This is a genomic window from Pseudomonas sp. R1-43-08 (genome assembly GCF_003852255.1).
Classification (GTDB): domain Bacteria; phylum Pseudomonadota; class Gammaproteobacteria; order Pseudomonadales; family Pseudomonadaceae; genus Aquipseudomonas.
The window spans coordinates 1-56,762 of record NZ_CP027734.1 but is presented as its reverse complement, the minus strand read 5'-3'; the positions used below and the strand labels follow the sequence as shown (position 1 = coordinate 56,762).

The following is a 56,762-nucleotide window of genomic DNA, read 5'->3' as shown; positions in this document are numbered from 1 at the left end:
TGCCGATGCCCGACAGCAGCATCAGGCGCACGTTATGGAACTGGAACGCACCGAGGATCACCAAGTCTGCTGGTTGCTCGCACTCGCGGCCCTGACCATCGACATAGGTCACGCCGGTGGCTTTCTTCCCGGTGCTGTCGAGGTTGACCTTGAGCACGTGGGAATTGGGCCGCAGCTCGAAATTCGACACTTGGCGCAACGCCGGCAGGATGTTCACGTTCGGCGACGCCTTGGAGTACATGTAGCACACGTAGCCACTGCAAAAGCCGCAGAAGTTGCACGGCCCCATCTGCGCGCCGTAAGGGTTGGTGTAGGGCCCGGAGGTGTTGGCCGACGGCAGGTTGTAGGGTTTGTAACCCACATCGGCAGCCGCTTTCTGAAACAGCTGCGCGGAGACCGTGTTTTTCTGCGACTCCAGCGGGAACGGGTTCGAGCGGTCCGGTGCATAGGGGTTGCCGCCGCGGCCTTCACCCACCAACTGCCCCTTGACGGTCCAGGCCTGGCCCGAGGTGCCAAAGACTTTTTCCGCATAGTCGAAAAACGGTTCCAGCTCTTCGTAGCTGACGCCGAAGTCCTGGATGGTCATGTCCTTGGGAATGAAGTTTTTCCCATAGCGTTCTTCGTAGTGGCTGCGCATGCGCAGCTCGATGGGATCGACGCGAAAATGCACGCCCGACCAGTGCAGGCCTGCACCGCCGACGCCATTACCCGGCAAAAAAGCGCCAAGCTGACGGTTGGGCAGGGCGACGTCATTCACGCTATGGCGAATGGTCACCGTCTCCTTGGAAATGTCCTGGAAGAGTTTTTTACGCACGCTGTAGGTCAATTCGTCGATGACCTGGGGATAGTTGCCGTCCGGGTAGGTGTCCTGCATCGGGCCGCGCTCCAGCGCTACCACGTTGAGGCCCGCTTCGGTCAGCTCCTTGGCCATGATCGCGCCGGTCCAGCCGAAGCCTACGATCACCGCGTCCACTTTCTTCATGATGGTCGCCACGGGTTAAGCCCTCTCGCCGCGAATGGAAACAGCCGGGAAGGGGTACTGCTCGTTGCGCTCGACCCAGTCCATGAAATCGGCGCGGGCGCCGGGGAAACCGATCATGGTCCAGCCGACCATGCCTTTATTGCCGCCGTGGATGGGGTCGCAGAAAAAGCCTTCCTTGGTGTTCTGCAGCAGCAGGTTGAAAAACATCTTTGGCGGCACCGCCTCGAAATGAGCGCTCAGCTCAGTGGCACCCGCCTCCAGGCGGTGCAGCATGTCATCTCGGGTAGCGCTGTCTTGCGCAGCAAAAGCCTTACCGTTGAACGCCTTCGACCAGGCATCCGTCGCCGCGATACCCAGGCGATAGATTTCCTTGGGCACCAGCTTGCTCTGCCAGCCCATCTCCGGCGCGGCATCGGCGTTGAAGGGGCCTTGCATGAACCACAGCGCGCCACTGGCGTACGGCGTATTCATCTGACGGTCGATATATTCCGCAGCGCCGGCTTCCAGGGCACCCGGGCCTTGGGCATCGGCAGGGATCAAGCGCTCGACGGCGGCGTTGATGAACGCCCATTCTTCGGCGGTAAAGTAGGTCGGTTCATACGCCTTGTCACTGGCCGCAGGCTTGGCTGGCGCTGCCTCGGCAGGTGCGGGCGTGGCCATCAGCATCGAACCGCCAAGGCCAGTGCTGGCAACCGTGACCACCGGGATCAAGGTCAAGGATTTGCGCAAAAACTCACGCCGGGGGTTGTCTTGATCTTGATCAGACATGGGTGCACCTCATCATGTGGTCACGGATTGATCAGCCGCTTCTGGGAGCAGCGTGAAGATTTGCCGAGGAATGGATCCAAAGATAGATCACTCTCGCAAACAATGATTACAAATGATAGCAGGCTAAGCATCGAGGAAAGGGCTTCGGTGACAAAAACACTGGGGCAGGCCGGATGATTCACGATTCTTTGACGAGCCCCTCACACCTCATTCACCCCGTACAAACGACTCTGTGCGCCATCAACATTGCCCTGGTCGGTTACGTCCCCCATGTTCAAGATTCGATTGCTGCCGGTTCTCGGCCTGGCACTGATAGCCCTGTTCACCACCGTTGATGCCCACGCACAGGGCGAATCCTCCATTCGTTCGCCTGAGTGGGCCCAGCCGGTGGGCGACCACTACAACCTGCACCAAATGACGCCCACGCTCTACCGCAGCGCTTTGCTTGACGGTGACGCCGTGCCGGTGCTGGAGAAACTGAAGATTGGAACGGTGATCAATTTTTTGCCGGAGCCTGATTCGGCGTGGCTGAAGTCATCGGGTATCAAAGAGGTGCAGATCACCTATCGCACCAACCATGTCGACGATTCCGACGTGCTGGCGGCACTGCGTGCCATTCAGGAAGCTCAAGCCAACGGCCCGGTATTGATGCACTGCAAGCACGGCTCTGACCGCACCGGGCTGATGGCCGCGATGTATCGGGTCGTGATTCAAGGATGGAGCAAGGAAGACGCGCTGAACGAAATGACCCTGGGTGGCTTCGGCAGCAGTAATGGCTTTAAAGATGGCGTTCGCTACATGATGCGCGCCGATGTCGACAAGTTACGTACCGCTCTGGCGAACGGCGACTGCAGCACCAGTGCGTTTGCGCTGTGCTCGATGAAAAGCTGGATCGGCACAACGGTCAAGGACGACAAGTAATGTAACGGCGGGAGCGAGCCTGCTCGCTCCCGCTGCCACTCAGTCTTTCTTGAGTTTGGGATTGGGGAAGAACTGTACCGCCTGCACCTTCGGGTCCGCCGGCGCTTTCAATGCCGACGTGTTGACCCGCGTGCCCAACTCCTTGGGCACTGACAGCCCCTGGTCATTCAGCGTATCGGTGTATCCACAGGCCACACACTCGCGGTGTGGCACGCTGTCTTCGGTCCACATCTTGAGCTTGTCCGGCTCGCTGCACGCCGGGCAGACCGCCCCGGCGATAAATTGCTTTTTGGTGATCACAGGCCCTTCACTCATGCTGCCGCGTCCTCACTCAGGCCGCTGTGGCGCAAGAGTGCGTCAATCGACGGCGCACGTCCGCGGAAGTCGACGAACAACACCATCGGCTCCTGCGAACCGCCCCGTGCAAGGATCGCTTCACGGAAAGCGCGACCGGTCTGGGCATTGAGCACGCCGTCTTCTTCGAACTTGGAGAAGGCGTCCGCCGACAGCACTTCGGCCCACTTGTAGCTGTAATAACCTGCGGCATAACCGCCGGCAAAAATGTGCGCGAAGCTGTTGGGGAAGCGGTTGTAGGCCGGTGGGCGCATCACCGAGACTTCATCGCGCACGCCTTCGAGCACCTGCGCCACACTGCGACCATCGCCGTGGGTGGCGTGCAATTCGAAGTCGAACAGCGAAAATTCCAGCTGGCGCACCATCATCAGGCCGGACTGGAAATTTTTCGCCGCGAGCATTTTTTCCAGCAGATCCTGAGGCAACGGCTCACCGGTTTCGTAGTGGCCCGAAATCAGCGCCAGGCCTTCAGGCTCCCAGCACCAGTTCTCCATGAACTGGCTCGGCAACTCCACGGCATCCCAGGCCACGCCGTTGATACCCGACACGCCGGCATGTTCGACGCGGGTCAGCAGGTGGTGCAGGCCATGGCCGAACTCGTGGAACAGGGTGGTCACTTCATCGTGGGTCAGCAGGGCGGGCTTGCCACTGTCGGCCGGGGTGAAGTTGCACACCAGGTTGGCCACCGGGCTTTGCAGCACACCCTCCAGGGTGCGGCGGCGGTCGCGGGCACCGTCCATCCAGGCACCGCCACGCTTGTTGGCGCGGGCATACAGGTCGAAGAAGAAGCGGCCGACATGCTGACCGTTTTCCTTGATCTCGAACAGGCGCACGTCCGGGTGCCAGGCGTCGAAACCTTTCTGCTCGGCGATCTCGATGCCATACAGGCGCTGCACAATGGCAAACAGGCCGCCCAGCACTTTGTCGATAGGGAAGTAAGCGCGCAGGGCTTCCTGGGCCACGCTGTAGCGTTGCTCGCGCAATTTTTCGCCGTAGAAGCCGCTGTCCCAGCTTTGCAGGTCGGCGCAACCTTGTTCGGCGGCGTAGGCCTTGAGCTGCTGCAGGTCCTGGGTCGCGAACGGTTTGCTGCGCTGGGCCAGGTCGCGCAGGAAGCTCAGCACCTGGTCGCTGGACTCGGCCATTTTGGTGGCAAGGCTCAGTTCCGCGAACGAGGCGTAGCCCAGCAGCTGGGCCAGTTCCTGGCGCAGGTCGAGGATCTGCTCCATCACCGGGCCGTTATCGTTCTGACCGGCATTCGGGCCTTGGTCCGACGCGCGGGTGCAGTAGGCCGCGTAGACTTCTTCACGCAGGGCGCGGTCCTGGGCGTAGGTCATCACCGCGTAATAGCTCGGAAATTCCAGGGTGATCAGCCAGCCATCGAGACCTTTGGCCTGGGCGGCGGCGGCCATTTGTGCCTTGGCCGAATCGGTCAGGCCGGCGAGGGTGGCTTCGTCGGTGACGTGCCTGGTCCAGGCCTGGGTGGCATCCAGCAACTGGTTGGAGAATTTGCTGCCCAGCTCCGACAGCTTGCTTTGCACTTCGGCGTAACGCTTTTGCTGCTCCGGCGGCAAATCGATACCCGACAAGCGGAAGTCGCGCAGGGCGTGTTCCAGCACGGTTTTTTGCGCCACATCGAAACCGGCGGCCTCGGGGCTGCTGGCCAAGGCTTCGAAGGCCTGGAACAGTTCACGGTTCTGCCCCATCTCGGTGGAGTAGGCGCTCAATGCCGGCAGGCAGGCCTCATAGGCTTCGCGCAGTTCGGCGCTGTTACACACGGCGTTGAGGTGGCTGACAGGGCTCCACGCCGCGCCCAGGCGATCGTTAAGCTCGTCCATGGCCAGGACCAGGCCCGCCCATGTCGGATTTTTTCCCTGGCTTTGCAGGATTTCTGCGATAGCTGCCCGGTTATCGGCAAGGATCTGTTCGATGGCCGGCTGGACATGCTCGGCACGGATCGCCGAGAACGGCGGCAGGTCGTAGGGCTGCAGAAGAGGGTTGTTCGCGCTCACGGTTGGCACCTTGGCTGAAAAAACAGATAAGACAAAGATGGGGGCATCTTAATTACAATCAACACCCACCGCAGCTATCAGTACAACAGAGAGAGGCTATCGTGACCCTTCGCACCTATCAGAACCACACGCCAACCCTGGGCACCGGGGCTTTTGTCGATGTTTCGGCGGTGGTGATCGGCGATGTCGAAATCGGCGCCGACAGCTCAGTCTGGCCCTTGACGGTGATTCGCGGCGACATGCACCGCATCCGTATCGGCGCGCGCACCAGTGTGCAGGATGGCTGCGTGCTGCACATCACCCACGCCGGCCCGTTCAACCCGGACGGTTTCCCGCTGTTGATCGGTGACGACGTGACCATCGCCCACAAAGTCATGCTGCATGGCTGCACCGTGGGGAGCCGCATCCTGATCGGCATGGGCAGCATCGTGATGGACGGCGCCGTGGTGGAAGATGACGTGATCATCGGGGCCGGCAGCCTGGTGCCGCCGGGCAGGAAACTCGACAGCGGCTTTTTGTACGTCGGCAGCCCGGTTAAACAGGTGCGCCCTTTGACTGACAAGGAGCGCGCCTTTTTCACCTACAGCGCAGCGAACTACGTGAAGCTCAAAGACCTGCACCTGGCTGAAGGATTCGACCGATGACCCTGCACCACCCAACCGTGCTGTTCGACCTCGATGGCACCCTTACCGACCCACGCGAGGGCATCACCCGCTCGATCCAGTATGCCCTGGGCAAGCTGGGCATCGACGAGCCGGACCTGTCCCGCCTCGAACACTTCATCGGCCCGCCGTTGCTGCAAGCGTTCATGCAGTTCTACGGCTTCGACGAGGCCAAGGCGTGGCAAGCGGTGAATCTTTATCGTGAGCGTTTCAGGGTCACCGGGCTTTATGAAAACCATGTGTTCGATGGCGTGATGCCCTTGCTCGAAGAACTCAACAGCCAAGGCCGCCAGTTGTATGTGGCCACATCCAAACCGTGGGAATTTGCCCGTGAGATCGCGCGGCATTTTGACTTTGCCAAGCACTTCAAGGTGATTTACGGCAGCGAGCTGGATGGCACGCGCACCAACAAGGTCGAGCTGATCGCCCACCTGGTGCGTGAAGAAGGGCTAAACCCGACCACCACCTTGATGATCGGTGACCGCAAGCATGACCTGATCGGCGCGCGCAGCAATGGGCTCGACTCGGCGGCGGTGGGGTATGGGTTTGGCAGCTTTGCAGAGCTGAATGCCGAAGCGCCGACCTGGCATTTTGAAACATTGGCCGAGTTGCACCAGGCGTTTATGGGCCACCGTTAGCACCCACGCGGGTTTTCAAGGCTTCCGTCTGCGCACTGGAGCATGTGCGGCCGGTGAGCTTGCAGGGTGAGCGGATATTCCACTGGCTAACAGGTTTTTTCTGCGCGGATAGTCGGCTTTATTGAGGTGCAAGGCGGCCAACAAAGAAAAATAATGAGCGTTGGCTTCTGCACTAGTGGCAAGTGAAATCCTCTGACTGCGCAGTCGATTCAAATAGGATGATAACGTGTCCTCGGTGGCCGAACTGCCGCCTTCATCGTGGGTCGCGAGTGCGCTGTGAGTGACTTCATGAATGAAGGTGTGAGCAATTTCCTCTGCAGAAGACCGTTCTAGAAAGTCCCGCTGAAAATACATCAGACGTTTTACGCCTGGCATCGTCAGCCTGCCGGACGCCAATGTGCCTCTGGCTGAAATAGCCTCTACCGTCGTCCTGCCTTCATGGTGCTCCATGACGCTTATTCTGTGTAAGTTGTCATGGTAATAACTCACCGCAGACATCGTTTCCTGCAGATTGCTCGAGCCCTGCGCCGCCCCGAAGAACAATGCATCCAGCTGATTCAATTCAGTTGCGTTAGCAGGATCATTGATCGCCGCATACGCTGCATTCAACAGGACAGAAGCTGCCTGCGCACCCGCCACGAGCTTTTTATAACTAGGTGACCCTACCCACAATGAATGACGGATTTCATCCGAAACGTTGCGTACTGCGGCAAAACCTACGCCTCCCGCAACGAACGCGCCGAACGCCACTGAGGGCCCCACAATGCCCGTCAGCTTGGCCCCTAGCGCAGCAACCCCGCCCAGTACCACGCCCTGTGCAGCGCCCAGGGACACGTGATGCCCAAAGCTTGGCAGCCTGCCTTGACCTGCCGAACTCCAGTCGGTGGGCAAGGATGTAATCATCCCTTGACGATCAACCCTGTTCATCGGGTTGTTATGCACCATCCTGTATCGATTCAGTCCGTCAAGTGTCCCTGCCAGGTCCGGGCTGATCCAACGCTGCAACCAGGGCGCGTAGTAACGCAACCCGTAGTAATACAGCCCAGTAGCATCGCGCTCCTTGCCACTGTAGCGGCAAGTTTTATAGCGTGCCTCGATAGCGCCTCTCGCCGCCCACCACGCAGTGCTGCCAAATGGGTAATAACTTTCCTGACTGATCAGCAGGGCCTTTTCATCCAGCTCCAGGGTGCTGCTGCCCAAATGATCCGACAAGTTGCAACGAATGGAATTGTTCGCAAGCTCGGGAGGGCGACCTTTTTCCCATTGAAGTATCCGCACGCTGTAGCGACCGACTTCAATATTCAAGACATTCAGCCATTCGCCGTTGGCACCGTCGCGCCGCACTTCCAGCCCCGGCAGATAGCACACCTGCGCACGATGAGTGAGTGAGCCCGCCCGGACCAGACTATTTTTTATCACGCGCCGGCCGAACGCATCATAGCCGTACAGCTCTTCATCGTTGGCCGCGTCCTCACGGGTCACCAAGGCGACACTGATCAGTCGGTTGGACACATCCCAGCTCATGGTCTGCCCACGCTCGAGTTGCTGCTGGTTGCCATTGAGGTCGAAGCCCTTGCCCAATGCGGGCGACTCGATCAATGGGCCTGTAGTCGGCAGACTTTGGTTTCCGAGCGTCGCTACCCTCATTGTTCGCGTATAGCCACTGCCGTTGCTAGGCACATGCTGCAGCTTTTGCAGATTGCCATCGGCGTCATAGGTATAGGTTCGGGTGTAGTTGCGCCATTGGCTATCATTTGCGGCGCCGAAAGTCGCCCGCCTTGGCAGCCCCGATCCAGCGCTATTGTGCGCATTCTCTCGCCCACTGGCCTGGACCAGCTGATACAAAGTGTCATATTGATAATGGCTGACAGCCATGACCTGGGCGTTGCTTGACCATTGGATGGGTTGGGCTGCGTCGACGATTTTGATCACATTGCCGACGTGGTCATAGGTGTATGCCAAATCCTGCAACCGCTCTTTCTTTGCCCTGCTGCGATAGGTCAATAATCGCTCCACACGCTGGCTGCGTGGGTCGTAGGTCCACTCGCTCACTACGCCGTTTCCAGCACGTTGCGTTAGCATTTGACCATGGGCGTTGTAGTCGGCCCCATCCGCGATGACCTGACGAGTACCGCCCGCCAGGGTGATGCCAACTTCCAGTAGCTCACCGGTGCGTCCATAACGACTGTCTTTTACATTGTTTTTTGCATCTACCTGCTCAAGCGCTTCCCCCAATGCACTGAAGCGCCATGACGTCACGAAGGCTTCATCCTGCAATAAAGCTTCTCGCTGTCTGGGTTGTGAGGGCCAGTTGACCGTCGCAATCTCCCGAAGAAAACGCTGTGCCTGCCTTGATACATGCCCCTGCAGGCCATACTCCTCAAAGCGCGTTCTGACGCACTCGCCGTCATGCAACACCAGCCGGCCGCAGCGATTATTCACAGCCTCAGCCGTTGAATTACCTGCATATTCCAACCTTTCTACACATCGCTCAGATGAATCATCGGCCGCTTGTTCAAACACCGCCACGGGCCGCAGCGAAGCGTCATAGTTGCACTTACGGTGAGCGCCGCGACCATCCCACCTGTGCACCCATTGACCCGCGCCCCCCAGTAACGTCAAGCGCCAGCCTGCATCCGTGCTAGCGCTGTAGATCGGCTGACCGCCAAGGCTGTAGACCGTCACGTGACAGGGTTTTTTCACCCTTTTGGCGTCACTTGCCATCCACTGACGTGAGCCGTACTGCTGTACCACGAAACCCGAGGCATTGAACGCTTGACGGGTAATACGCGCCTCGAGTTCGACTTGGGCAGTCGGCCGGTAATAAGCGACCGTGCGCACAGCCAACCCGCGTGGATCGATCGCCGTTAACGTTGGTGTGTTTTGATGCAAGGGTAGAGACATGAGGAAAACCTGACGCTGTAAAAGTCAGGAAACTCTAATGAGCGCGTCTCAGAGCGGTGGGATATGTAGATATTACTTGTATCTGCTCGCGTCAAACGTGCTCTGCACATCCATCCCCTGGTATTCGTTCATCAATTGCCTCAAACGAATCTTGCGCTCTTGCGAAGCCAAACCGCCCAATGCGCGCACCGCCTGATAAAACCTGACCCAATCCCCGCCTTCCTGCCGAAACAATGCTGCAAACGCCGGCACCCATTGGTCATACAGGCCGAAAGGCAACAGCCGTGCGTTGTTCATCGGCTGGTTGATCCACGCGTCATAGCGCTTGTCACCGCCCCATTGGCTATCGCGCATCTGTTGGTACTCAAGGCGCAGGCGTTCGAACTCCGCCGCCTTGGCCTGGCGCATGGCTTCGCGCGCCAAGGGCTGTGCGTAGAGGGTTTCCAGGCGTTTGCGGGTATCGAGGATCAGGCGAATGAACTGGTCACGCTGCTGCAACGCTGCATCGCTGACGGGCGCCAGGCCACGGGAAGCACGCCATTGCCGAGTACCTTCCTGCTCGACGAAGCTGGCGAATGACTCATTGAACTCGGTGTCGTCCTTCACATAGAAGCGCTGATGCGCCAGCTCATGGAAGATCAACGTGGCCAGGCGCTCATCGCCCCAGTGCAGCATCGAACTGATGATCGGGTCGTTGAACCAACCCAAGGTGGAATACGCCTCGACGCCGCCAATCGACACGTCCATGCCCTGTTGGCGCAGCAATGCCGCTTCGCCGCGTGCCGCGCCCTGGCTGTAATAGCCGCGGTAGGCGACGCAACCGGCGATGGGGAAACAGTGGTTTTCAGGCGATAGAGAAAATTCCTGCGTGGCGAAGACATTCCAGACCACATAGGGTCGGCCAATATCGGCGTAGAGCCGGTAACTTTGATTGTCGGGCAAGTGCAGGTGTTCGCTGGCGAAAGTGCGAGCTTTCTGGGATTGAACCAGATGCTCGCGCAACCCTTGAGGACGGGCTGGATCGGCGATGACCTCGGCCACCGATTCCCGCGCCCGCAGCAGTTGCCACTGGCCACTTGCCAACTGGCTGTAGTAACTGACGCTGGAGCAGCCGCTGAGCAGCACCGCGATCAACCCCGGAAGAAAACGCCTGATCATGCCGCGACTGCTCCTGGTTGATGTGTTCGCCAGACCGATACGCTTGAAGTGAATTTGAATGTTCCACACGATGGCGTGTTTATACTCAAACTATCTCCTCGCATTGAGTACCTGCCATGCGCCAGCTTCTGTATCCCATCGCCGCCCTGTTCCTCAGCGCTTGCGCATCGACGCCCATCCCGCCAGTCGACCCGCAGCAGGCCTGGGTAGACTTCACTACGCCGACACCAGGCTCCAAAATGGTCATGGCTCAGCGGCTGGACGGGAAAAACCTCGACGACGGGCGCTTTTTCCAAATGCCGCCCGGCCCCCACGAACTGATGGTGCGCTTCGATTTCGAAGTGCCAGCCGGCGGTGGTTTGGGAGGCCTCAGCCAGATGATGTATCGAACCTGCTTCATGACCTTGCAGTACGACCATTTCCAGGCTGGCCAACGCTACGTACTGGAAGGTCGCTCACTGGCCTTCACCCCCAACATCCGCCTGTATGACTCGGCGCGTCAGTTGCTGGCCGAAGAGCGCAGTGTGAACTGCATCTGATCAGTCGTTGTTTTTCTGGTAGAGGATGCGCTTGGTGCCGTTTTCGCACGAACCAACAATCATGGCGCTGTCGTGGTTCTTGGCTTCTTCGGCAGTGATGATTTCCAGGGTGTAGGACGGGATCGCCTTAGCCTGGATATTCACTTCGATTTCCTTCCTGAGCTCTTCACAATCTTTTGGCGCGGCCACGGCCGAAGTGGCCAATACACCGCAGATGATTGCCAAGGCAAAACGTTTCATGTGTGAAGCTCCCTGAATGCATGCGCACGAGTGTGCGCCTAGGCTGCATAGGCTATAGGACCACATCTATGAAATACGAGTTCTGATTTAACGCAAAACTAAATGTGGCAGGGGGCAAGCTCTGATGCCAGCCAGTTAAGCGTACACCACCGTCTGTAGGAGCGAGCTTGCTCGCGAAAAACGTCAACGATAACGCGTGCTTCCTGAATAAACGCGGTGCCTGTGAGTTCTTCGCGAGCAAGCTCGCTCCTACAAAAAGCCTTAACTGATTGGTATTAGGGCAAGACCCCTCCCACAGGGTGTGTCAGTTAACCAGTGTGGCATCCAGGGTGATGGTTGCGTTCAGCACTTTGGACACCGGGCACCCTTCCTTGGCCTTTTTGCTCAGTTCGTCGAACTGCGCCTGGCTGGCGCCCGGGATCTTGGCCTTAAGAACCAGATGCACCGCAGTGATCGCAAAACCACCCTCGACCTGGTCGAGGCTCACTTCGGCCTGGGTGTCGATGCTGTCAGCCTTCAGGCCCGCGTCGCCGAGAATCATGGAAAAGGCCATAGAGAAACAGCCGGCGTGGGCCGCGCCGATCAGCTCTTCAGGGTTGGTGCCCTTGCCGCCTTCGAAACGGGCCTTGAAGCCGTAAGGCGCTTCGCGCAGCACGCCAGTTTCCGTGGAAATCGAACCCAGGCCAGTCTTCAGATCGCCTTCCCAATGCGCGGATGCCTTTTTAACGATACTCATAGTTTTGTCCTCGAACGGTAGTTTTGCGTCAGTAAGGTTCTGAGGATAGACGCCATGGCAAAGTTCACCCTGTCGGAAAAACCTACCATTCAAGTAGGAAATTTCATAATGGCTATTGAATCTCGGGTATATGCCCTCATTGCATAGAACATGCACATGAAGCGGCAGGTTTTGGTTCGTCTAAGAAGCCTGCGCCCCCATTGGAGAAGCAGGCTATGAAATCGCTGTCCGACGTTAAGTACTCGACCCTCGACCTGGTGCCCGTTCGCGCCAACGGCAGTGCGGCGCAATCGCTGCGCAATTCCCTGGACCTTGCCCAGCACGTGGAAAAACTCGGCTACAACCGTTTCTGGGTGGCTGAACACCACAATATGGACGGTATCGCCAGCTCGGCCACTTCAGTATTGCTTGGCTACCTGGCAGGGGGCACTTCGACCATCCGTGTCGGCTCCGGCGGGGTGATGCTGCCCAACCATGCGCCGCTGGTAATCGCCGAGCAGTTCGGCACCCTGGAAAGCCTGTACCCCGGCCGTATCGACCTGGGCCTGGGCCGTGCGCCCGGTTCCGACCAGATGACCGCCCGCGCCCTGCGCCGTGAACGCTCCGGCAGTGCCGACGACTTCCCTGATGACGTGGCCGAACTGATGGCCTACCTCGGCCCACGCACGCCCGACCAACGGGTGATCGCGGTACCGGGCACCGGCACCAACGTGCCGGTATGGCTGTTGGGGTCAAGCCTGTTCAGTGCGCAACTGGCCGGTGAACGTGGCTTGCCTTACGCCTTCGCCTCCCATTTCGCACCGCGCCTGATGCATGAAGCGATTCGCGTGTACCGCAATCACTTCAAGCCTTCGGCCGTGCTGGACAAACCCTACGTCATGCTCGGCATTCCGCTGGTGGCCGCTGACACCGATGAACAGGCTGACTACCTGGCCACCTCGGTGTACCAGCGCATTCTCGCGCTGATGCGCGGGCAGAGCCTGGTGCAGCGGCCACCGGTGAAAACCATGGACGGCCTGTGGCTGCCCCACGAAAAAGACGCGGTCGGCAGTTTCCTCGGCTTGGCGATGGTGGGCAGCCCGGCGAAGATCCGCGCCAAACTGGAGGTGCTGATCGAGCAGACCGGCGCTGATGAACTGATCTTTACCTGCGACCTGTACGAGCATGCCGACCGGATTCATTCCTACGAACTGCTGGCGCAATTGATGAAGGGCTGAACCCCGGGCGAAAAAAAACCGACGCGCCTGTGGCGAGGGAGCTTGCTCCCGCTGGGCTGCGAAGCGGCCCCAAAAAAAGGGAGCGCTACGCACTCCAGCGGGAGCAAGCTCCCTCGCCACAAGTGCGTCGGTTTTAGGTCTGCAACACGGGCTTAACCGCGCTTGTAGACGATTTCCTTGGTGCCGCCTTCACAGCTGCCAATCACCTTGGCATCGGCTGCTGCACCTTTGTCGACAACATCCAGTGAATAGTGCTGAACGCCTTTAGCATCGAGCTTCGCAGCCAATTCGCTTTTCAGTTCTTCACAAGGCTTGCCCGCCGCCAGGGCCGTGCCGGCGATGCTCAACAAACCTACCGCTAACAGAAACTTCTTCATCCGATACTTTCCTTGCGCTGGTCGAAAAGAGCGTGCCGACGCTTATGGCGTCGGCACCCATTGTATGTAGCGCAGGTTATGGCAATCGGCCAGCGATCAAAGTTCCACGCGCCCGATCAACTACTGGCAATTCGGAATCCCACCTTCAGGGTGACCTGATAGTGCGCGACCTTGCCATTCTCGATATGCCCACGGGTTTCAGTCACTTCAAACCACTCCAGGTGCTTGAGGCTTTTGCTGGCTTCGGCCAAAGCATTCTGGATCGCATCTTCGATGGTGGTGGTGGATGAGCCCACCAATTCGACTTTCTTGTAAGTGTGATGTTCGCTCATGGTGTTTCTCCTGTAGGTCATCAATCAAGACTAGCAGTGAATATTCGTCCTGCTTGAGGCGACCGCTCGGCTACGAAAGTTCAGATTTAATGCACTTTCCGAGACCGCCGCAGTCGGTATCTACACATGCCACTCAATCACTTCAGGAGATGTCCACATGGCCAACACTTCTTTACGCAAAGCGTCGCTGGAAAGCATGGAAGCCGAGATTTCGAGCCTGCTCAAATCCCTTGAGAGCCTCAAGGATGATGCATCCGATGAGTCGCGCAAAACGCTGAAGGCCCTGAAAAGCAATGCCGAGAATGCCCTCAAACACTCTCGCCACCTGATCAGCGATGCCTATGAAGAAAGCAAAGTCAAAATTCGCGAAACCGGTGTTGCTACTCGTGACTATGCACAAGAGCACCCATGGACCACAGCCGGCGTCGCTGTAGGTGCCCTGGGCCTGCTGGCGGCTTACCTGCTGTGCAAACGCGGCGACTAAACCGGTTGGCGCGCCAGCTCAGCCTTGAGCCACTGCGCCAATTGCCCGGCGCGCCCGTCTGCGGCGCGCTTGGGTAGCCACAACGCCAGGTGCGCCGGGGTTTCACTGAAGCCCCACGGCGCCACCAGGCGACCCGCTCGCAGGTCCTCTGCCACCAGCGGCTCCGGCGCGATTGCCACACCCAGCCCTGCAACCGCCGCTTCCAGCAAATAATACAAATGCTCAAAACCCTGGCCGAGCTTCAGCGCGCCGGGATCGATTGCGTGTTGCTGCGCCCAGCTGGGCCAGGCCTGCGGACGTGACGTGGTATGCAGCAGCGCTTCGTCACACAAGGCTGCAGCGGGCGCGTGAAGCAGGCGCGCGTAACCTGCAAATCGCGGGCTCATCACCGGCCCAATACGCTCGCTTGCCAACTCATACACCTGCATATCGGCTGGCCACGGTGGCTCGGCAAATACCAGCAGGGCGTCCAATCCCGGGCGTCGCGGGTCCAGATCGCCTTCGCCCGCCGACAGGTGTAAACGCAAGTCCGGCAGGTCCGCATTCAAGCGTCCCAAGCGTGGAATAAACCAACGCGCCAGCAAACTGCCTGAACAACCGAGCACGAACGGTGCATCGGCGCTGTTTTGGCTGAGTTCGGCGCAAACATCCCGCAGACGTTCAAACGCCTCGGCACTGACATCGCGCAGCCTGGCCCCGGCATCTGTGAGTTTGAGGCCGCGCCCATCCTTGACGAACAGGCTGACGCCCAAGTGTTCTTCCAGCACTTTCAATTGGCGACTGACTGCGCCATGGGTGACGTGCAATTGCTCTGCCGCCTGGCTGACGCTGCTGAGGCGGGCGGTGGCTTCAAACGCGCGTAGGGCGTTGAGCGGCGGAAGGTCGCGACTCATCTGTGAGTTTTCCTGACATGTTGCGGCGATCTTATCGGTTTTCAGCCGGGAGCGGCAGGGGTAGAGTGGCCCTCATTGTTCTTTACACCCATTCTTTCCTGGAGCGCCCCATGACCCAGTCCCAGACCGATCTGCGCAACGGCCCTGACGCCAACGGCCTGTTTGGCGCGTTTGGCGGCCGCTACGTCGCTGAAACCCTGATGCCGTTGATCCTTGAACTGGCCCGTGAATACGAAGCCGCCAAGATCGATCCGGCGTTCAACGAAGAATTGGCCTACTTCCAGCGCGATTATGTCGGGCGCCCAAGCCCGCTGTACTTCGCTGAACGCCTGACGGAGTTCTGCGGCGGCGCCAAGATCTACCTCAAGCGTGAAGAGCTGAACCATACCGGCGCGCACAAGATCAACAATTGCATCGGCCAGATCCTGCTGGCACGGCGCATGGGCAAGAAACGCATCATCGCCGAGACCGGCGCCGGCATGCACGGCGTGGCCACCGCCACCGTCGCCGCGCGCTTTGGCCTGCAATGCGTGATCTACATGGGCACCACCGACATCGAGCGCCAACAGGCCAACGTGTTCCGCATGAAGCTGCTGGGCGCGGAGGTGATCCCGGTGGTCGCCGGCACCGGCACCCTGAAAGACGCCATGAACGAAGCCCTGCGCGACTGGGTAACCAACGTCGACAGCACCTTCTACCTGATCGGTACCGTGGCCGGCCCGCACCCGTACCCGGCCATGGTGCGCGACTTCCAGGCCGTCATCGGCAAGGAAACCCGCGACCAGCTGCAAGCCCAGGAAGGCCGCCTGCCGGACAGCCTGGTGGCGTGCATCGGCGGCGGCTCCAACGCCATGGGCCTGTTCCATCCGTTCCTGGATGACACCAGCGTCGAAATCATCGGCGTTGAAGCGGCCGGCCACGGCATCGAAACCGGCAAGCACGCCGCCAGCCTCAACGGCGGAGTACCCGGTGTACTGCACGGCAACCGCACCTTCCTGCTGCAGGACGATGATGGCCAGATCATCGACGCCCACTCGATTTCCGCAGGCCTGGACTACCCCGGCATCGGCCCTGAACACGCCTGGTTGCACGACATCGGCCGCGTCCAGTACACCTCGGTGACTGACGATGAAGCCCTCGACGCCTTCCACAAATGCTGCCGCCTGGAAGGGATCATCCCCGCACTGGAAAGCGCACACGCCCTGGCTGAAGTGTTCAAGCGCGCCCCGGCCTTGCCTGCCGATCACCTGATGGTGGTCAACCTGTCCGGCCGTGGCGACAAAGACATGCAGACGGTGATGCACCATATGCAAACCTCCCAGCAGGAGAAACACTGATGAGCCGCCTGCAGACCCGCTTTGCACAGCTGAAAGAACAAAACCGCGCCGCCCTGGTGACCTTCGTCACCGCTGGCGACCCGGGTTATGACACCTCGCTGGCCATCCTTAAAGGCTTGCCCGCCGCTGGCGCCGACGTGATCGAGCTGGGCATGCCCTTCACCGACCCGATGGCTGATGGCCCGGCGATCCAGTTGGCCAACATCCGTGCGCTGGAAGCCAGGCAGAACCTGGCGAAAACCCTGCAGATGGTCCGCGAGTTCCGCAAGGACAACAACGACACGCCGCTGGTGTTGATGGGTTACTTCAACCCGATCCACAAATACGGCGTGCCGCAGTTCATTGCCGACGCCAAGGAGGCCGGGGTCGATGGCCTGATCGTGGTCGACATGCCGCCCGAGCATAACGGCGAGCTCTGCGACCCGGCCCAGGCCGCTGGCATCGACTTTATCCGCCTGACCACCCCGACCACTGACGATGTGCGCCTGCCGACCGTACTCAATGGCAGCTCCGGCTTTGTGTACTACGTGTCGGTCGCCGGCGTGACAGGTGCCGGCGCCGCGACCCTGGAACACGTCGAGGAAGCCGTGGCCCGCCTGCGTCGCCACACTGACCTGCCGATCAGCATCGGGTTCGGTATCCGTACACCGGAGCAAGCGGCGGCCATCGCGCGCCTGGCGGACGGTGTGGTGGTGGGTTCTGCGCTGATCGATCACATCGCCAACGCCAGCAGCGACCAGCAAGCGATCGATGGCGTATTGAGCCATTGCGCGGCGCTGTCGCAAGGCGTGCGTAACGCTCGTCGGTAAGCGCGCCTGTGTTGATTCTTGCGCTAGGCTTGGGGGGTGACATTCCGTCACCCCCCAAGCACTTCATGCCTATTGCCGTCTAACCGCCTGCAAGCCCCTGCCGTTCTTGCCTCCCGGTCGTTAAGTTAGCTGCATCAGAAGTCATTTGGCTCTCAGGAGTACATCATGGCATTTGATCTCATCACCGCCTCAGACCGCCGTCATTCGACCTTGCAAAAGGGCTTCAACCTGCGCTGGCCGTTGGGCAATGTGCAGGGCGAGTCGTCACCCAATGGCGCGCAATGCATCTACCTATGCCACAGTCCCCAGGACATCATCGACGCTGCGGCCGAGGCGCTGGCGGTCGTCCACGGGCGCATAACGGTTCGAAGCGGCGGCCACTGCTACGAAGGTTTCGTTAGCAACAAGATGCCCGGCAACAGCGACGAGGTGCTGTCGATACTGGATATCAGCGCACTGAACCAGGTGGTCTACGCTGCCGATGGGCAACTCGCTTCCCAGCTGCTACCCACGCGGCCCGAGCGCTACAGCTTTCGCCTGGAGGCCGGTGGGCAGAATTGGGATGCGTACGTCAGGTTGTACAAGCTGGCCAATAAGACACTGCCAGGCGGCTCGTGCTATTCGGTGGGTTTGGGCGGGCATATTTGCGGGGGCGGCTATGGGTTGCTGTCACGCAAACACGGCCTGGTTTGCGATTGGCTGCACGGTGTCGATATGTTGGTGCCGAACGCACAGGGCACCGGCCTGGAACCGGCGCATGTCTCGCGCGACAGCACAGACCTTGACGAGCTCGCCCTCTTCGCCGCGTGTTGCGGCGCAGGCGGCGGTCAATTCGGCATTATTACCAGCTACTACTTCAAGGCATTGCCCGAAGCACCGAAGGAGGTGCTGTGGCTGGTGCTGGAATGGGATTGGTCGCTGTTGACCGAGAAGTCCAGGCTCGACGACCTGCTCATCGCTTACCAGGACTGGTTCGCGCGCAATCAGAGCAACCCCGACACCTGGGGCCTGGCCACCAAATTGGAAATGCGCCATCAGCACACCGGTAATGTGACCCTGGGCATTCATTACGTTGATCGAAATGGAGAACTGCAGGACCAGGCACCCTTCGAAGATTTCGTCGCAACCATGCTCGGCGCCATTGGCCTGCCCGCAACCGAATGCCTGGTACCGTTTTACGTCGTGCATATGCCCAGTGGCGGCGCACGCGGGCGTTCCATCCAGGCGTTGCCCGACGCGCTGGCGGCCACGCGACGCCTGGATTGGCTGGTGTGCCAGCAAACCTTGAATGGTTCAGGGGACAATCTGCGCGGGCGCTACAAGTCTGCGTACCAAAAGGGTGAATTCACGCCTGCGGCGCTCCAGGCGATCTGGGACACGTTGCACCTGAACGACCCCGATGAACACCTGACCCAGAGCCTGATACAAATCCAGTCGTTCGGCGGGCGAATCAACGCGCCCACACCGGCGGTTCGCAAAGAGTCGTCGGTCTCACAACGCTCGTCCTATCTGAAGTGGCAACCGCAGTGTTATTGGTACGAGGCCAGCGAGGCAGCGGATCAGGCACACGCCCGCTGGATTCAAGGACTGTTTTTCCAAGCCTTCGTCAACGACAACGGGGTTCCGCTCAACGATCAGTTCGAGGGCTGCTACATCAACTATCCGGACCTCGACATGACCCACATTGGCGGCGACCCGGCCAATCCGAAAAACCCCAACTGGTACAAGATTTTTGTCCCTGACCTCATGATCGAAAGCCGCCTGCGGCGCACCAAGCAGCGTTGGGACCCGCACAATGTGTTCCGTAACGAGATGTCGGTGCCGTAAGCCGGTAAAAAAGGGCGACCTCAAGGTCGCCCTATTTCAAAGCTCGATGCGCTCAACCTTGCCCACCAGCAACACGTAGGACAGCGCCCCAAGCAACGCCAGCACCGCAATGTAGGTAATCGCTGGCGCAAACGAATCACCGCTGGCAAGAAAACCAATCACGATCGGCGTGGCAATGGCCGACAGGTTGCCGATGAAGTTGAACACGCCACCGGTCAGGCCCAACAGCCGTGCGGGGGCAAGCGTGGACACCAGCGACCAGGTGATCGACGCCAGGCCATTGCCGAAAAACGCCAGCGCCAGGAAGGCAATCACCCAGGCTGTGGAGTCCACGTAGTTGGCGCCGATGATCGCGGTGGAAATCAGCAGCCCGCCAATGATCGGCAACTTGCGCGCAAAGCCCACCGAGGCGCCCCGCCGAATCAGCCAATCGGAGAAAATCCCCGAGCACAGCACGCCGACGAACGCCGCCAGAAACGGCAGCGAGGCCAGCAGGCCGGACTTGATGAAGTCCATCCCGCGATACTTCACCAAGTAGGTCGGGAACCAGGTCAGGAAAAACCACAGGGTCGAGTTCAGGCAAAACTGCCCCAGGTAGATGCCCCACAACTTGCGCTTGCTCAGCACGATGCCGAGGTCGACCCAACTGAACGGCGCCTTGGTCGCTTGCGCCTGCATATCCACCAGGCCGCCGCCGTCGCGGATCAACTGGATTTCCGCCGCGTTGGCGCCTTTGAAATCCTTGGGCTCGCGATACACCGCATACCAGATCACCGCCCATAGGATGCCGACACCACCGGTGGCGACGAACACCATGTGCCAGCCGAACGCATGCTGCAGCCAGGCCAGCACGGGGGTGAGAAACGCCAGCCCGACGAACTGCCCGGAGGTGTAGACGCCAATCGCCGTGGCGCGCTCGCGCTCGGGAAACCAGGTGGTCACGACCCGGCTGTTGATCGGGTAGGCCGGGGCTTCCAGGGCGCCGACGGCCATGCGCAACACGAACAAGGCGATGAAGCTGGCGGCAAAGCCGAGCATGACGGTGGCGATCGACCACAGCAGCAGGGCCGCAGTGTAGAGAATGCGCGGGGGCACACGGTCTACCAGCCAGCCGCCAGGAATCTGCATGGCGGCGTAGGTCCAGCCGAACGCCGAGAAGATCAGCCCGACATGGACCGGGTCGATGCCCAGCTCGCTGGTCAGCGCAGGGGCGGCAATCGACAGGTTGCTGCGGTCGAGGTAGTTGATCACCACGGTGATGAACAGCAGCACCATGATGAAGAAGCGCTTTCGGCTAGGCGTGACTAAGGAAGCCTGTCCGCTTGAGGGTTCAGGATGCATGGGTGCCTCTTCTTGTGTTTATTGAGGGCTGAATAGGACTGACTGAAGAAACCGGATCAAAATGTGGGAGGGGGCTTGCTCCCGATAGCGGTGAACCTGCCGCCAAAGCGTTGCCTGACACTCAGCCATCGGGGGCAAGCCCCCTCCCACATTTCTGACCCTGGTCTTTCAGTTGGAAATCACCACTCGGCGAAACTGCCATCGGCATGGCGCCAGATCGGGTTGCGCCAGCGATGACCAATGGCCGCCCGCTCGATCACATATTCCTCGTTGATCTCAATGCCCAGGCCCGGGCCGTTGGGGATCTTCACGAAGCCCTGGTCATAATCGAACACACCGGGGTCGCGCACATAGTCGAGCAGGTCGTTGCTCTCGTTGTAGTGAATGCCCAGGCTTTGTTCTTGGATAAAGGCGTTGTAGCAAACCGCATCCAGTTGCAGGCAGGCCGCCAGGGCAATCGGGCCCAGCGGACAGTGCAGGGCCAGGGCCACGTCGTAGGCTTCAGCCATGTTGGCGATCTTGCGGGTTTCGGTGATGCCGCCAGCGTGGGAAGCATCCGGCTGAATGATATCGACGTAGCCTTCACTGAGCACACGCTTGAAGTCCCAGCGCGAGAACAGGCGTTCGCCCAGGGCAATCGGGGTGCTGGTCAGGGGTGCCAGTTCCTTGAGGGCCTCGTAGTTTTCGCTGAGCACCGGCTCTTCGATGAACATCAGCTTGTACGGGTCCAGCTCCTTCATCAGCACCTTGGCCATCGGCTTGTGCACGCGGCCATGGAAGTCGACGCCGATGCCCACGTTGGGGCCGACCGCATCGCGTACCGCCGCGACGTTGGCCAGGGCCAGGTCGACTTTTTCGAAGCTGTCGACGAACTGCAGCTCTTCGGTGCCGTTCATTTTCACCGCAGTGAAACCACGGGCCACAGCCTCTTTGGCGGCGCGGGCAGTGTCCGCCGGGCGGTCGCCACCGATCCACGAATACACGCGGATCTTGTCACGCACCTGGCCACCCAGTAGGTCGCTGACGGAAACACCCAGGGCCTTGCCCTTGATGTCCCACAACGCCTGGTCGATACCGGCGAGGGCGCTCATGTGCACCGCGCCACCGCGGTAGAAACCGCCGCGGTAGAGCACGGTCCAGATGTCTTCGATATTGCGTGGGTCTTTACCGATCAGGTAGTCGGACAATTCTTCGACGGCAGCGGCCACGGTGTGGGCGCGGCCTTCAACCACGGGCTCACCCCAGCCGGTGACACCCTGGTCGGTTTCGACCTTGAGGAAGCACCAGCGCGGCGGGACGATGAAGGTCGTCAGTTTGGTGATTTTCATCTGTTATCTCTCTTGTAGATGCGGCGCCAGCAGGCGCGGAACTTGAAATCAGCTCAGGGCTTTCCAGGCTGCGACATACGCCTGGGCGCGGCTCGCGACCTGCTCCACGGACATGCCCGGCTTGAACAAGCCCGAGCCCAGCCCGAAACCTTTGGCACCGGCGTCGGTGAATACCTGCATGTTGTCCGGGGTGATACCGCCTACCGGCAGCAGCAACGTGCCCGCCGGCAATACTGCGAGCCACGCCTTGATCACCGCCGGGCCCATTTGCTCGGCCGGAAACAGCTTCAGCACGTCGGCGCCTTCGGCCAGTGCGGCAAAGGCCTCGGTCGGCGTGGCCACGCCCGGTGACAGGTACAGGCCCGCCGCTTTCGCCGCACGCAATACCTTGGCATCGCTGTGCGGCATGACGATCACTTGGCCGCCGGCGGCTTTGACCTGCTCGACCTGCTCGGGCGTCAACACCGTACCGGCACCGATCAGACAATCGGCGGGCAGGCTGTCGCGCAGGGTCCGGATGCTGGTGTAGGGGTCCGGCGAGTTCAGCGGCACCTCGATCACGCGAAAACCGGCCTGGTACAGTACCTGGCCGACAGCTTGGGCTTCGTCCGGACGCACACCGCGCAGGATCGCGATCAAACCGTTTTGTGCGAGTGCTTTCTTGAGCATGTCAGGCCTCCGTTACAGGTTGAGTGAGCCCGGCCGCCTCGGCCAGTTGCCACAAGCCGCGCTCGCTGGCTTCCTGCGCCAGGCTGACGTGGGCGAAGCCGCACTGGGCGAGGGCGCGTTGATAGCGGGCGCAGAGAGGGGCGGCGCCGACCAGGATGATCGGCTTGCGTTTGGCGCTGTCGGGTAAACCGGCGAGTTCATGGCCGATCAGCAGGCCGGACAGGTAGTCGGGCTGCTGCTCAGGCGTAAGTTCGGCGGTCAGCCCGAGGGTGCGCGCACTGAACAGGGTCGAGAGCACGCCGCGCTGGCCGTCCGCCGACAGCGCGACAGCCACGCCTCGGTCAAACGCCTCGGTGTGGAAATGTTCCGATGATTGCTGGGTACGTCCCAGGATGCTGTGCTTGCTCAATATGGCGAACAGCTCGCCGGTCATGAACGTGTCGAAGTGCGTGATACAGCCCTCGACCACCTCGACCCATTTGGAATGGCTGCCCGGCAGGCCGATCAGTACGTCGGTAGCGAGCCCGTGCAGTACACCGAGTACCTGGGTTTCTTCGCCGCGCATCACATTGGGCAGGCCGACCTGTTCGATCACGCCCGGCACGATATGCACATCGACGCCACGCAGGCTGCGCACCTTGTGCAGTGCCTGGCCGAGGCTGGCAACATCCACCGGGGTGTTGCGATAAGCCGCTTCGCTCCAACCCTGTGCGCTACCCACCATGCCGCAGGCGATCACCGGCAGTTCGGGCTGGGCGTCGAGCCAATCCCCGCAGGCGCTATCGAATGCCAACTCAAAGCCATTGCTGCAGCGAGCATCCGCGATGTCACGCGGTTCGCTGGGCAAATGCATGATGCCCCAGGGCAGTGAGCGTTGTTCCAGAACCACGCCGGCGGGACCTAGTTTGTAAGCACGAAGGGAGCTGGTTCCCCAATCGAGCGCGATCAATTGCGCCTGCATCGCTTCACCTGAAATGAGTGGGTGCTGAAAAAAGCAGATGGGCGAATATAAACCTATGCCTGGCAATATCTCAATATATAAATAACAGTCCCATATATTGGGAGATAAGCGCGCAAAATCTTACACATCCTTGGGAAGAGGCGAGTTGCGTCAGCAAATAACGGTTAAAAAATAGACAAATCCAGTTCGCGCATCGCACCCATCCAGACCGCGTACTCAGTGTGGTCCTTCAGGTCATCGCCGGTATCAGGGTGCAGGAACACCACCAAGCCATTGCGATGCAGCGCCAGCCAGGGCAGCACCACGCCGATGTATTCCGGGTCGAACGCCAGCTGGCAACTCCAGTCCGGGTGCGGGCCTACCGGACGCTCATGCACGCGCCCCATGCGTAGTGGAAAGAGCGCTGCTGCGTCTTCACACAAGGTGCGCGCCTGGTCGATCGTGCTGGCGTCGAAGTAGATATGGGCGTGATAGCCCTTGATACGTTGCATGCCGGACTCCGGTTCCACTGTGCAGCGATCCTAGACCGCAATCGACGGCAGGGCCAGCCCGGTCAATGACTGCGCGCTGCTGGCCTGCTCCGCCACCAGCCAATCGACAAACCGTTCGACCAACTGACGGCGTCGCTTGCGCTGAGGCTGCACCACGTAATAGCCGAAACGCGAGATCACTGTGTCGCTGATCGGCCGGCACAACCACTGCTGCTCCAGCAGGTCATCCACCAGATGGCGCCAGCCGATCGCAACGCCCTGGCCGGCAATGGCCGCCTGAATCAGCAGCGTGTAATTGTCGAAGCGCAATTGGCCAGGGGTGGGCGCGGCGCTGATTCCCAGCTCGCGAAACACACCGGCCCAGTCGAACCAGTGGCGGTTGTTTTCCTGGCGCAAGTGCAGCAACGGGTAGTCCGGCAGGGTCTGCACCGTCAGCGCTGTGGCCTGGTGCTTGAGCCACTGCGGGCTGCACACCGGGAACACTTCCTCGTTGAACAGCCACAGGCTGTCGCCTTGCTTGAAGCGTCCGTCACCAAACAGCACCGCCACGTCGATGTCACTGCGCAGGCTGGCGTGGTTGCGCTCGCTGGTCACCAGGCTCACATCCACCTGCGGGTTGGCCTGGTGGAAACGATGCAGGCGCGGCATCAGCCAGTAGGCGGCGAAGGCGAAGTCGGTGGCCACTTGCAGCACTTCGTGCTGGTCTTGCTCGGTGACGGTGCTCAAGCCCAGGTTAATGGTGTGCAGGCCGGCCTGGACGTGTTCGAACAGTAGGGCGCCCGCTTCGGTCAACTCGATGCCACGGTAGATGCGGTCGAACAAGCGGATCGCCAACTGCTCTTCGAGGCGTTTGATCTGCTGGCTGATGGCCGGCTGAGTGGTGCCCAGCTCCATCGCGGCGGCGGTGAAACTGCGCTGACGCGCCGCCGCTTCGAATGCACGCAGCAGGTCGAGGGACAGGTCACCAAGCGCTTCATACATAAGCTGTGCTTATCCTAGGCATTGTTCTTCATGGGCTTTACCACGCGGTCAGCGGGTTGCATGCTCATTCGCATAAACACTGCCTATGGAATGCCGAGAACCCATGAAGCGCAAGAACATTCTTTTCATCATGGCCGATCAAATGGCCGCGCCGATGCTGCCGTTCTACGGATCTTCCCCGATCAAGTTGCCGAACCTGAGCCGCCTCGCCGAACACGGCGTGGTCTTCGACGCCGCCTATTGCAACAGCCCGCTGTGTGCGCCTTCGCGCTTTACCTTGGTCAGCGGCCAGTTGCCAAGCAAGATCGGCGCCTATGACAACGCGGCAGACTTCCCGGCCGATGTACCCACTTACGCCCACTACCTGCGGCGCCTCGGTTACCGCACCGCGCTGTCGGGCAAGATGCATTTTTGCGGTCCCGACCAATTGCACGGTTATGAAGAGCGCCTGACCAGCGACATCTACCCGGCGGACTACGGGTGGGCGGTGAACTGGGATGAACCAGATGTACGCCCCACCTGGTACCACAACATGTCCTCGGTGCTGCAAGCCGGGCCGTGCGTGCGTACCAACCAGCTGGATTTCGACGAAGAGGTGGTGTTCAAGGCCCAGCAATACCTGTTCGATCATATCCGCGAAGACGGCGAGCAACCGTTCTGCCTGACCGTGTCGATGACCCATCCCCACGACCCGTACACCATTCCCAAGCCGTTCTGGGACCTGTACGACGACGCCGACATCCCCTTGCCCGCTACGCCGGCACAGGGCGATCTCGACCCGCACTCCCAGCGTTTGCTCAAGGTCTACGACCTGTGGGACAAGCCGCTGCCTGTGGATAAAATCCGCGATGCGCGCCGTGCCTATTTCGGCGCGTGCAGCTACATCGACAGCAACGTCGGCAAGCTGCTACAAACCCTGGAAGACACCGGGCTGGCGGATAACACCATCATCATCTTCTCCGGCGACCACGGCGACATGCTGGGCGAACGCGGCCTCTGGTACAAAATGCACTGGTTCGAGATGGCCGCCCGCGTGCCGCTGCTGGTCAGTGCGCCGGGGCAATTCGCGGCGCGCCGTGTGACCCAGGCCGTGTCGACCGCCGACCTGTTGCCGACCCTGGTGGAATTGGCCGGCGGCGAGCTGGACCCACACCTGCCACTGGATGGCCGCTCGCTGCTGCCGCACCTCAAAGGCGAGGGCGGACACGACGAAGTGTTCGGCGAATACATGGCCGAAGGCACCATCAGCCCGCTGATGATGATTCGCCGAGGCGCGTACAAATTCATCTACAGCGAAGACGACCCTTGTCTGCTGTTCGATGTGCACAACGACCCGCACGAGCGGGAGAACCTCAGCCAGTCACCGGAACACCGGCCACTGTTCGAGGCGTTTTTGAACGAAGCGCGGGCCAAATGGGACATCCCGGCGATCCACCAACAGGTGCTCGCCAGCCAACGCCGCCGTCGCCTGGTATTCGAGGCACTGACCCAAGGCAAGCTGAAGAGCTGGGATCACCAGCCGCTGGTAGACGCCAGTCAGCAGTACATGCGCAACCATATCGACCTCGACGACCTGGAGCGCAAGGCACGTTATCCACAACCCTGCCAAAACCAATAAATACAGAGGGAAGGCCATGCAAAAATTAACGGTTGTGCTGGGCATTCTGGCGTTGAGCAGCGCCAATGCCTACGCGGACGCCGGTTGTGAAACGGTGAAAATGGCCGACCCCGGCTGGAGCGACATCGCGGCGACCAACGCCATCACCGGTTTTCTGCTGAGCGGCATGGGCTACAAGGCCAAGGTCGACACCCTGGCAGTGCCGATTACCTTCGGCGGGCTCAGGGACGGCCAGGTCGACGTGTTCATGGGCAACTGGATGCCGGCGCAGCAAGGCTTCTATGACAAGTTCGTGGCGAACGGCGAGGTGGTGCAGCTGGCGAAGAACCTCGACGGCACCGAGTTCACCCTCGCCGTACCGGACTACGTGTGGGAAGCCGGCGTGCGTGATTTTGCCGATCTGAATAAATTTGCCGACAAGTTCGACAAGAAGATCTACGGCATCGGCTCCGGCGCACCGGCGAATATCTCGCTGCAGGAGATCATCAAGAAAAATGACTTCGAGCTTGGCCAGTGGAAGCTGATCGAATCGAGTGAGCAGGCGATGCTGGCGGAAGTGTCACGGGCGGTGAAGAAGCAGAAATTCGTCACCTTCCTCGGCTGGACACCGCACCCGATGAACGTGCAGTTGAAAATGCGTTACCTCAAAGGCGGCGAGAAGTATTTTGGTGACACCGGCAGCGTCTATACCTTGACCCGCAAGGGTTATGCGCAAGCCTGCCCGAATGTGGGGAAACTGCTGACCAACCTGAGTTTCACTCAGGCCATGGAGAACAGCATCATGGCTGACGTGGTGAACAATAAGGTCAGCAATGCGGACGCGGCGAAGGCTTGGATCAAGGCCAATCCGGCGGTGTTAGACAAGTGGCTGGAAGGTGTGAAGACGCTGGATGGCCAGGATGCGTTGGCCGCTGTGAAAGCCAAACTCTAAGACACACCACGATCCAAATGTGGGAGGGGGCTTGCTCCCTCCCACAAGGACCTGTGTGTACTGATAACCTGAGCCCAACCCTTGAATCCGAGCCTGCGATGCCCCGGCCCAACCGCCACACACTATTCCCCTTCCTCAGTTGGCTGCCGCGCCAAACCCGCGCCAGTGTGGGCCGGGATGCTGTCGTCGGCCTCAGCGGCGCGGTACTTGCGCTGCCGCAGTCGATTGCCTACGCACTGATCGCCGGGCTCCCACCAGAATACGGGCTCTATGCGGCCATCGTTCCGGTGTTGATCGCTTGCCTGTGGGGCTCGTCCTGGCACCTGATCTGCGGTCCTACCGCGGCGATCTCCATCGTGCTCTACGCCAGTATCAGCCCGCTGGCGGTGCCGGGTTCCCAGGATTACGTCACCTTGATCCTGCTGCTGACCTTCCTCGCCGGCGTTTTCCAGTGGCTATTGGGCATGCTGCGCTTCGGCGCGCTGGTGAATTTCGTCTCCCATTCCGTGGTACTCGGTTTCACCCTCGGCGCCGCCGTCGTAATTGCCCTCGGGCAGTTGCCCAACCTACTGGGGCTGGAGCTTGCGAGCCAGGCCACCGCCATCAACAGCCTGCTAGCGCTGCTCGAGCATGGCGGCGAGGGGGACCGCGCCTCGCTCGCCCTGGGCTTGGGCACCTTGCTGGTGGGCGCGCTGCTCAAATACCTGATGCCACGCTGGCCTACCCTATTGATCGCCCTGGCCCTGGGCAGCCTGGCCGCGTGGCTGTGGCCGGCGCTGTTCGGGCATGTGGCGTTGGTCAGTGCGTTTATCGGCCAGCTACCGCCCTTGCGTTCATTGCCAATGGATCTGGATACGATCCTGCGCCTGCTACCGAGTGCCGTGGCAGTTGGCATGTTGGGCCTGGTCACCAGCCTGTCGATTGCGCGTTCCCTATCGGCCCGTTCCCAGCAATTGCTCGACGCGAATCAGGAAGTCCGAGCCCAGGGTTTATCCAATATCATCGGCGGATTTTTCTCCGGGTATGTGTCGGCGGGTTCCTTCACCCGGTCCGGTCTCAGTTACGAGGCGGGGGCCTGCTCGCCATTGGCCGGCGTGTTTTCCGCGCTCTGGGTGGCGCTGTTCGCGCTGTTTGGCGCGGGGCTGATCGCACACATTCCGATCCCAAGCATGGCGGCGAGCATCCTGCTGATCTGCTGGGGGCTGGTGGACCGCCGAGGCATCCGTGCGTTGTTCCGTGTGAGCCGCGCCGAATTTGTGGTGATGGGCCTGACGTGTATCGCCACCTTGCTGCTGGAACTGCAAACGGCGATTTATGCGGGAGTGCTCGCGTCGCTGTTTTTCTACCTCAAGCGCACTTCGCAACCGCGCATTCAGCAGTGGCGCGACGGTGACGAGGATGTATTGCGAGTGGGGGGCTCGATCTTTTTTGGCGCCAGCCACTACCTGCAAGTGCGCCTGCAGAGTCTGCAGGGCGAGCGGGTGGTGATCGAATCGCAGCAGATCAACTTCATCGACTATTCCGGGGTGGAGATGCTGCATCAGGAGGCGCGGCGGTTGAAGGGGTTGGGGCGTAGCCTGACCTTGCGCGGGGCTAGGCCACACGTGGTTGAAGAATTGAAGAAACTGGAAGGCGCCGACAACTGCCCCATCCATTTCGAAGACTGAATGCGATCAAACTGTGGGAGGGGGCTTGCTCCCGATTGCGGTCTGTCAGCTACTCATATGTTGACTGAAACACCGCTATCGGGAGCAAGCCCCCTCCCACAGTTTGATTGGCGTCAAGCCAGCTGGCGGCGCAATTCGGCCAGCACTGGCGCCGAATCCGGACGCACACCGCGCCACAGGAAGAAGGCTTGCGCCGCTTGTTCCACCAGCATGCCCAGGCCATCCATCGCTACCGCAGCACCCTGTTCTTCAGCCCAGCGGCAGAACGCGGTGGGTTGCTTGGCGTACATCATGTCGTAGCAGAACGTCTTGCCCGGTTCGATCAAGCTGCCCGCAATTGGCGGTACATCGCCTGACAGGCTGGCGGAAGTGGCGTTGATGATTACGTCCACCGGCTCACGCAGCCAATCGAAACCGCTGGCCGACACTGGCCCCAGGTCGTCGAACAGCTCGGCCAGCACTTCAGCTTTCTCCACGGTGCGGTTGGCGATAATCAGCGAGGCGGGCCTCTCGGCCAGCAGCGGTTCCAACACGCCGCGCACCGCGCCACCGGCGCCCAGCAGCAGAATGCGCTTGCCTTGCAGGTTGAGCCCGGCGTTCACGGTCAGGTCGCGCACCAGGCCGGTGCCATCGGTGTTATCCCCCAGCAACGTGCCATCGGCCAGCTTGCTCAGGGTATTCACCGCGCCGGCGCGTTGGGCGCGCTCGGTGAGGGTGTCGGCCAGCCGGAAAGCGTCTTCCTTGAACGGCACGGTGACGTTCGCGCCACGACCGTGTTGAAAGAACTCACGGGCGCAGCCGGTGAAATCCTCCAGCGGCGCGAGCAGTGTGCTGTAGTCCAGTTGCTCGCCGGTCTGTTCGGCGAACATGCGGTGAATCAACGGCGACTTGCTGTGGCCGATGGGATTGCCGAAGACGACATAGCGATCCATCACTCCACCACCTTGGGCGCAGCCAGGCCGAGCCAGTCGCGGTCCTGCAGGAAGTAATCGGTGAGGCGCGCTTCATCGCTGCCGGCTTCGGCTTTCCAGTCGTAGCTCCAGCGCACCTGGGGCGGCAGCGACATCAGGATCGACTCGGTACGCCCGCCCGATTGCAGGCCGAACAGGGTGCCACGGTCATAGACCAGGTTGAACTCGACGTAACGCCCCCGGCGAAACTCCTGGAACTGGCGCTGCTGTTCGGTATAGGCCATCGCCTGGCGGCGTTGCACGATCGGCAGGTAGGCGTCGATGTAGGCATCACCGATGGCGCGGATGAAGGCGAAGCAGGTGTCGAAGCCCCATTCGTTCAAATCATCGAAAAACAGGCCGCCGATCCCACGCGGCTCGTTGCGGTGCTTGATATGGAAATAGGTGTCGCACCAGGCTTTATAACGCGGGTAGACGTCCGCGCCGAATGGCGCACAGGCCTGCTCGGCCACGCGATGCCAGTGCACGCAATCCTCGTCATTGCCGTAGTACGGCGTGAGGTCAAAGCCGCCGCCAAACCACCACACCGGCTCTTCGCCTTCTTTTTCTGCGGTGAAAAAGCGCACATTGGCGTGGGACGTCGGCACATGGGGGTTATGGGGATGGATCACCAGCGACACACCCAGTGCCTCGAAGCCGCGACCGGCCAGTTCCGGGCGGTGTGCACTGGCAGACGGTGGCAAGCCGCTGCCAAACACGTGGGAAAAGTTAACGCCGCCTTTTTCGATCACCGAACCGTTTTCAATCACACGGGTACGACCGCCGCCCCCAGCAGGCCGGGTCCAGGCGTCTTCGATAAAGCGTGTGTCCGTCTCGAAGGTTTCCAGGGCGCTGCAAATGCGGTCTTGCAGGTCAAGCAGGTAGGCTTTAACAGCCTCGGTGCGGGTAGTCATGGCATCACCTTGAATCGGGCAAAGCTACGCGAGGCCATTGGGCGTCGGCGGCAAATGGGCGCACAGGATACCACCGCACCCCGTGCCGTCGCAGTTGACGAAGATCAAGCTTAGGAGTCCGATAGGGGCTTTGTATTATTCGACCCAAGGAGAAGGTAAATGGCCAAACGTATCCAGTTCAGCGCCCATGGCGGCCCCGACGTGCTCGAGTATGTGGACTACACACCAGCGGAGCCTGGCCCACAGCAGGTTCGGGTACGTAACGAAGCCATTGGCCTGAACTTCATCGACACTTACTTTCGCAGCGGCCTTTACGCACCACCGAGCTTGCCATCGGGGCTGGGCGCAGAGGGGGCGGGCGTGGTCGATGCCGTGGGCAGTGACGTCAGCCAGTTCAAGGTCGGCGACCGCGTGGCCTACGGCAGCGGCCCGCTGGGCGCCTACAGCCAGTTGCATGTCTTGCCCGCCGCCAACCTGGTGCACCTGCCAGATGAGATCAGCTTCGAACAGGCCGCCGGCGCCATGCTCAAGGGCCTGACCGTGCAGTACCTGTTGCGCCAGACGTATGAGTTGAAGGGCGGCGAAACCATTCTGTTCCACGCCGCTGCCGGCGGCGTGGGCTCCCTGGCCTGCCAATGGGCCAAGGCGCTGGGCGTCAAGTTGATCGGTACCGTGAGCTCACCGGAGAAGGCCGCCCTGGCCAAATCCCTGGGCGCCTGGGAAACCATCGATTACAGCAAGGAAAATGTCGCACAGCGCGTGCTGGAATTGACTGACGGCAAAAAGGTGCCGGTGGTGTATGACGGCGTCGGCAAAGACACCTGGCTGACCTCACTGGACAGCGTGGCACCGCGTGGCTTGGTGGTGAGTTTTGGGAATGCGTCGGGTGCGGTGGACGGGGTGAACCTGGGGATTCTGGCGGCGAAGGGTTCGCTGTATGTCACCCGCCCAACGCTGGCGACCTATGCGAGCAATCCAAAGGACTTGCAGGCAATGGCCGATGATCTGTTCTCGATGATCAAGAGCGGCAAGGTGCGCATCGACATCAACCAGCGTTATGCGCTGGCGGATGCGGCCAAAGCGCAGACCGAATTGTCCGAGCGGCGCACGACGGGCTCAACCATTCTGCTGCCTTAAGCAAGTCATCGGGGTGTAGAACCGTAGACATCGTTTACATCTGAAACCGGGGACATCGTTTACACATTTGAGGCTTGGACGCGGGTCATACCTCGCCCAAGCCTTCCCAGGGGATAATCACACAAGTACAAATCCCAAACATCATCCTCAGCCTCTTTAAGCCCTATCTGCTCCCCTGACAGCGCCTCGCTGATAAATACCAACTTGCCTTTCCACTTGATCGACCCGTCCTGCCTGACGCTTCGAACCTTCATTTCGGACGGATACGCCACATCCGGCAAGCATCCTGGGTAAATCCGGGTAGACGGCACATACACGTCCCCTGGACGCTTCATACCGAGCGCTTCATGAGGGCGCACGTAATTGAACTCATGCCTGAAATGCTCCAGCAAAAGCTGCTGCTCGATTAAGTTTTCTCCTAAAGGCAGCTCCAGTTTCAAGCTACGGTGCATCCGCTCATGGCGACCATTTTGGGCCGGTCTTCCTGGCATGGTGCGCTCCGGATAGATGCCCAGACGTATCCACCAAACTGCCAGCGTGGACATTCTTGCCAGGCCAGGAGAGGCAAACGGAACACCGTTGTCCGACCGAATAACTTCGGGCATGCCGTACTCCTCAAATAGTCTCTCAAAGGCGTGTTTAACAGGTTCAGTCTTGATCTTTGAATGAGCCCTGCACGCCAAAATCATCCGGGACGCGTGGTCTGTGATGGTCAAAGGGAAGCACATCTGCGCGTTATGCATTTTGAATTGCCCTTTGTAGTCGGCGCACCATGTCTGGTTAGGTTCGTTGGCCTCGCGCATTGCTACAGGGGAAGTACCGTGTCTGCGCTTGAAGCGCCGCTTTTGGACGAGCCCAAGTCGATCAAGCCATTGGCCTGCTGTACTTGGGGAAGGCCAGGCGATGGAGGGATCTTCAAGTCGCAATAGCTCGAGAAGCTTCTTCGGACCCCATTTATCGTGCGCCTCCTTCATCGCCACCACACGGGCCAGGATTTCATCGTCGATTTTATTGGGGCTGTTGTGAGGGCGTCGGGACAGTTCGGCTAAAGACTTTAAATCGCCATTGTGCCGGCCGATCCATTTGTCGACGGTAGGCCGACTTACGTTAAAGCGGCGCGCCAGCTGGCTTTTGGTGTAGTTACCAGAAAGCCAGTCAGCGACCAGTCTGATTCGTTGATTCATCGGAGACTCTTGGTTCCAGGGCATGATCAGTTACCTCCTGATCATGCGTATTAACCTGTAAACCATGTCCCCGGTTAGAAATGTAAACGATGTCCCCGGTTTGTACCGGGGCAAGCCCCCTCCCACCCTTGACCGAGTTGTCATGACGAACACCGATCAAATGTGGGAGGGGGCTCGCCCCGATGGGCGCGACTCGGTCTCAAGACGGTCGCACTACATCCCCTGTCACCAGATCGCGGATCAGGCTCGGGTTCTTGCGCCCACCCAGGGCGCCGCCCAGCACAAGGTCCACTTGCCCACGGAAATACTGCTCCACCCGAATCCGCGTACGCGCGGCCGGGCGGCCCTGGGGGTTGGCCGAGGTGGAAATCAACGGCCCGACCTGGGCGCATAAATCCCGTACCAACGGATGGTCACTGACCCGCAGCGCCACAGTGTCATGCACACCGGTGACCCATTGCGGCAGCAAGTCCTGATGGGGCACCAGCCAGGTATTCGGCCCAGGCCAGGTGCTGGCCATGCGCTCGATCCAGGTGTCGGGGAAGTCTTCGAACAGGAAGTCGAACTGGCGAATGTTGTCCGCCACCAGGATCAGGCCCTTATCCACTGAGCGATTCTTGATCGCCAGCAGACGGTCCACCGCCTCTTCATTCCACGGGTCGCAGCCCAGGCCCCAGACCGCTTCGGTCGGATAGGCAATCACCGCACCTGCGCGAATTTCTCGCGCGGCTTCCAGCACACGCCACCTGTTGACCATTATTTACCCTCCGAACTAAAGCTGTGGGCAGTTTACCGATCTTCGTTACGAAACCCAGCTACAAAAGCCGCTACAAACGTTCGCAGCGCGCCAGCCATCGCCCGCTTTCGCAGATCACCTGGCCCTCGAGTTCCAGCTCGGTCAGGGTCGCCAGCACCTGGGCCAGTGGCCGGCCACTGGCAATCGCCAGGGCTTCGCTGGTATGGGGAGCCGCGTGCAGCAGGGCCACCAGCGGATGCACCACCGGCACCGGCGCCGGGCGTGACAGCGCCTGCCAACCGCGCAAGCCTTCCAGAATGTGTTCGATGGTTTCCACCAGCACCGCGCCATCGCGAATCAACTGGTGACAGCCCTTGGCGCCGGGGTGATGGATGGAACCAGGAATGGCATAGACCTCACGCCCTTGTTCCGCAGCCAGGCGTGCGGTGATCAGCGAACCACTGGCCATGCCGGCTTCCACCACCAGAACACCCAGGGATAAACCACTGATGATGCGATTGCGCCGTGGAAAGTTGCCGGCCTGGGGTGGGGCGTCCAGGGGAAACTCGGAGACCACGGCGCTGCCCTGGGCAATCATGGCGGCGGCGAGCGTCTTATGGCGCTGTGGATAAAAATTTTCCAGGCCGGTGCCGAGCACACCGATGGTATGACCACCCACGTCCAATGCGGCTTGGTGAGCCGCACCGTCGATACCCAGTGCGAGGCCGCTGGTGATGACAAAACCGGCGCTGGCAAGGCTGCGGGAAAAGGCGGCAGCGGTGTCCATGCCAGGGCGGGAAGCGCGACGGCTGCCGACCACGGCCAGCTGCGGTTTTTCCAGCAACGTCGGGTCGCCGGCAACGAATAACAGCGGCGGTGCATCGTCGATCTGGCTGAGCAGTGCAGGGTAGTCAGGCTGGTCCCACATCAGTAAATGCTGGGCCGGGCGGGCCAGCCACGCCAGCGCCGCACTGGCCCCATCGCGCACCTCCGCACTGCGCCGGGCATCGGCACTCACCGCCCGCAACCCGAGCGCGCGCCAGGCACTGGCCGGTGCACTGATGGCTTTGGAAGCAGAGCCGAACGCCTCGATCAACACGCGAAAACGCTGGGGACCCAGTTCCGGCAGCCTGTGCAAGCGTAGCCGGGCTTCCAGCTCTGCCGGGGAAATTTCATGACTGTTTATCGGAAACATTTGATCGTCCTTGACCGGAACAAGCTGTGGATAACTCTGTTGGTAACTTATTTAGCAGGCTATTTATTGCGTTTGATCGGCGCTCTCGAAACGATCCATTACCGCCAGGGAGCGGGACGCGCTGAGCACCAGGGCATAGCTGAGTTTTTCATAGGTGCGAAACACCAGCAGCGTGCCGGCGCGAACCTCCGGGAGTCTCGTCGGGCTACCGGTAAGCGCATCGCGCACCGAGGCGCCGGCCCGGATCACCGTAAGCAATTGGCCTTCGACCAAGCCATCGCGGCGCCCCTTGTTCAAGGTCACCGTATCCAGCACGCCGATCTGCGTGACCCCCTTGGGGATGTCGATGATGTGCCCTTCAACGAAGGGCGCAGCTGCAGGGATTTTCAGGTCCGCCAAGCCGACGCCGGGTTCGGCGCGCAGCAAACGGTCGCCTGGGCGCACTTCCTGGGTCACCCTTTGCACGGCCAGGGTGGTCAGGTCGTCAGCCAGCAAAAAGCGTGCGGTGCCGATGTCGTCGGCGTTGACCCCAAGCAATTCCCGAGTGTTGGGGTCGGTGTAGACCCTGCCTCGGCGGAAGATCCCATAGCTCGGCTGGGTCGGGTCCAGGCTGCCTCTGGCATAGATGCGTTCACCCGTGGCGCCCAGCACGCGCCCGGCATCGGCAGCAACGATATAGGGCGCGTTGTCCAGGTCCTGGGGCGAGTCGAGTATGCGGTTGTGCAGCAAGAAGCCCTGGATAGCCTTTTGCGTGGAAGAATCCAGGCGCTGGCCGGGCTGGGGAATCAGCGCCATGGCGAACGGGGTCCATAGCAGCAAGACGAGTAGCGATTTCCTCATGGGGTCAATCTCCTTTATTATGTGCGTTCGCGTGAAACGCCATAGCCTTCGCGGCTTTCGAACGTTTCACACCGGCTGCCTGGGTCCATCCCACCGCCGATTTGCCTCTACCTCACATGTGCAGCAATTACGCTTATGGCTATTTTGAACATCCTCGAATTTCCCGACTCGCGCCTGCGCACGATCGCCAAGCCGGTGGCCGTAGTGGACGACAAGGTTCGTCAGTTGGTCGATGACATGTTTGAAACAATGTATGAAGCCCCGGGCATCGGCCTCGCCGCGACCCAGGTCAACGTGCACCTGCGCGTCGTGGTCATGGACCTCTCCGAAGATCGCAGCGAACCGCGGGTGTACATCAACCCCGAGTTCGAACCGCTGACCGACGAGATGGGCGAATACCAGGAGGGCTGCCTCTCGGTGCCGGAGTTCTACGAGAACGTCGAACGCCCCCTTCGCGTGAAGATCAAGGCCCTGGACCGCGACGGCAAGCCGTTCGAGCTGATTGCCGAAGGCCTGTTGGCGGTGTGCATCCAGCACGAGTGCGACCACCTCAACGGCAAGCTGTTTGTCGATTACCTGTCCACCCTCAAACGTGACCGGATCAAGAAGAAGCTGGAAAAAAAGCATCGCCAGCAAGCTTGATGCCCTTCTTCCAAAGGCTTGCTGCGGCAAGCCTTTTTCTTTTGTGACTGTTTTTAACCGAGAACTCCGATGACCGAGCCACTGCGCATTGTTTTTGCCGGTACCCCCGAATTTGCCGCCGAACACCTCAAGGCGCTGCTTGCCAGCCCTTATGAAATCGTCGCGGTGTACACCCAGCCGGATCGCCCGGCCGGGCGCGGGCAAAAACTGATGCCCAGCCCGGTCAAGCAACTGGCGCTGGAGCACAGTATTACCGTGCTGCAGCCACCGACCCTGCGCAACGCCGACGCCCAAGCTGAACTGGCCGCACTGAAGCCGGACCTGCTGGTGGTCGTCGCCTACGGTTTGATCCTGCCCCAGGCCGTACTCGATATCCCGCGCCTGGGCTGCATCAACAGCCACGCTTCGTTGCTGCCACGCTGGCGCGGCGCGGCGCCGATCCAGCGCGCGGTGCAAGCCGGCGACAGCGAAAGCGGCGTGACCGTCATGCGCATGGAAGCCGGCCTGGACACCGGCCCGATGCTGCTCAAAGTCACCACCCCGATTACCGCTGAAGACACCGGCGGCAGCCTGCACGACCGCCTGGCTGAAATGGGCCCGCCCGCCGTCATCCAGGCCATCGCCGGTCTCGCTGCCGGCACCCTGGAGGGCGAAGTGCAGGACGACAGCCTGGCGACGTACGCCCACAAACTGAACAAGGACGAAGCACGCATCGACTGGAGCCGCCCGGCCGTGGAGGTGGAGCGCTGTGTGCGGGCCTTCAACCCATGGCCGATCTGCCACAGCACCCTTAACGGCGAAGCGTTGAAGGTGTTGGCCGCGACCCTGGCCGACGGCAAAGGCGCACCCGGCGAGATTATCGGTGCCAGCAAGGACGGCCTGTTGGTGGCTTGCGGTGAACAGGCGCTGTGCCTGACCCGTCTGCAATTGCCCGGTGGCAAGGCGCTTAATTTCAGCGATTTGTTCAACAGCCGTCGTGAGAAGTTTGCCCTGGGCACCGTTCTCGGCGTGGTCGCCCAATGAACCCGCGTCTGGCCGCCGCCAAGGCCCTCGCCGCCGTGCTCAACGGCAAAGCGTCGCTGAACAGTTCGTTACCCACGCAACTGGACAAGGTTGAAGACCGCGATCGCGGTTTCACCCAGGACTTGGCGTTCGGCACCGCCCGTTGGCAACCACGCTTGTCGGCGCTGGCAGCCAAGCTGTTGCAAAAGCCGTTCAAGGCGGCGGACGCTGACGTCGAGGCGCTGTTGCTGGTGGGTCTCTACCAGTTGCTCTACACCCGCGTGCCGGCCCACGCCGCCATTGGTGAAACGGTTGGTTGCGCCGACAAGCTGAAAAAGCCCTGGGCCAAGGCCCTGCTCAATGCCGTGTTGCGCCGCGCCCAGCGCGAAAGCGAAGCGCTGCTGGCCGAGCTGGAACATGACCCGGTGGTGCGTACCGCGCATCCACGCTGGCTGCAAAAATCCCTGAAGGCCTTCTGGCCCGAACAATGGGAAGCCATCTGCGCGGCCAACAATGCACACCCGCCGATGATCCTGCGGGTCAACCGGCGCCATCACCGCCGCGACGCCTATCTGCAATTGCTCAGCGAGGCCGGCATCAACGCCACGCCATGTGTGTACAGCATCGACGGCATCGTGCTCGAGACCGCCACCGACGTGCGCAGCCTGCCGGGCTTTGCCGAAGGCTGGATCAGCGTGCAGGACGAGGCCGCGCAATTGGCCGCCGACCTGCTTGACCTGGCGCCCGGCCAGCGCGTACTGGACGCCTGCTGCGCGCCTGGCGGTAAGACCTGTCACATCCTGGAAGTCGAAAAAGACCTGGGCGGTGTAGTTGCCGTCGACCTGGAAGCCAAACGCCTGGTGCGCGTACGCGAGAACCTCGCACGCCTGGGCCTCAGCGCCGAGCTGATCGCCGCCGACGGCCGCGACACCGCCAACTGGTGGGATGGCAAACCGTTCCAGCGCATCCTGCTGGATGCGCCGTGTTCGGCCACCGGCGTGATCCGTCGTCATCCGGACATCAAGCTGACCCGCCAGCCCGACGACATCGCCGCCCTGGCCGTGCTGCAAGGCGAACTGCTCGACGCGCTATGGCCGACCCTGGAAGTCGGCGGCATCCTGCTGTACGCCACCTGCTCCACCTTGCCCACCGAGAATACCGAGGTCATCCAAGCCTTCCTTGCCCGCACCAGCGGCGCGCGGGAACTGGACCTTGCGACCACGGCCGGCATCAAGCAACCGCACGGCCGGCAACTGCTCGCGCAGGAAGGCGGGCACGACGGCTTCTACTACGCCAAACTGATCAAGATTGCCGCCGCGCGCGGCTGAATGGGTTTAAGGGAGTGACCGGATGAAAATCATCATCCTTGGGGCAGGGCAGGTCGGTGGCACGCTGGCTGAACATTTGGCCAGCGAGGCCAACGACATCACCGTGGTCGACACCGATGCCGAGCGCCTGCGCAATCTGGGCGACCGCCTGGACATCCGCACGGTACAAGGCCGTGCGTCGTTCCCGACCGTGCTGCGCCAGGCCGGTGCCGACGATGCCGACATGCTCGTCGCGGTCACCAACAGCGACGAAACCAATATGGTCGCCTGCCAGGTCGCCCACACGCTGTTCCATACCCCGACCAAGATCGCCCGTGTCCGCGAGGCGGCCTACCTGACCCGCGCCGGCCTGTTCGACAACGACGCCATTCCGGTGGACGTGCTGATCAGCCCGGAACAGGTGGTCACTCACTACATCAAGCGCCTGATCGAAATTCCGGGTGCCTTGCAGGTAATCGACTTCGCCGGAGGCAAGGCGCAGCTGGTCGCGGTAAAGGCCTACTACGGCGGGCCGCTGGTGGGCCAGCAACTGCGCCAACTGCGCGAACACATGCCGAATGTGGAAACCCGCGTAGCGGCGATTTTCCGACGTGACCGGCCGATCCTGCCCCAGGGCGACACCGTGATCGAAGCCGATGACGAAGTGTTTTTCATCGCGGCCAAGGCCAATATTCGCGCAGTGATGAGCGAAATGCGCCGGCTCGACGAAACCTATAAACGCATCGTCATCGCAGGCGGCGGACAGATCGGCGAGCGCCTGGCCGAGGCCATCGAAAGCCGTTACCAGGTAAAGATCATCGAGATGAGCCCGGCGCGCTGTCGGCATTTGTCCGACACCCTCGACAGCACCGTCGTACTGCAAGGCAGCGCCTCGGACCGCGACCTGCTGATGGAAGAAAACATCGCCGACGCCGATATCTTCCTGGCGCTGACCAACGATGACGAGGCCAACATCATGTCCTCGCTGCTGGCCAAGCGGCTGGGTGCGAAGAAGGTGATGACCATCATCAACAACCCGGCCTATGTCGACCTGATCCAGGGCGGCGATATCGACATCGCCATCAGCCCGCAATTGGCGACCATCGGCACGTTGCTCGCGCATGTGCGCCGTGGCGACATCGTCAGCGTGCACTCCCTGCGCCGTGGCGCGGCGGAGGCGATCGAGGCGATTGCCCATGGCGACTCGAAGTCGAGCAAGGTCATCGGCAGGGCGATCCGTGATATCGGCTTGCCACCGGGCACCACCATCGGCGCGATCATTCGCGATGAAGAAGTGATCATCGCCCACGACGATACGGTGATCGCCACCGGCGACCATGTGATCCTGTTCCTGGTGGACAAGAAACATATCCGCGATGTGGAGAAGCTGTTCCACGTGGGGTTGAGCTTTTTCTGATCAAGGAGTGACTGACATGCTCGAATCCCTGGAGAAAATGCTCGCCAAGGGCGCGGATAATTCGCTGCTAAGGTTTGGCTTGGGCAAGGGTTATCTGGATCTGAAGGACCACGCCAAAGCGGCCGAGCACCTACAGAAATGTGTCGAGTTCGACCCTAAGTATTCGGCGGCGTGGAAGTTGTTGGGCAAGGCGCAGTTGGGGCAGGGTGATAACGCTGCCGCACGAGACGCGTGGGAAAGAGGCATACAGGCGGCCCAGGCCCATGGCGACAAACAGGCCGAAAAAGAGATGACGGTGTTCCTGAAGAAACTCAACCGCCAAGCCTGAACGCAGATCAAAATGTGGGAGGGGGCTTGCTCCCGATAGCGGTGTGTCAGTCTATGCATGGTTGACTGAACCACCGCGATCGGGAGCAAGCCCCCTCCCACATTGGTTTTGTGTTGTGTTTGATTCAGCGGTGAATCAGTACCACCGCGCCTCGCCCGGCGGGCGCTTCTTGAAGCGCTTCATGCTCCACATGTACTGGCTCGGGTAGGCGCCGACGTACCGTTCCACCACCTTGCTCATCGCCGCGCAGGACGTGGCGGTGTCGGTGCTGTACATGTCTTCCGGGGCCGCTTCCAGGATCACCTTGTAGCCCGAGCCGTCCGGCAGGCGCAGGGCGTGCAGGAATACGCCGACCGCCTTGTGGCCCGCGAGCATGTTCGGTACGAACTTGCTGGTCAGCGCCTGGGTCGCGAAGAACGGCACGAAGATCCCGGCGGATTCAGCCGGCTCCGGGTCGGCAGGGATCCCCACTTGGCCGCCTTTGCGCACTTCCTTGATCACGCTGAGAATGCCTTCCTTGGTGGACGCCGCCACGCGGTTGCCCAGTTGCACGCGTTGCTTGCGCAACAGATCATCGACCGCCTTGAGCTTGGGCGGGCGATAGAAAATGATCGGCTTGCACTGGCTGCAATAGAAGTGGTTGAGCACCTCCCAGTTGCCCAGGTGGCTAGTGATCCCCACCACGCCTTTACCCGATGCCAAGGCTTCATGCAGCACCTCCAGGCCTTCGACTTCGCGCACCAGGTCGATGGAACGCTGGGCCGGCCAGATCCAGGCGCAGGCGCTTTCGGTCAATGACTTGCCGATGTCCATCAGGCTGCGCCCCACCAGGCGCTCGCGCTCGGCCGGGTCCATGTCCGGGAAGCATTTGGACAGGTTGATCCGCACCGTGTCGCGGGAGCGGTTGGGGGTTTTCCACATGATCCAGCCGATGCCCGTGCCGACGGCCTGTACGGCGCGCCAGGGCAGCAGGGCAAACAACCGAAGAGCGCCTACCAGCAAGGCGCCTTTAAACTTTTCCACAGGTCACTCCTGATCGTGTGTGGTACGCAAAGCGCGCATTCTAACCGGCGTTGGCCAGGTCCGCGTAACGGTCGCAGTCCTGAGTGTGGTCCATGACCATGCCCGAGGCTTGCATGAACGCGTAGCAGATGGTCGGCCCGACAAAGGTGAAGCCGGCCTTTTTCAAGGCTTTGCTCATCGCTTGCGCCTCGGGCGTAATTGCCGGGACTTCGCTGCGATCCTTGAAGTGATTGACCTTGGGCACGCCGCCCACGAACGACCAGAGCAAACCCACCGGGTCTTCCAGCGCCAGCCAGGCTGCGGCATTGCGGCGTGTGGCGTTGAGCTTCAGACGGTTGCGCACAATGCCTGGGTCGAGCATCAGCGCCTCGATTTCAGCGTCGGTCAGCTGCGCCAGGCGCTTAGCATCAAAGCCGAACAAGACCTTCCGGTAATGCTCGCGTTTGCGTAAAACCGTGATCCAGGACAGGCCCGCCTGGAACCCTTCGAGCAAAAGCAACTCGAACAAACCCTGCGCATCGCGCAGCGGCGTTCCCCACTCCTGATCGTGATAAGCCATGTACAGCGGATCTTCAGAACACCAAAAGCAGCGTGGCATAAGGCTCCAGGGAGTGGTGGCAGGGCCGAATCGGGTATACTCCCGCTCTTTAAATCGCAGCCCAAGTAACAGGTGAATTTCGTGAGCCAGCCTACGCCAGCCGTGCGTACCTTCCAAGACTTGATCCTCGCCCTCCAGCAATACTGGGCCGAGCAAGGTTGTGTGGTACTTCAGCCCTACGATATGGAAGTAGGCGCCGGCACTTTCCACACCGCTACATTCCTGCGGGCCATCGGCCCGGAAACCTGGAACGCCGCTTATGTGCAGCCCAGTCGTCGCCCGACTGACGGCCGCTACGGCGAGAACCCGAACCGCCTGCAGCATTACTACCAGTTCCAGGTGGTATTGAAGCCCAACCCGGACAACTTCCAGGAACTGTACCTGGGCTCGCTGAAACATGTCGGCCTGGACCCACTGGTCCACGACATCCGTTTCGTCGAAGACAACTGGGAATCGCCGACCCTTGGCGCCTGGGGCCTGGGCTGGGAAGTGTGGCTCAACGGCATGGAAGTGACGCAATTCACGTACTTCCAGCAAGCGGGCGGCATCGAGTGCTACCCGGTGACCGGCGAAATCACCTACGGCCTCGAGCGCCTGGCCATGTACCTGCAAGGCGTGGACTCGGTCTACGACCTGGTGTGGGCTGACGGCCCGTTCGGCAAGGTCACCTACGGCGACGTGTTCCACCAGAACGAAGTGGAGCAGTCCACTTACAACTTCGAACACGCCAACGTCGACAAACTGTTCGAACTGTTCGACTTCTATGAAAGCGAAGCCAAGCGCCTGATCGAACTCGACCAGCCGCTGCCGTTGCCAAGCTATGAAATGGTGTTGAAGGCGTCCCATACCTTCAACCTGCTGGACGCGCGCCGTGCCATCTCGGTAACCGCGCGCCAGCAATACATCCTGCGTGTACGCACCCTGGCGCGTTCCGTCGCCCAAGCCTACCTGCTGGCTCGCGCCAAGCTGGGCTTCCCGATGGCAACCCCGGATTTGCGTGATGAAGTGTTGGCTAAGCTGGAGGCTGCACAATGAGTGCTCAAGATTTCCTGGTTGAACTGGGCACCGAAGAGTTGCCACCCAAGGCACTGAACACCCTGGCCGATGCGTTCCTGGCCGGTATCGAAAAAGGCCTGCACAGCGCTGGCCTGAAGTTCGCCGCAAAGAAGGTCTACGCCGCGCCACGCCGCCTGGCGGTATTGCTCACCGCGCTGGAAACCCAGCAGCCGGACCGCAATATCAACCTGGATGGCCCGCCGCGTCAGGCCGCGTTCGACGCCGACGGCAACCCGACTCAGGCAGCACTGGGCTTTGCCAAGAAGTGCGGCGTCGAGCTGAGCGAAATTGACCAGAGCGGCCCGAAACTGCGTTTCAGCCAGGTCATCGCCGGCAAGCCAACGGCCAGCCTGTTGCCGACCATCGTCGAAGACTCCCTGAACGACCTGCCAATCCCCAAGCGCATGCGCTGGGGTGCTCGCAAGGAAGAGTTCGTACGCCCAACCCAGTGGCTGGTGATGCTGCTCGGTGACCAGGTCATCGAGTGCACCATCCTCGCCCAGAAGGCCGGCCGCGATTCCCGTGGCCACCGCTTCCACCATCCGCAGAGCGTGCGCATCACCTCGCCGGCCAGCTACCTCGATGACCTGCGCGGCGCCTATGTGCTGGCCGATGCCAATGAGCGTCGCGAGCTGATCAGCAAGCGCACCGAAGAGCTGGCCCGCCTGCAGGAAGGCACCGCCATCGTGCCGCCAAGCCTGCTCGACGAAGTGACCGCCCTGGTTGAGTGGCCCGTGCCGCTGGTGTGCTCGTTCGAAGAACGTTTCCTCGATGTGCCGCAGGAAGCACTGATCACCACCATGCAGGACAACCAGAAGTACTTCTGCCTGCTGGATGTGGATGGCAAGTTGCTGCCGCGCTTTATCACCGTGGCCAACATCGAGAGCAAGGACCCACAGCAGATCATCGCCGGTAACGAGAAAGTCGTGCGCCCACGCCTGACTGACGCCGAGTTCTTCTTCAAGCAAGACAAGAAGCAGAAGCTCGAAGACTTCAACCTGCGCCTGCAGAACGTGGTGTTCCAGGAAAAACTCGGCAGCGTCTACGACAAGGCCGTGCGCGTTTCCAAGCTGGCGGCCTACATCGCGCCGCGCATTGGTGGCGACGCCGCCTGGGCTGCGCGCGCCGGCCTGCTGTCCAAGTGCGACCTGGCCACCGAGATGGTCGGCGAATTCCCTGAGATGCAAGGCGTCGCCGGTTACTACTACGCCCTCAATGACGGCGAGCCGGACGACGTGGCCCTGGCGCTGAACGAGCAGTACATGCCGCGCGGTGCCGGCGCTGAATTGCCGACCACCCTGACCGGTGCGGCCGTGGCCATCGCCGACAAGCTGGACACCCTCGTCGGTATCTTCGGTATCGGCATGTTGCCTACCGGCAGCAAAGACCCGTATGCCCTGCGTCGTGCGGCCCTGGGCGTGCTGCGTATCCTGATCGACAAGAAGCTGGACCTCGACCTGACCCAGGCCGTGGTGTTTGCGGTCGGCCAGTTCGGTACCAAGGTCAAGCAAGCGGGCCTTGCCGAGCAAGTGCTGGAGTTCGTGTTCGACCGCCTGCGTGCGCGTTACGAAGACGAAGGCGTGGACGTTTCCGTCTACCTGTCGGTACGTGCCCTGCAACCGGGTTCGGCGCTGGACTTCGACCAGCGCGTACAAGCCGTACAGGCGTTCCGCAAGCTGCCGGAAGCCGATGCCCTGGCCGCCGTGAACAAACGTGTATCGAACCTGCTGAGCAAAGCCGACAACCTCGGCACTGCCGAAGTCGACCCAGGTCTGTTTGCCGACGCCAAGGAGTTCTCGCTGAACTCGGCGATCGCCAAGGCCGAAAACGCCGTGAAGCCGCTGATCGCCGAGCGTAACTACGCCGAAGCGTTGGCGCGGTTGGCTTCGCTGCGTGAGCCGGTGGATGCCTTCTTCGAAGCGGTGATGATCAACGCCGAAGATGCCGGCGTGCGGAAAAACCGCTACGCCATGCTGGCGCGTCTGCGTGGGTTGTTCATCAACATCGCTGACATTTCCGTACTGGGCTGATCATGTTGAAACTGCTGATTCTCGATCGGGACGGGGTGATCAATTACGACTCCGACGCTTACATCAAGTCGGTGGCGGAATGGATTCCACTGCCCGGTTCGATCGAGGCCATCGCGCAGTTGAGCAAAGCCGGCTGGACGGTGGCCATTGCCACTAACCAGTCCGGCATCGCCCGCGGTTATTACGACATCGCCATCCTGGACGCCATGCATGCGCGCTTGCGCACATTGGTGGCGGAGCAGGGCGGTGAGGTGGGGCTGGTGGTGTACTGCCCCCACGGGCCGGATGAGGGCTGCGCTTGCCGCAAGCCCAAGCCTGGCATGTTGAAAACCATTGCAGAACATTACAAGGTGCCCTTGGCTGGGATATGGTTCGTCGGGGACAGTCTCGGTGACCTGGAGGCGGCCAAAGCCGTCGACTCTCAGCCAGTTTTGGTAAAGACCGGGAAAGGCGAAAAGACCCAGGCGAAAAACCTGCCGGTAGGCACTTTGATTTTTGACGATCTGGCGGCGGTTGCCGCAGAACTTATCAACAACTAGCCGCCCTCGACTTCCTGACCAAGGATTGTTCGGGAGTGCGCTTTTAACAGGCGGGCCGTGTCCCGCAACGGTAAATGCCGCCATGTCGATCTTGCAGGCCATCAGAACCTTTTTCTTTTACCTGCTGCTGGGCACCAGTTCGTTTCTCTGGTGCACCCTGAGCTTTTTTATTGCACCGTTCCTGCCGTTCAAGGCGCGCTATCGCTTCATTAATGTGTATTGGTGCCGCTGCGCGTTGTGGCTGTCCAAGGTATTCCTGAATATCCGTTTCGAGGTCAAGGGCGCCGAAAACGTCCCGGACCAGCCCTGTGTGATTCTGTCTAACCATCAGAGCACCTGGGAAACGTTCTTTCTCTCGGCGTACTTCTCGCCCTTGAGCCAAGTGCTCAAGCGTGAGCTGCTGTACGTGCCGTTCTTTGGTTGGGCCATGGCAATGCTGCGCCCGATTGCGATCGACCGTGACAATCCCAAGGCGGCGCTCAAGCATGTCGCCAAGAAGGGCGACGAGCTGCTCAAGGATGGCGTTTGGGTGCTGATCTTCCCGGAAGGTACGCGTGTGCCTTATGGCACTGTCGGCAAATTCTCCCGAGGTGGCACTGCGCTGGCGGTCAACGCCAATCTGCCGGTGTTGCCGATTGCCCATAACGCCGGCAAGTTCTGGCCCAAGACCGGCTGGGCCAAACGCCCAGGCACCATTACCGTGGTGATCGGCGAGCCCATGTACGCAGAGGGCGAAGGCCCGCGTGCCATTGCTGCATTGAATGACCGCGCCGCTGCCTGGAATGAAGCGCAGCAGCGGGCCATGGGTTCGTTGCCGCCGGAGCCCGTAGTGGTAGAGACGCCGGAGATTTGAGCATCTGTGGATAAGCTGTGTACGGTTTGTTGGAAAATGTGCATTTTTGCTCAGTAACCTGCTGATTTACAGGCATATTTCTGAAGCGCATAAAATCTCAGAAAACGTGCATAAGTTTTTTCTTCATAAAAAAACCGGTCTTTGTGACCGGTTTTTTATGCACAGCAGAAAAGATCGTTTTCAGTCCTCCAACGGTGGCAGTTGCAGGATGAACGTCGAACCCATGCCCAGCTCGCTTTCACAGCTGACATGCCCACCGTGGCGTTCTACGACGGCCTTCACCATGGTCAGGCCCAACCCTAGGCCGTCACTGCCTTGGGCCGAATTGAAGCGCCGGTATTGGTTGAACAGCTCTGGCAAATCTTCTGGCGCAATTCCGGGCCCCTGATCGCTGATGCGGCATTCCAACCAACCCCCCACACAGCCATGACTCAATCGGACGGTGGTGCCGGATGGCGAATACTTGATCGCGTTTTCCAGCACATTGAATAGCGCACGGGTGAGCAGCGATTGATCGGCGAGCACCATGCCTTCGTCTGCTTCATCCAGATCGTGAACCAGATGAATGCCCTTGAGTTGGGCAACGATCGCCACCTGATCGAAAGCATCCATTACCAGCATGGCGAACAACGTAGGTTGGAATTGATAGCCGTCAGCCTCGGCTTTCGCCAATTGCACGAAGGACTCGGTGAGGCTCAGCGCCCGTCGGACCTGTTGTTCGATCTGGCCAAAAATGGGCGATTCACTGTCGTGTACATCCAACAGCGCGAGGATTGCCGAATGCGGTGCGCGCAAGTCATGGGACAGAAAGCGCAGCATGGTCTCGCGATGCTGTTGGGCTTCGCGTTCCTTGCTTAAATCCGTGAGGCTCAGCAGCCAGCCAAGGGCGATATCGCCCTCGGCTGGAAGCAAGGGCGCAAGCTCCATGCGCAAACTGCGTTGGTGGATATCACGAAACTCGACCAGCTCCAGTGCAGACAGGGCAGGGCGCACGCCGTTATGCAGCGGTGGGTAACCCAGGTCGGCGAGCTGTTCGAGGAGCTTTTCGCGTACCAGGTCGTTGCCGAATACGTCACGGGCAACGCGATTGGCCAACAGGATGCTCCCCTGGGGATCGGTGATCAGTGTTGCGACCGGCAGGCATTCCAGTCCATCCGCCATAAAGCGCTGTGTATCCCGGGTGCGACTGACCGCCTGCTCGAGGGCGAAGATGCGCCCCTGAAGCACATCGCCCTTGCTGGCCGGTGCACGACGCCGCTCTGGCAATACTTTCGGTTCGTTATCCAGGCGCGCCAGTTCCCAACCGAAGTAGGCGAAGATTACGCTCAGGCGCCGCCAGTTCCAGATCAGATAGCTGAGCAACAACCCAATCAGGCAGGCCGAAGGCGACCACCAATGGCCCAGGCTCAGTAACGCCCACGACATCAGTACCGACGCGGCCATGCAGCCCAGGGTCATCCATAGCGCATAACGCGGGCGATACAGCAGCAGGCCCAGCAACAATGCCACCACGGACGTAGCCATCAAGGCCGCCAGCCAACCCGGCAGATCGACAATGCTGCGCCCCTGCAGTAAACCGTTAAGCACATTGGCCTGGATCTCCACGCCCGCGGTCGAGCCGGTCGCGGAGAGCGGGGTAACGAAACTTTCGCCCATTCCATAGGCCGTGGCGCCGACCAGAACCAGTCGACCGCGCAGCGCGTCTGGAGCCACCTCGCCACGCAGTACGCTGACGTAGGAAACACTTGGAAAGCGCTCCTGGGCAGAGGTAAACGGAACGCGAATCTCATGCTCCTGGTGCCATTGCTGACTGCGGGGCTCAAGCGGCATGCCGGGCATCGTCGATGTTTGCCCGTTCAACGTGTATGCCAGCCAGGCCAGCTGTGGCAGCGTGCTTCCCGGTGGACCTTCGCGTAGATACAGGCTGCGCACGACACCGTCATTATCCGATTCGACGTTGATGTGGCCGATGCCCCTGGCGCACTTGAGCAAGGGCGACAATGGCTCCCCGGTCTGCCTGGACCGTGCCCGGCTATCCGTCACAATCGGCAGCAATACATTGCCTGCGTTGCACACGGCATCGGCCAATCGTTGATCACCCGCGCCTTCGCCCGGCTCACTGAAGATCACATCGAATAAGATCCCTGCCGGCTGGGCAGCACTGAGCCGTTCGATCAAGTCTGCATGCACACTGCGCGGCCAGGGCCATGGGCCAAGTTCTTCCAGGCTAGGCGCGTCAATGGTCACCAATACGATGCGTGGGTCCACAGACAACGGTGCCAACTGGCGCAGGCTGTCATAGAGCGGGTTATTGAGCGCCAGGCCCGGACTCAGGGATAGGTACGCGGTGAAGGGCAACAGTACCAGGCCAATCAGCAACCATTCGCGCACCAGTCCGTGGAACAGCAGCTGCGCCCGGGTGGGTTGGCGTTTTTCAGCTTTACTCCATAGTTTCACAGGGCCACCGCCACAGGCCCGCCGAGACATCGATGATCATCGCGTGAACGTGTCATAAGCCCGGTCTCCCTCCAGGTGGTTACGATGGGACGCATTAGAGGTGCTGAAACCAGTGAAGCTTATTTCGGTCTTACTGGAGGACCCGTTAGTCACCATAGCGTATATCGATCCTTTTCCTCATAGCCAGGAGCCGGTATCTTCCCCTTGAGGGCCTAGGATTTTCGCTGGTTACGGTCCTTTGATATCAGCGTACCCAGAGTTTCGGAGTTCGTTGTATCCGCCCATAATTGTTCAGATTCATCGGCGGGTTTGTGTATGTGCACAAGGCGCCCCTGATTAAGCTGCCGTATTTTTGCAGGAAGGATCCACTCATGCGTGTCGCAATACTGGATGACGAGCCCGCCGAGTTGAGACGGGTAGAACAGACACTGCGACAGATTCCCAGCACTTCGGAACAGCCTTGGTCCGTACATTGTTTTGAGCGCGGCGAGAACCTGCTGCGCCAACTGCGCCGTGAAACCTTCGACCTGTTGATACTCGACTGGCAACTGCCGGATATCAGCGGCATTGCGTTGTTGCGCTGGACCCGCGAGCACATGGAGTCACCACCGGCCGTGATCATGCTCACCAGCCGCGATGCGGAGAGCGATATCGTCACGGCGCTCAACAGTGGAGCGGACGACTACGTCAGCAAACCCTTTCGTCCTAATGAACTCAAGGCTCGCGTCAGCGCCGTCCTGCGTCGACATGGGCTGCAAAAGTCCGCCAGCAATGAAGTTCAAAGCTTCAATGACCTGACGTTCGATGATGCCGAGTTGACGGTGACACGCGCCGGCACACCGATCAATCTCACCGAACGGGAGTACCGCTTGGCCAGCTGCCTGTTTGCCAACCTAGCGCGGCCACTGTCCCGCGAATACCTGTATGAGCGGTTTTGGTCCCATGAGGAAATGGTATCGTCTCGCCCTCTGGATACGCACATCTACCGCTTGCGCAACAAGCTCGGATTAACGGCGGACCGAGGATGGCAGCTGCTGACGATCTACGGGTACGGCTATCGTTTAGAGAGTGTGGCGGCGCCCGCCGAGGGATAATGTTCCACGTGGAGCATTTCACTAATGCTTAACAAACACCCATAAAAAAGGCCAACGCTAGCGTTGGCCTTTTTGTTATTGCCGGTACCTGATCAGAAATCCAGGTTAGACACCGCCAAGGCATTGCTCTCGATGAAGTCACGACGAGGCTCGACCGCATCACCCATCAGGGTGTTGAAGATCTGGTCTGCGCCAATGGCGTCTTCGATGGTCACTCGCAGCATGCGACGCTGAGCCGGGTCCATGGTGGTTTCCCACAGCTGATCCGGGTTCATTTCGCCCAGACCTTTGTATCGCTGGATGGTGTGACGCTTGGTACTTTCGGTCATCAACCAGTCCAAAGCTTCCTTGAACTCCTTGACCTGCTTCTTGCGTTCGCCACGCTGGATATAAGCGCCGTCGTCCAGCAGCGTGCTCAATTGCGCGCCGAGGGTGACCACCGTCTTATAGTCGTTGCTACCGAAGAAGTCGCGGTTGAAGGTGACGTAGTTCGACAGGCCATGCGAGATCAGTTCCACCTCGGGCAGCCATACGTTGCGTTCACGGTCTTCGCGAAGGCTGGCTTTGTACACAAGGCCAGACTTCTCTACCGTACGCAGACGCACTTCGTACTGGGCCAGCCAATCCTGCATCGCAGCATGATCGCCCAGCTGTTCCAGGCTCACGGCCGGCAAGTAGATGAAGTGCTCGGTCAGCTCCTGCGGGTACAGGCGCGACAGGCGCTTGAGCGTCTTCATCACCATGCGGAAGTCGTTGACCAGGCGCTCCAGCGCCTCTCCGGAGATGCCTGGGGCTTCGTCGTTCAAGTGCAGGCTGGCATCTTCCAGGGCCGACTGCGTCATGTACTCTTCCATGGCGTCGTCGTCTTTGATGTATTGCTCTTGCTTGCCCTTTTTCACTTTGTACAACGGCGGCTGGGCGATGTAGATGTAGCCGCGCTCGATCAGTTCAGGTAACTGACGGAAGAAGAAGGTCAGCAGCAGGGTACGAATGTGCGAACCGTCGACGTCTGCATCGGTCATGATGATGATGTTGTGATAACGCAGCTTGTCGATGTTGTATTCATCACGGCCAATACCGCAGCCCAATGCGGTGATCAAGGTGCCGACTTCCTGGGAAGAAATCATCTTGTCGAAGCGTGCTTTCTCGACGTTGAGGATCTTACCTTTCAACGGAAGGATAGCCTGGGTACGACGGTTGCGACCCTGCTTGGCGGAACCGCCAGCAGAGTCACCTTCCACCAGGTACAGCTCGGAGAGGGCAGGGTCCTTCTCCTGGCAGTCGGCCAATTTGCCTGGCAGGCCGGCGATGTCCAGTGCGCCTTTACGACGCGTCATCTCACGGGCTTTACGCGCTGCTTCACGAGCACGCGCGGCATCGATCATCTTACCGACGACCAATTTGGCTTCGTTCGGGTTCTCCAGCAGGAAGTCGGAGAAGTACTTGCCCATCTCCTGTTCCACCGCGGTCTTCACTTCAGAAGACACCAGCTTGTCTTTGGTTTGGGAACTGAACTTGGGGTCCGGAACCTTGACCGAAATAATCGCGGTCAAACCTTCACGGGCATCATCACCGGTGGTGGCGACTTTGTGCTTCTTCGCCAACCCTTCCGCTTCGATGTAGGTGTTCAGGTTGCGCGTCAGCGCGGAACGGAAACCCACCAGGTGAGTACCGCCATCGCGCTGGGGAATGTTGTTGGTGAAGCACAACAGGTTCTCGTTGAAGCTGTCGTTCCACTGCAGGGCGATTTCCACGCCGATGCCGTCTTCACGCTGAATGTTGAAGTGGAACACCTGGTTGACCGCGGTCTTGTTGGTGTTCAGGTATTCAACGAACGCGCGTAAGCCGCCTTCGTACTTGAACAGCTCTTCCTTGGCGCTGCGCTCATCCTTGAGGACGATGCCAACACCGGAGTTGAGGAACGACAGTTCGCGAATCCGCTTGGCCAGGATGTCCCAGCTGAAGTGGATGTTCTTGAAAGTTTCAGCCGAAGGCTTGAAGTGAATCTGGGTGCCCGTGGTTTCACTGTCACCGACGATTTTCATCGGTTCCTGTGGCACACCGTGGACGTAAGTTTGTTCCCAGATTTTGCCGCTGCGGCGTACGGTGAGAACCAGCTCTTCGGACAGAGCGTTCACTACCGAGACACCTACGCCGTGCAAGCCGCCAGACACTTTATAGGAGTTGTCGTCGAACTTACCGCCGGCGTGGAGCACGGTCATGATGACCTCTGCCGCCGAGACGCCTTCTTCTTTGTGCACGTCTACCGGAATACCGCGACCGTTGTCGCGTACGGTAATGGATTCATCCGGATGGATGATGATGCTGATGTCGTCGCAGTGACCGGCCAGAGCTTCGTCGATGGAGTTATCGACCACCTCGAACACCATGTGGTGCAGACCGCTACCATCATCGGTGTCGCCAATGTACATACCGGGACGTTTGCGTACGGCATCCAAACCTTTCAGCACTTTAATGCTGGTCGAGTCGTACGTGTGTTCTTCGCTCATGCCTTCACTCCCGATGGTCGTGGGTCTGGGTGATACGGCCTTGTTCCACGTGGAACAAAGCGACTGGCGTTTCCGTCTGCCAGCCTTCCCTCAATAATTCGTGGTCTACACAGGTGATAAACACTTGGCAGCGTAAGTCTTCCAATAAGCGGCATAGCGCGCGGCGGTGTTGCTCGTCGAGTTCGGACGGCAAGTCATCCACCAGATAAATACATTGGCCGCGTCGGGACTGGCTAACCAGATGCCCTTGCGCAATACGCAATGCACACACCACCAACTTCTGCTGGCCGCGGGACAGGATATCCGCAGCATTGTGAGCGCCTAATCTAAGGCGCAAATCAGCGCGTTGGGGTCCGGCCTGGGTGTGGCCAATTTGCTGATCACGCTGCAGGGACGTCGCAAGCACTGCACTCAGCTCACGTTCTTTGTCCCAACCTCGGTAATAACTCAGCGTCAGCCCCTCAAGATCCAACAACTCGCTCAAGGTCTGCTCAAAGACTGGTTTCAAGGCTTTGATATAGGCACGGCGGTATTCATCTATTTCGTCGCTGGCCAGGCACAGTTCCCGGTCCCAGGCCGCTTGTGAAGCGGCGTCAAGTGTACCATGCCGCAGCCACGAGTTCCGCTGCCGCAGGGCCTTCTGCAGGCGCTGCCAAGTGGCCATGAAACGCGGTTCCACGTGGAACACTCCCCAATCGAGAAATTGTCTGCGGATCTTCGGTGCGCCTTCCAACAGGCGGAAGCTGTCGGGGTTGATCAACTGCAACGGCAGGATTTCAGCCAATTGCGCAGCACTGCGTGCATTCTGCCCATCGATGCGAATCTGAAACTCTCCGCCGCGATCGCGGGATATCCCCAGGGCGCTGTGTCCACCCTCGGCCAACTCAACTTGGCCAAATACCGTGCACGCCAGCTGCTCGTATTGAATCACTGGTAACAGGCGGGCGCTGCGGAAGGAACGGGCGAGGCCCAGCAGGTGGATGGCTTCCAGCACGCTGGTTTTGCCACTGCCATTGGCGCCATGGAGAATATTGATGCGAGGGGAAGGGGAGAAGGTCACCGGGTGCAGATTGCGCACCGCGGTGACCGAGACGCGACTGAGGGACATCTAGCTTCTGCTGAGCATGATTACAGGCGCATCGGCATAACAACGTAAGCCGAGTCGTCGTTATCGGATTCTTGTACCAGCGCGCTGCTGTTGGAGTCCGACAGAATAAGGCGAACCTGTTCGGTGGTCATCACACCCAGCACGTCCAGCAGGTAGCTCACGTTGAAGCCGATTTCCAGCGAACCGCCGTTGTAGTCAACGCCCACTTCTTCTTCGGCTTCTTCCTGCTCCGGGTTGTTGGCCTGGATCTTCAACTGACCGTTGGCCAATTGCAGACGAATACCCCGGTACTTCTCGTTCGAGAGAATGGCCGTACGGCTGAATGCCTCACGCAGGGCCTGGCGATCGCCGAGCACCAGCTTGTCACCGCCTTTAGGCAGTACGCGCTCGTAATCCGGGAATTTGCCGTCAACCAGCTTGGAGGTGAAGGTGAATTCGCCGGTGGTCGCGCGGATGTGGTGTTGCCCCAGGACGATGCTGACGTTGCCATCCGGCTCGGTGAGCAAGCGCGCCAACTCGAGGATGCCTTTACGCGGCACGATGACCTGGTGACGATCCGGTTGGCCGATATCGGCGCGCATCGAACACATAGCCAAGCGGTGGCCGTCAGTTGCCACAGCACGGATGATGCCTTCGGACACTTCCAGCAGCATGCCGTTAAGGTAGTAACGCACGTCCTGCTGGGCCATGGCGAAGCTGGTGCGCTCGATCAAGCGACGCAGCTTGCTTTGCTCCAGGCTGCAGGTCAGCGAACCCGGGCCTTCTTCAACCGTCGGGAAGTCATTGGCCGGCAACGTCGACAGGGTGAAACGACTGCGACCTGCCTTGACCACCAACTTCTGCTCGTCGAGCTTGATGTCGATCAGCGCGTCGTTCGGCAGGCTCTTGCAGATATCCATCAGCTTGCGCGCCGGCACGGTGATTTCGCCGGGTTCGGCGGGCTCTTCGAGCTGCACGCGGCCAACCAGTTCGACTTCCAGGTCGGTACCGGTCAAGGACAGCTGCTGGCCTTCGACCACCAGCAGTACGTTGGACAGCACCGGCAAGGTCTGTCGGCGCTCGACGACGCCTGCGACCAGTTGCAGGGGTTTCAACAGGGCTTCGCGTTGAATGGTGAAATGCATGGTCTAGTCCCTTGCCTTAATAAGCTGCGCTGGTGTCATCACGTAGTCAGTGTACGCAGCAGGTTCTTGTAGTCCTCGCGAATATCCGCGTCGGATTCCTTAAGTTCGTTGATCTTGCGGCACGCGTGCAAAACCGTGGTGTGGTCGCGACCGCCAAACACATCGCCGATTTCCGGCAGGCTGTGGTTGGTCAGCTCCTTGGAGAGGGCCATGGCCACCTGGCGCGGACGCGCTACCGAACGCGAACGGCGCTTGGATAGCAGGTCGGAAATCTTGATCTTGTAGTACTCGGCAACGGTACGCTGGATGTTATCCACACTCACCAGTTTGTCCTGCAGTGCCAGCAAGTCTTTCAGGGATTCGCGAATCAGCTCGATGGTGATGTCACGGCCCATGAAGTGCGAGTGCGCGATAACCCGCTTGAGCGCGCCTTCCAGCTCACGCACGTTGGAACGAATACGCTGGGCGATAAAGAACGCGGCATCGTGGGGCAGATCAACTTTGGCCTGGTCGGCCTTTTTCATCAGGATCGCGACGCGGGTTTCCAGCTCTGGTGGCTCTACAGCAACGGTCAACCCCCAGCCGAATCGCGATTTCAAGCGCTCTTCCAGGCCTTCGATCTCTTTGGGGTAACGGTCACTGGTGAGGATGACCTGCTGTCCGCCTTCGAGCAGCGCGTTGAACGTGTGGAAAAACTCTTCCTGGGAACGTTCCTTGCGCGCGAAGAATTGAATGTCATCGATCAGCAACGCATCAACGGAGCGATAGAAACGCTTGAACTCGTTGATGGCATTGAGCTGTAGCGCCTTGACCATGTCAGCCACGAAGCGCTCCGAGTGCAGGTAGACCACCTTGGCATTCGGGTTCTTCTTTAACAGGTGGTTACCCACAGCGTGCATCAAGTGCGTTTTACCCAAGCCAACCCCGCCATAAAGGAAGAGCGGGTTGTAACCGTGCTTGGGGTTGTCGGCCACTTGCCAGGCGGCCGCACGGGCCAGCTGGTTGGATTTACCTTCGACAAAATTCTCGAAGGTAAAGGTGCGGTTCAGATAGCTGGTGTGCTTGAGCGCGCCTTCAACCTGCACAGTGCGCTGCTCGGCACGCACGGGAGCTTGCTGAGAGCTGGCACCTGCCATGGGGTCGAAGCTGTCACGGGACGGCTCTTCGTTCTCCAGTGCATTTTTAGGCACGGAAGACTTGGAAGGCGTCGGCGCAGGGGCAGCGGCAACCGGTGCAGCCTGGGACTGGGAAGCAGCCGCTGCCAATGGAGCATTCGGAGCAGCGCGAGGTGCGGAGCTGCGTTTGCTGCCTATTAATAAGGAGAGCACGGGCGCGATGCCGTTGCCATGTTCGTCGAGCAATTCGAGAACGCGGCTCAGGTACTTCTCGTTGACCCAGTCGAGAACAAAACGATTGGGCGCGTAGACACGCAACTCGTCGCCTTCGGCTTCGACCTGTAGCGGACGGATCCAGGTGTTGAATTGCTGGGCAGGCAGCTCATCGCGCAAAAGCTCCACGCATTGCTGCCAAAGTTCCACTGACAC

General features: G+C 60.3%; 53 protein-coding genes (1 of these 53 running past the window's edge). 23 read left to right on the top strand and 30 right to left on the bottom strand.

Features of this window, described 5'->3' with window-relative positions; all coding sequences use genetic code 11:
• Together C4J87_RS00265 and C4J87_RS00260 are read right to left on the bottom strand one after the other, a co-directional pair.
• Positions 1-994: the 5' portion of a GMC family oxidoreductase gene (locus C4J87_RS00265; RefSeq protein WP_124365272.1), read on the bottom strand. The gene continues 791 nt to the left of window position 1, outside the view; 994 of the gene's 1,785 nt are visible here — the first part of the coding sequence; it begins with the start codon at positions 992-994; its stop codon lies beyond the left edge, outside the window.
• A 3-nt stretch (positions 995-997) separates the two neighbouring features.
• Entirely contained in the window at positions 998-1,750 is a 753-nt protein-coding gene (locus tag C4J87_RS00260; protein WP_124365271.1) for a gluconate 2-dehydrogenase subunit 3 family protein, read from the bottom strand.
• A 270-nt stretch (positions 1,751-2,020) separates the two neighbouring features.
• Between C4J87_RS00260 and C4J87_RS00255 the strand changes: the two genes are divergently transcribed.
• Entirely contained in the window at positions 2,021-2,671 is a 651-nt protein-coding gene (locus tag C4J87_RS00255; RefSeq protein WP_124365270.1) for a dual specificity protein phosphatase family protein, read from the top strand.
• Between the two features lie 39 nt (positions 2,672-2,710).
• On the opposite strand, the gene C4J87_RS00250 is transcribed toward C4J87_RS00255, so the two are convergent.
• Entirely contained in the window at positions 2,711-2,986 is a 276-nt protein-coding gene (locus C4J87_RS00250; protein ID WP_017528719.1) for a YheV family putative zinc ribbon protein, read from the bottom strand.
• A complete protein-coding gene (gene prlC, locus C4J87_RS00245; protein WP_124365269.1) occupies positions 2,983-5,034 on the bottom strand; it encodes an oligopeptidase A in 2,052 nt (683 codons plus the stop codon). Before prlC ends, C4J87_RS00250 begins: the two co-directional genes overlap by 4 nt.
• A gap of 101 nt (positions 5,035-5,135) precedes the next feature.
• Between prlC and C4J87_RS00240 the strand changes: the two genes are divergently transcribed.
• Complete coding sequence (locus C4J87_RS00240) at positions 5,136-5,678, top strand: gamma carbonic anhydrase family protein (RefSeq protein WP_124365268.1); 543 nt, start codon at positions 5,136-5,138, stop codon at positions 5,676-5,678.
• Positions 5,675-6,334 carry an HAD family hydrolase gene (locus C4J87_RS00235; protein WP_124365267.1) on the top strand — a complete coding sequence of 220 codons (660 nt, stop codon included), beginning with the start codon at positions 5,675-5,677 and terminating at the stop codon, positions 6,332-6,334. The genes C4J87_RS00240 and C4J87_RS00235 overlap by 4 nt, the downstream gene beginning before the upstream one ends.
• Positions 6,335-6,349: 15 nt before the next feature.
• Here the strand turns inward: C4J87_RS00235 and C4J87_RS00230 are convergent, their stop codons facing one another.
• Both C4J87_RS00230 and C4J87_RS00225 read right to left on the bottom strand, forming a co-directional pair.
• On the bottom strand, positions 6,350-9,238 hold the full coding sequence (locus C4J87_RS00230; protein ID WP_124365266.1) for an RHS repeat domain-containing protein: 2,889 nt from the start codon (positions 9,236-9,238) through the stop codon (positions 6,350-6,352).
• A gap of 72 nt (positions 9,239-9,310) precedes the next feature.
• The gene (locus C4J87_RS00225; RefSeq protein WP_124365265.1) at positions 9,311-10,396 is read right to left on the bottom strand and encodes an aminopeptidase; all 1,086 of its coding nucleotides are present in this window, start codon (positions 10,394-10,396) and stop codon (positions 9,311-9,313) included.
• 116 nt (positions 10,397-10,512) lie between these two features.
• On the opposite strand from C4J87_RS00225, the gene C4J87_RS00220 reads away from it, so the two are divergent.
• Positions 10,513-10,935: a hypothetical protein gene (locus C4J87_RS00220; protein WP_124365264.1), complete on the top strand. Its 423-nt coding sequence runs from the start codon at positions 10,513-10,515 to the stop codon at positions 10,933-10,935.
• On the opposite strand, the gene C4J87_RS00215 is transcribed toward C4J87_RS00220, so the two are convergent.
• Together C4J87_RS00215 and C4J87_RS00210 are read right to left on the bottom strand one after the other, a co-directional pair.
• Positions 10,936-11,175 carry a DUF1161 domain-containing protein gene (locus C4J87_RS00215; RefSeq protein WP_124360609.1) on the bottom strand — a complete coding sequence of 80 codons (240 nt, stop codon included), beginning with the start codon at positions 11,173-11,175 and terminating at the stop codon, positions 10,936-10,938. It lies immediately after the preceding gene.
• 304 nt (positions 11,176-11,479) lie between these two features.
• On the bottom strand, positions 11,480-11,911 hold the full coding sequence (locus C4J87_RS00210) for an OsmC family protein (RefSeq protein ID WP_124360608.1): 432 nt from the start codon (positions 11,909-11,911) through the stop codon (positions 11,480-11,482).
• A 215-nt stretch (positions 11,912-12,126) separates the two neighbouring features.
• On the opposite strand from C4J87_RS00210, the gene C4J87_RS00205 reads away from it, so the two are divergent.
• Positions 12,127-13,128 (top strand): LLM class flavin-dependent oxidoreductase, encoded by a 1,002-nt coding sequence (locus C4J87_RS00205; protein WP_124365263.1) that lies wholly within the window; start codon positions 12,127-12,129, stop codon positions 13,126-13,128.
• A gap of 152 nt (positions 13,129-13,280) precedes the next feature.
• Here the strand turns inward: C4J87_RS00205 and C4J87_RS00200 are convergent, their stop codons facing one another.
• Both C4J87_RS00200 and C4J87_RS00195 read right to left on the bottom strand, forming a co-directional pair.
• A complete protein-coding gene (locus C4J87_RS00200; RefSeq protein ID WP_124365262.1) occupies positions 13,281-13,505 on the bottom strand; it encodes a DUF1161 domain-containing protein in 225 nt (74 codons plus the stop codon).
• A 116-nt stretch (positions 13,506-13,621) separates the two neighbouring features.
• A complete protein-coding gene (locus C4J87_RS00195; protein WP_057725727.1) occupies positions 13,622-13,837 on the bottom strand; it encodes a dodecin in 216 nt (71 codons plus the stop codon).
• Between the two features lie 157 nt (positions 13,838-13,994).
• Here C4J87_RS00195 and C4J87_RS00190 point away from each other — a divergent pair, with 157 nt between their 5' ends.
• Complete coding sequence (locus tag C4J87_RS00190) at positions 13,995-14,321, top strand: YqjD family protein (protein WP_003170746.1); 327 nt, start codon at positions 13,995-13,997, stop codon at positions 14,319-14,321.
• Here the strand turns inward: C4J87_RS00190 and C4J87_RS00185 are convergent.
• The gene (locus C4J87_RS00185) at positions 14,318-15,214 is read right to left on the bottom strand and encodes a LysR family transcriptional regulator (protein WP_124365261.1); all 897 of its coding nucleotides are present in this window, start codon (positions 15,212-15,214) and stop codon (positions 14,318-14,320) included. The genes C4J87_RS00190 and C4J87_RS00185 overlap by 4 nt on opposite strands.
• Before the next feature lie 110 nt (positions 15,215-15,324).
• Between C4J87_RS00185 and trpB the strand changes: the two genes are divergently transcribed.
• The 3 genes from trpB (at position 15,325) to C4J87_RS00170 (ending at position 19,187) form a co-directional block, all read left to right on the top strand.
• Positions 15,325-16,551 carry a tryptophan synthase subunit beta gene (gene trpB, locus C4J87_RS00180; protein WP_124365260.1) on the top strand — a complete coding sequence of 409 codons (1,227 nt, stop codon included), beginning with the start codon at positions 15,325-15,327 and terminating at the stop codon, positions 16,549-16,551.
• Positions 16,551-17,360, top strand: coding sequence for a tryptophan synthase subunit alpha (gene trpA, locus C4J87_RS00175; protein WP_124365259.1), 810 nt, complete (start codon positions 16,551-16,553; stop codon positions 17,358-17,360). Before trpB ends, trpA begins: the two co-directional genes overlap by 1 nt.
• A gap of 165 nt (positions 17,361-17,525) precedes the next feature.
• Positions 17,526-19,187 (top strand): BBE domain-containing protein, encoded by a 1,662-nt coding sequence (locus tag C4J87_RS00170; RefSeq protein ID WP_124365258.1) that lies wholly within the window; start codon positions 17,526-17,528, stop codon positions 19,185-19,187.
• Positions 19,188-19,223: 36 nt separating this feature from the next.
• Here C4J87_RS00170 and C4J87_RS00165 read toward each other — a convergent pair whose 3' ends face one another.
• From C4J87_RS00165 to C4J87_RS00140, 6 genes are all read right to left on the bottom strand, one after another.
• Entirely contained in the window at positions 19,224-20,528 is a 1,305-nt protein-coding gene (locus tag C4J87_RS00165) for an MFS transporter (protein ID WP_124365257.1), read from the bottom strand.
• Between the two features lie 179 nt (positions 20,529-20,707).
• Positions 20,708-21,856, bottom strand: coding sequence for a galactonate dehydratase (gene dgoD / locus C4J87_RS00160; RefSeq protein WP_003170741.1), 1,149 nt, complete (start codon positions 21,854-21,856; stop codon positions 20,708-20,710).
• A gap of 48 nt (positions 21,857-21,904) precedes the next feature.
• Positions 21,905-22,525 (bottom strand): 2-dehydro-3-deoxy-6-phosphogalactonate aldolase, encoded by a 621-nt coding sequence (locus tag C4J87_RS00155; protein WP_124360601.1) that lies wholly within the window; start codon positions 22,523-22,525, stop codon positions 21,905-21,907.
• 1 nt (position 22,526) lies between these two features.
• On the bottom strand, positions 22,527-23,486 hold the full coding sequence (locus C4J87_RS00150; protein ID WP_124365256.1) for a 2-dehydro-3-deoxygalactonokinase: 960 nt from the start codon (positions 23,484-23,486) through the stop codon (positions 22,527-22,529).
• Positions 23,487-23,650: 164 nt separating this feature from the next.
• Positions 23,651-23,977: a DOPA 4,5-dioxygenase family protein gene (locus C4J87_RS00145; protein ID WP_124365255.1), complete on the bottom strand. Its 327-nt coding sequence runs from the start codon at positions 23,975-23,977 to the stop codon at positions 23,651-23,653.
• Between the two features lie 30 nt (positions 23,978-24,007).
• Positions 24,008-24,958: a LysR family transcriptional regulator gene (locus C4J87_RS00140; protein ID WP_124365254.1), complete on the bottom strand. Its 951-nt coding sequence runs from the start codon at positions 24,956-24,958 to the stop codon at positions 24,008-24,010.
• Positions 24,959-25,061: 103 nt separating this feature from the next.
• Here C4J87_RS00140 and betC point away from each other — a divergent pair, with 103 nt between their 5' ends.
• The 3 genes from betC to C4J87_RS00125 all read left to right on the top strand — a co-directional run bounded on the left by betC (position 25,062) and on the right by C4J87_RS00125 (position 29,174).
• Positions 25,062-26,576 (top strand): choline-sulfatase, encoded by a 1,515-nt coding sequence (gene betC / locus C4J87_RS00135; RefSeq protein ID WP_124365253.1) that lies wholly within the window; start codon positions 25,062-25,064, stop codon positions 26,574-26,576.
• Between the two features lie 16 nt (positions 26,577-26,592).
• The gene (gene choX, locus C4J87_RS00130) at positions 26,593-27,507 is read left to right on the top strand and encodes a choline ABC transporter substrate-binding protein (protein WP_124365252.1); all 915 of its coding nucleotides are present in this window, start codon (positions 26,593-26,595) and stop codon (positions 27,505-27,507) included.
• A 98-nt stretch (positions 27,508-27,605) separates the two neighbouring features.
• Entirely contained in the window at positions 27,606-29,174 is a 1,569-nt protein-coding gene (locus tag C4J87_RS00125) for a SulP family inorganic anion transporter (RefSeq protein WP_124365251.1), read from the top strand.
• Positions 29,175-29,287: 113 nt separating this feature from the next.
• Here C4J87_RS00125 and aroE read toward each other — a convergent pair whose 3' ends face one another.
• Together aroE and hemF are read right to left on the bottom strand one after the other, a co-directional pair.
• Positions 29,288-30,106: a shikimate dehydrogenase gene (aroE, locus tag C4J87_RS00120; protein ID WP_124365250.1), complete on the bottom strand. Its 819-nt coding sequence runs from the start codon at positions 30,104-30,106 to the stop codon at positions 29,288-29,290.
• Positions 30,106-31,038 (bottom strand): oxygen-dependent coproporphyrinogen oxidase, encoded by a 933-nt coding sequence (gene hemF, locus C4J87_RS00115; RefSeq protein WP_124365249.1) that lies wholly within the window; start codon positions 31,036-31,038, stop codon positions 30,106-30,108. The genes aroE and hemF overlap by 1 nt, the downstream gene beginning before the upstream one ends.
• 159 nt (positions 31,039-31,197) lie before the next feature.
• Here hemF and C4J87_RS00110 point away from each other — a divergent pair, with 159 nt between their 5' ends.
• Positions 31,198-32,175, top strand: coding sequence for a quinone oxidoreductase (locus C4J87_RS00110; protein ID WP_124365248.1), 978 nt, complete (start codon positions 31,198-31,200; stop codon positions 32,173-32,175).
• A gap of 59 nt (positions 32,176-32,234) precedes the next feature.
• On the opposite strand, the gene C4J87_RS00105 is transcribed toward C4J87_RS00110, so the two are convergent.
• The 4 genes from C4J87_RS00105 to C4J87_RS00090 all read right to left on the bottom strand — a co-directional run bounded on the left by C4J87_RS00105 (position 32,235) and on the right by C4J87_RS00090 (position 36,130).
• A complete protein-coding gene (locus C4J87_RS00105; protein ID WP_124365247.1) occupies positions 32,235-33,383 on the bottom strand; it encodes a DDE-type integrase/transposase/recombinase in 1,149 nt (382 codons plus the stop codon).
• Between the two features lie 175 nt (positions 33,384-33,558).
• Positions 33,559-34,116, bottom strand: coding sequence for an L-threonylcarbamoyladenylate synthase (locus C4J87_RS00100; RefSeq protein WP_124365246.1), 558 nt, complete (start codon positions 34,114-34,116; stop codon positions 33,559-33,561).
• A gap of 70 nt (positions 34,117-34,186) precedes the next feature.
• A complete protein-coding gene (dprA, locus tag C4J87_RS00095) occupies positions 34,187-35,290 on the bottom strand; it encodes a DNA-processing protein DprA (protein ID WP_124365245.1) in 1,104 nt (367 codons plus the stop codon).
• A 63-nt stretch (positions 35,291-35,353) separates the two neighbouring features.
• Positions 35,354-36,130: a peptidoglycan-binding protein gene (locus tag C4J87_RS00090; RefSeq protein WP_124365244.1), complete on the bottom strand. Its 777-nt coding sequence runs from the start codon at positions 36,128-36,130 to the stop codon at positions 35,354-35,356.
• 135 nt (positions 36,131-36,265) lie between these two features.
• On the opposite strand from C4J87_RS00090, the gene def reads away from it, so the two are divergent.
• The 5 genes from def (at position 36,266) to C4J87_RS00065 (ending at position 40,826) form a co-directional block, all read left to right on the top strand.
• Positions 36,266-36,772 (top strand): peptide deformylase, encoded by a 507-nt coding sequence (gene def, locus C4J87_RS00085; RefSeq protein ID WP_005783383.1) that lies wholly within the window; start codon positions 36,266-36,268, stop codon positions 36,770-36,772.
• Positions 36,773-36,841: 69 nt separating this feature from the next.
• Positions 36,842-37,795 (top strand): methionyl-tRNA formyltransferase, encoded by a 954-nt coding sequence (gene fmt / locus C4J87_RS00080; protein WP_124365243.1) that lies wholly within the window; start codon positions 36,842-36,844, stop codon positions 37,793-37,795.
• The gene (gene rsmB / locus C4J87_RS00075) at positions 37,792-39,102 is read left to right on the top strand and encodes a 16S rRNA (cytosine(967)-C(5))-methyltransferase RsmB (RefSeq protein ID WP_124365242.1); all 1,311 of its coding nucleotides are present in this window, start codon (positions 37,792-37,794) and stop codon (positions 39,100-39,102) included. Before fmt ends, rsmB begins: the two co-directional genes overlap by 4 nt.
• A gap of 22 nt (positions 39,103-39,124) precedes the next feature.
• Positions 39,125-40,498, top strand: a complete 1,374-nt coding sequence (gene trkA / locus C4J87_RS00070) for a Trk system potassium transporter TrkA (protein WP_124360585.1) — start codon at positions 39,125-39,127, stop codon at positions 40,496-40,498.
• A gap of 16 nt (positions 40,499-40,514) precedes the next feature.
• A complete protein-coding gene (locus C4J87_RS00065) occupies positions 40,515-40,826 on the top strand; it encodes a tetratricopeptide repeat protein (RefSeq protein WP_124365241.1) in 312 nt (103 codons plus the stop codon).
• Positions 40,827-40,961: 135 nt separating this feature from the next.
• Here C4J87_RS00065 and C4J87_RS00060 read toward each other — a convergent pair whose 3' ends face one another.
• Together C4J87_RS00060 and C4J87_RS00055 are read right to left on the bottom strand one after the other, a co-directional pair.
• Entirely contained in the window at positions 40,962-41,849 is an 888-nt protein-coding gene (locus tag C4J87_RS00060; RefSeq protein ID WP_124360583.1) for a lysophospholipid acyltransferase, read from the bottom strand.
• 40 nt (positions 41,850-41,889) lie between these two features.
• Complete coding sequence (locus C4J87_RS00055) at positions 41,890-42,447, bottom strand: DNA-3-methyladenine glycosylase I (protein WP_124365240.1); 558 nt, start codon at positions 42,445-42,447, stop codon at positions 41,890-41,892.
• An 81-nt stretch (positions 42,448-42,528) separates the two neighbouring features.
• Here C4J87_RS00055 and glyQ point away from each other — a divergent pair, with 81 nt between their 5' ends.
• The 4 genes from glyQ (at position 42,529) to C4J87_RS00035 (ending at position 46,925) form a co-directional block, all read left to right on the top strand.
• Positions 42,529-43,482 carry a glycine--tRNA ligase subunit alpha gene (gene glyQ, locus C4J87_RS00050; protein ID WP_003187265.1) on the top strand — a complete coding sequence of 318 codons (954 nt, stop codon included), beginning with the start codon at positions 42,529-42,531 and terminating at the stop codon, positions 43,480-43,482.
• Entirely contained in the window at positions 43,479-45,533 is a 2,055-nt protein-coding gene (gene glyS / locus C4J87_RS00045; protein ID WP_124365239.1) for a glycine--tRNA ligase subunit beta, read from the top strand. Before glyQ ends, glyS begins: the two co-directional genes overlap by 4 nt.
• On the top strand, positions 45,533-46,072 hold the full coding sequence (gmhB, locus tag C4J87_RS00040; RefSeq protein ID WP_177412804.1) for a D-glycero-beta-D-manno-heptose 1,7-bisphosphate 7-phosphatase: 540 nt from the start codon (positions 45,533-45,535) through the stop codon (positions 46,070-46,072). Before glyS ends, gmhB begins: the two co-directional genes overlap by 1 nt.
• Positions 46,073-46,154: 82 nt before the next feature.
• Positions 46,155-46,925, top strand: a complete 771-nt coding sequence (locus C4J87_RS00035) for a 1-acyl-sn-glycerol-3-phosphate acyltransferase (protein ID WP_124365238.1) — start codon at positions 46,155-46,157, stop codon at positions 46,923-46,925.
• Between the two features lie 180 nt (positions 46,926-47,105).
• On the opposite strand, the gene C4J87_RS00030 is transcribed toward C4J87_RS00035, so the two are convergent.
• Complete coding sequence (locus C4J87_RS00030; protein ID WP_124365237.1) at positions 47,106-49,382, bottom strand: CHASE2 domain-containing protein; 2,277 nt, start codon at positions 49,380-49,382, stop codon at positions 47,106-47,108.
• Positions 49,383-49,753: 371 nt separating this feature from the next.
• Here C4J87_RS00030 and C4J87_RS00025 point away from each other — a divergent pair, with 371 nt between their 5' ends.
• Positions 49,754-50,476 (top strand): response regulator transcription factor, encoded by a 723-nt coding sequence (locus C4J87_RS00025; RefSeq protein ID WP_124365236.1) that lies wholly within the window; start codon positions 49,754-49,756, stop codon positions 50,474-50,476.
• Between the two features lie 92 nt (positions 50,477-50,568).
• Here C4J87_RS00025 and gyrB read toward each other — a convergent pair whose 3' ends face one another.
• Genes gyrB through dnaA form a run of 4 tightly spaced genes read right to left on the bottom strand, consistent with a single transcriptional unit; the run spans position 50,569 to position 56,762 of the window.
• Positions 50,569-52,986, bottom strand: coding sequence for a DNA topoisomerase (ATP-hydrolyzing) subunit B (gyrB, locus tag C4J87_RS00020; RefSeq protein ID WP_124360577.1), 2,418 nt, complete (start codon positions 52,984-52,986; stop codon positions 50,569-50,571).
• Positions 52,987-52,990: 4 nt separating this feature from the next.
• The gene (gene recF / locus C4J87_RS00015) at positions 52,991-54,094 is read right to left on the bottom strand and encodes a DNA replication/repair protein RecF (protein WP_124360576.1); all 1,104 of its coding nucleotides are present in this window, start codon (positions 54,092-54,094) and stop codon (positions 52,991-52,993) included.
• A gap of 20 nt (positions 54,095-54,114) precedes the next feature.
• Positions 54,115-55,218 (bottom strand): DNA polymerase III subunit beta, encoded by a 1,104-nt coding sequence (gene dnaN / locus C4J87_RS00010; RefSeq protein WP_124365235.1) that lies wholly within the window; start codon positions 55,216-55,218, stop codon positions 54,115-54,117.
• A gap of 38 nt (positions 55,219-55,256) precedes the next feature.
• The gene (gene dnaA / locus C4J87_RS00005; RefSeq protein WP_124365234.1) at positions 55,257-56,762 is read right to left on the bottom strand and encodes a chromosomal replication initiator protein DnaA; all 1,506 of its coding nucleotides are present in this window, start codon (positions 56,760-56,762) and stop codon (positions 55,257-55,259) included.

Coding starts and splice junctions, on each gene's coding strand:
- C4J87_RS00260 (WP_124365271.1), bottom strand. CDS start 1,750: ATGTCTGATCAAGATCAAGACAACCCCCGGCGTGAGTTTTTGCGCAAA.
- C4J87_RS00255 (WP_124365270.1), top strand. CDS start 2,021: ATGTTCAAGATTCGATTGCTGCCGGTTCTCGGCCTGGCACTGATAGCC.
- C4J87_RS00250 (WP_017528719.1), bottom strand. CDS start 2,986: ATGAGTGAAGGGCCTGTGATCACCAAAAAGCAATTTATCGCCGGGGCG.
- C4J87_RS00235 (WP_124365267.1), top strand. CDS start 5,675: ATGACCCTGCACCACCCAACCGTGCTGTTCGACCTCGATGGCACCCTT.
- C4J87_RS00230 (WP_124365266.1), bottom strand. CDS start 9,238: ATGTCTCTACCCTTGCATCAAAACACACCAACGTTAACGGCGATCGAT.
- C4J87_RS00225 (WP_124365265.1), bottom strand. CDS start 10,396: ATGATCAGGCGTTTTCTTCCGGGGTTGATCGCGGTGCTGCTCAGCGGC.
- C4J87_RS00220 (WP_124365264.1), top strand. CDS start 10,513: ATGCGCCAGCTTCTGTATCCCATCGCCGCCCTGTTCCTCAGCGCTTGC.
- C4J87_RS00215 (WP_124360609.1), bottom strand. CDS start 11,175: ATGAAACGTTTTGCCTTGGCAATCATCTGCGGTGTATTGGCCACTTCG.
- C4J87_RS00210 (WP_124360608.1), bottom strand. CDS start 11,911: ATGAGTATCGTTAAAAAGGCATCCGCGCATTGGGAAGGCGATCTGAAG.
- C4J87_RS00205 (WP_124365263.1), top strand. CDS start 12,127: ATGAAATCGCTGTCCGACGTTAAGTACTCGACCCTCGACCTGGTGCCC.
- C4J87_RS00200 (WP_124365262.1), bottom strand. CDS start 13,505: ATGAAGAAGTTTCTGTTAGCGGTAGGTTTGTTGAGCATCGCCGGCACG.
- C4J87_RS00195 (WP_057725727.1), bottom strand. CDS start 13,837: ATGAGCGAACATCACACTTACAAGAAAGTCGAATTGGTGGGCTCATCC.
- C4J87_RS00190 (WP_003170746.1), top strand. CDS start 13,995: ATGGCCAACACTTCTTTACGCAAAGCGTCGCTGGAAAGCATGGAAGCC.
- C4J87_RS00185 (WP_124365261.1), bottom strand. CDS start 15,214: ATGAGTCGCGACCTTCCGCCGCTCAACGCCCTACGCGCGTTTGAAGCC.
- trpB (WP_124365260.1), top strand. CDS start 15,325: ATGACCCAGTCCCAGACCGATCTGCGCAACGGCCCTGACGCCAACGGC.
- trpA (WP_124365259.1), top strand. CDS start 16,551: ATGAGCCGCCTGCAGACCCGCTTTGCACAGCTGAAAGAACAAAACCGC.
- C4J87_RS00170 (WP_124365258.1), top strand. CDS start 17,526: ATGGCATTTGATCTCATCACCGCCTCAGACCGCCGTCATTCGACCTTG.
- C4J87_RS00165 (WP_124365257.1), bottom strand. CDS start 20,528: ATGCATCCTGAACCCTCAAGCGGACAGGCTTCCTTAGTCACGCCTAGC.
- dgoD (WP_003170741.1), bottom strand. CDS start 21,856: ATGAAAATCACCAAACTGACGACCTTCATCGTCCCGCCGCGCTGGTGC.
- C4J87_RS00155 (WP_124360601.1), bottom strand. CDS start 22,525: ATGCTCAAGAAAGCACTCGCACAAAACGGTTTGATCGCGATCCTGCGC.
- C4J87_RS00150 (WP_124365256.1), bottom strand. CDS start 23,486: ATGCAGGCGCAATTGATCGCGCTCGATTGGGGAACCAGCTCCCTTCGT.
- C4J87_RS00145 (WP_124365255.1), bottom strand. CDS start 23,977: ATGCAACGTATCAAGGGCTATCACGCCCATATCTACTTCGACGCCAGC.
- C4J87_RS00140 (WP_124365254.1), bottom strand. CDS start 24,958: ATGTATGAAGCGCTTGGTGACCTGTCCCTCGACCTGCTGCGTGCATTC.
- betC (WP_124365253.1), top strand. CDS start 25,062: ATGAAGCGCAAGAACATTCTTTTCATCATGGCCGATCAAATGGCCGCG.
- choX (WP_124365252.1), top strand. CDS start 26,593: ATGCAAAAATTAACGGTTGTGCTGGGCATTCTGGCGTTGAGCAGCGCC.
- C4J87_RS00125 (WP_124365251.1), top strand. CDS start 27,606: ATGCCCCGGCCCAACCGCCACACACTATTCCCCTTCCTCAGTTGGCTG.
- aroE (WP_124365250.1), bottom strand. CDS start 30,106: ATGGATCGCTATGTCGTCTTCGGCAATCCCATCGGCCACAGCAAGTCG.
- hemF (WP_124365249.1), bottom strand. CDS start 31,038: ATGACTACCCGCACCGAGGCTGTTAAAGCCTACCTGCTTGACCTGCAA.
- C4J87_RS00110 (WP_124365248.1), top strand. CDS start 31,198: ATGGCCAAACGTATCCAGTTCAGCGCCCATGGCGGCCCCGACGTGCTC.
- C4J87_RS00105 (WP_124365247.1), bottom strand. CDS start 33,383: ATGCCCTGGAACCAAGAGTCTCCGATGAATCAACGAATCAGACTGGTC.
- C4J87_RS00100 (WP_124365246.1), bottom strand. CDS start 34,116: ATGGTCAACAGGTGGCGTGTGCTGGAAGCCGCGCGAGAAATTCGCGCA.
- dprA (WP_124365245.1), bottom strand. CDS start 35,290: ATGTTTCCGATAAACAGTCATGAAATTTCCCCGGCAGAGCTGGAAGCC.
- C4J87_RS00090 (WP_124365244.1), bottom strand. CDS start 36,130: ATGAGGAAATCGCTACTCGTCTTGCTGCTATGGACCCCGTTCGCCATG.
- def (WP_005783383.1), top strand. CDS start 36,266: ATGGCTATTTTGAACATCCTCGAATTTCCCGACTCGCGCCTGCGCACG.
- fmt (WP_124365243.1), top strand. CDS start 36,842: ATGACCGAGCCACTGCGCATTGTTTTTGCCGGTACCCCCGAATTTGCC.
- rsmB (WP_124365242.1), top strand. CDS start 37,792: ATGAACCCGCGTCTGGCCGCCGCCAAGGCCCTCGCCGCCGTGCTCAAC.
- trkA (WP_124360585.1), top strand. CDS start 39,125: ATGAAAATCATCATCCTTGGGGCAGGGCAGGTCGGTGGCACGCTGGCT.
- C4J87_RS00065 (WP_124365241.1), top strand. CDS start 40,515: ATGCTCGAATCCCTGGAGAAAATGCTCGCCAAGGGCGCGGATAATTCG.
- C4J87_RS00055 (WP_124365240.1), bottom strand. CDS start 42,447: ATGCCACGCTGCTTTTGGTGTTCTGAAGATCCGCTGTACATGGCTTAT.
- glyS (WP_124365239.1), top strand. CDS start 43,479: ATGAGTGCTCAAGATTTCCTGGTTGAACTGGGCACCGAAGAGTTGCCA.
- C4J87_RS00035 (WP_124365238.1), top strand. CDS start 46,155: ATGTCGATCTTGCAGGCCATCAGAACCTTTTTCTTTTACCTGCTGCTG.
- C4J87_RS00025 (WP_124365236.1), top strand. CDS start 49,754: ATGCGTGTCGCAATACTGGATGACGAGCCCGCCGAGTTGAGACGGGTA.
- gyrB (WP_124360577.1), bottom strand. CDS start 52,986: ATGAGCGAAGAACACACGTACGACTCGACCAGCATTAAAGTGCTGAAA.
- recF (WP_124360576.1), bottom strand. CDS start 54,094: ATGTCCCTCAGTCGCGTCTCGGTCACCGCGGTGCGCAATCTGCACCCG.
- dnaN (WP_124365235.1), bottom strand. CDS start 55,218: ATGCATTTCACCATTCAACGCGAAGCCCTGTTGAAACCCCTGCAACTG.